The sequence below is a fragment of the Muriicola marianensis genome, from assembly GCF_014638095.1.
In the GTDB taxonomy this organism is placed as follows: domain Bacteria; phylum Bacteroidota; class Bacteroidia; order Flavobacteriales; family Flavobacteriaceae; genus Muriicola; species Muriicola marianensis.
In genome coordinates, this window is record NZ_BMFH01000001.1 from 2,284,122 (window position 1) to 2,341,792 (window position 57,671).

Consider the following 57,671-nt stretch of genomic DNA (forward strand, 5'->3'; position numbering starts at 1 on the left):
TTTTCAGGAGTTTTTAAGAGAGTCTACGATCATCCGGGCTGCTTTTTCGCTGGCCCCGCCCCCGCCCAGTTTGGCTTCGAGCTCTTCATATGACTTCAAGAGGGCTTCCCTTTTGGGGCCTGTGAGGATAGCCTTTAGCTCCCGCACCAGGGCCTTGTGGGTTAGGTCGTTCTGGATGAGCTCTGTCACCACTTCCCTGTCCATGATGAGGTTCACCAGGGAGATGTATTTCAGGGTGATGATGCGTTTTGCGATCTGGTAGGAGATCCAGTTTCCTTTGTAACAGACCACTTGTGGGACTTTGAAAAGAGCCGTTTCCAAGGTGGCCGTGCCGCTGGTGACCAGGGCGGCCTTTGCGCACTGAAGGAGGGCATAGGTCTCCCCTCTGACAAAGTGTACCCGACTTTCTTTTGTAAATCGAGAATAGAATTCTGTGTCCAGGCTGGGAGCACCGGCGATCACAAATTCGTACTCCGGAAACTGAGGGACAACGGAAAGCATGAGAGAGAGCATTTTCTCCACCTCCTGTTTCCGGCTCCCCGGAAGAAGGGCGATGATCTCCTTCCCTTCAGACAGGCCGTGTTTCTCGCGGAATGCCGAGGAATCGGCTGATCCTTTCGCTTCGATGGCATCCAGCAGGGGGTGGCCCACATAATGAACCGGAAACCCGTGCTTCTCTTCATAGAATTGTTTTTCAAAGGGCAGGATAACGTACATTTCGTCTATGGAAGACCTGATCTTCCTGACCCTGCCTTCCCGGGAAGCCCATACCTGGGGAGAGATGTAATAATTTGTCCGGTACCCCTCGGCTTTCGCCCAGGAAGCGATCCGGAGGTTAAAACCAGAAAAATCAATAAAAATGATCACGTCAGGTCTGAAGGCACTGATATCCTCTTTACAAAAGGCGATATTTTTGAAGATTTGCCGGATGTTTGCAAGCACCTCAGCAAAGCCCATAAAGGACATTTCTTTATAGTGCTTGACGATGGTTCCTCCGGCCTCTTCCATCAAATCCCCACCCCAGCAACGAATATCAGCCCCGGGATCTGCTTTTTTCAAGGCCCGGATCAGGTTAGACCCGTGAAGGTCTCCTGAAGCTTCCCCTGCTATGATGTAGTATTTCATGTCAGAATACCTTGTAGAATAGGATTACCAGGGCGGCCAGCAAGGTTGCGATCAGCACTCCCTTGGCCCTTTGGTCTCTTTTGATCCTCAGGAATCCGAAAAATGCCAGGAGGTTCAGAATGGCCCCGAGGGCCACCAGGCTCCCCAGGTGATCCTGTTCTCGGGCAACCTCCAGGGTCTCTGTGATACCCAGATCGGAAAAAATAAGGATATAGAGTAAAGTGCCGAAGACATTGGCAATGATTCCCACGGCCAGGCCGATGGCTATTTCTTTTTTAGTGTTCATGTAAATTCCAGGTATTGATATCTTGAATGGCAAAATGCGCCGTCAGGTCGAATTGGGTGGGCACCACGGAGATATACCCCTGAGACAGGGCCCATTCGTCAGTGTCCTCCCCTTTGTCGAGGAGCTGAAACTCCCCTGTGAGCCAGTAGTAGTCCTTCCCGGAGGGGTTGGTACGCTTGTCGAATTTTTCCTTCCAGTTGGCCCGGGCCTGCCTGCAGACCTTGATGCCTTTAAGTTCCCCGTCAGCTACTTTAGGGATGTTGACATTGAGCACTACTCCCTTGGGGATCCCGTGTTGAAGTGCTTCTGAAACGATCTGTTTTACCGCTTCCTCAGCCGGGGTGAAATCCGCCTCCCAGGAATAGTCACAAAGGGAGAATCCTATGGCGGGAATGCCTTCGATCCCCGCCTCTATGGCGGCGCTCATGGTTCCCGAATAAATGACATTGATGGAGGCGTTGGAACCGTGGTTGATCCCGCTCACGCAGATGTCGGGTCTGCGGCCCAACAATTCCTGCAGGGCCAGTTTTACACAGTCGGCAGGGGTTCCGCTGCAGCTGTATTCCCTGGGAGCCCCTTTTTCCGGGTCGATCACCACCCTTTGAGAATAGAGGGTATTGTCCAGGGTAATGGCATGTCCCATCCCTGATTGCGGACTGTCCGGGGCCACCACGACCACCTCTCCGAGTTCCTTCATGCACCGCACCAGGGTGCGCAATCCCGGAGCCGTAATTCCGTCATCGTTTGTCACCAGGATCAAAGGTTTGCTCATCGCGCATACTTTAAGCCGTAAAAATACGTTTTTACTGAGGATTAGTGCGGACGGCCTTTAACAAAAAATTATCGCCAGGGGCAATTATTGGCATGGTTTTTTCTCTATCTTAGGGACTGATTAATTTTATCAACCTCAGGTTTTTAGGGCGTTCCTCTTAGTCTTTAATCTGAAGAAACAAAAAGTACATGAAAAGGAATCTGGCTTTAGGTTTTCTGGCTGTTCTGATCGCTGTGGCTTCCTGCAGTTTTACGAACAAGAGCTTTGAAAACAATGACAAGGACAAGCTTTTATTAGATATCATCACCTACATCCTGGAAAAAGGACACTATTCCCCCAAGGCTATCAACGACGACCTGTCCGTGGCGGTTTACGAGGATTTCATCGACGTCCTGGATCCCACCAAGAGGTATTTTCTGGCGGAGGATATTCGGGATTTTGAACAATACAAGTTCCAGATAGACGACCAGATCAAGAATACGGATATTTCCTTCTTCAACCTGGTAAATGAAAGGTATGCGAAGAGAATAGGGGAGGTCAAAGTATTGATCTCAGAGATCCTGGACGAGCCTTTTGACTATACCGTGGAGGAGTCCATCAACTCCGATTACGATAAAAGGCCTTTTACCAATTCCAGGGCGGAGCTGAAAGAGAGGTGGAGGAAACAACTCAAATTCTGGACCCTGAATACCTTTGATTCCAAATTGAAGGACGAGATCCAGAAAAAGAAGGACGACCCCAACTACGTCACCCTGACAGAAAGAGAAGTGGAAAAGGAAGCCCGGGATGTCACCAGACAGACACTGGAAGAGTTTTTCGACTTTGTGGACAATATGGAGCGCAAGGACCGCTTTGCGCAGTATATCAATTCTATCGTAGACAAGTTCGACCCCCATACTTCCTATTTTGCCCCTGAGGATAAGGATTATTTTGACCGTCAGATCTCAGGCCGTTTTGAGGGGATTGGCGCCCGGTTGCAACCGGAACCGGAAGGTGCCAAGATCGTGGAGATCATCTCCGGAGGTCCCGTATGGCGCGGGCAGTTGCTCGAAGTAGGTGACGAGATCATCAAGGTAGGGCAGGAGAATGAGACTCCAGTCAATATTGTTGGTATGCCCCTCGATGACGCCGTAAAACTCATCAAGGGACCCAAAGGGACCAAGGTATACCTCACTGTGAGGAAGGTAGACGGTACCATTGAAGAGGTGACCGTGGTACGAGATATCGTGGAGCTGGAAGAACAATACGCCAAGTCGGCAAAGATCATTGATGAGGATAAGAAATTTGGCTTGATACAACTGCCCGGATTCTATGCAGACTTCAAGAATTACAACGATCGAAATGCAGCTACAGACGTGGCTAAGGAGATCGAACGACTGAAGGGAGAAGGGATGGAAGGACTCATCCTGGACCTTCGCGACAACGGAGGGGGATCCCTGCGGACGGCTATCGACATGGCCGGGTTGTTCATCAAGGACGGGCCTGTGGTGCAGGTTCGGGCTTCTGACAACGATAAAATGGTCTATGAGGACAAGGACGAGCGGATACAGTGGGACGGACCCCTGGTGATCCTCGTCAACGAATTTTCTGCCTCAGCCTCTGAGATCCTTGCCGCTGCCATGCAGGATTACAAGCGGGCCATCATCATCGGAAGCAGCCAGACCTTTGGAAAGGGTACGGTACAAACAATGTACCCCCTGGAGAACGTTGTTCACGTGAATGAATATGGTGACCTGGGAGCTATCAAGGTGACCATCCAGAAATTCTACCGTGTGAACGGGGAATCCAACCAGCTCGAAGGGGTGAAGAGTGACATTGTTATTCCGGACCGTTACAGGTATATCGTTCTCGGAGAAAAAGGACAGCCCACCGCCATGAGCTGGGACAAGATCAATCCTGCCAATTACAGGGTTTGGGATGGTAATATCGACTTCGAAAAGATCATCGAAAACAGCAATAAGCGTATCGCTCAGAATCCACAGGTAAAACTGATTGAGGAAAATGCGAAATGGCTCAAAGATCAGCAGGACGAAATGACCGTTACCCTGAATTACGACCTGTACAAGGCAAGGGATAAGGCGAACAGGGAAAAATCGGATTACTTCAAGAAATTATCCGAGTACGATTCCCAGCTTACCTTCGAATCTGTCAAGTATGAACAGGAGCTGTTTACCCAGGACACCCTCCTGAAAGAAAAGAGGGAACGCTGGCATAAGAACCTGGTGAAAGACGTCTATATAGAAGAAGCCGTGAACGTACTAAAAGACCTGAGGGATGACAGGATGAACAGCGACAAACTCGCCCACATCAAAGGATAACAGATACGTTAAAAATAAAGGAAAAGGCCCCATTGAGGGCCTTTTTTTATGGTATTGTCCTTCTCAGGCCTACCCAAGCTTGTCGGCATGCAGCTTTCGCAGCTTATTCAGCTTAGGGGTAATCACGTAGCTGCAGTACCCCTGCCTCGGATTATTTCGGTAATAATCCTGGTGGTAATCTTCTGCTTCGTAAAAGGTTTCGAGCGGACTCACCTCGGTGACGATAGGGGCATCGAAGGAATCTGCGAGTTCCTGAATGACTTTTGTTGCCGTCTTGTGCTGCTCCTCATCGTGGTAATAGATAACCGAACGGTACTGGGCGCCTACATCTGCCCCCTGCCGGTTCAGGGTGGTCGGGTCGTGTGTGGTCATAAAGATCACGAGCAGGTCGTGGTAGGAGATCACATCAGGGTCAAAAGTGACCTGTACCACCTCCGCATGTCCGGTAAGGCCTGAACAGACTTCCCTGTATGTCGGCCTCCCGGGAGCATTGCCCCCCGTGTAGCCGGAGACGACCTTGTGAATTCCCCTTACTTCCTGAAAAATGGCCTCTGTACACCAGAAGCACCCGCCACCCACCGTGGCGATCCCAACCTTAGGGCTATTCATGATCGGCTGCGTTTTGTATGAGTTCCATAGATTCGGAATTGATGCAGTACCTCAGCCCACTGGGAGCAGGTCCGTCGGGAAATACATGTCCGAGGTGGGCATCGCAGGTATTGCACATGACCTCTACCCTGACCATCCCGTAGGAGGTGTCCTTTTCATACTGGATAGCATTCTCTTTGATGGGCTGGGTGAAACTGGGCCAGCCTGTTCCGGAATCGAATTTGATGGTAGAATCAAACAGGGGGGTGCCACAGCATACACAGGCGTACTTGCCGGCTTCATATATACTGCACAGGGCTCCCGAGTGGGGTGCCTCTGTTCCCTTTTTACGGGTGATCCTGAACTGTTCCGGGCTCAGGGCCTCCTGCCATTCGGCTTCCGTTTTCTCAACTCTCTTGTCGGGTTTGGGATTACCGTGAACAGAATAATGTATGACGTCTTTCCAGGTGAGCATAGGATTGTTTACGTATTTAGATTTATTAATTCCAAGAGTCTAAATGGTCGAAGGACAAGCGTAATCCTTACACCTCAAAGGTAGGTCCTTATCTGCAGAATTCCTGTATTTTAGCTCCGCTTTAAGAAAGCGAAGAAACCCTATGCGCAGGACGAGAAAGAACAGGATCATTTATACCGTTTTACTGGCAGCAGTGATCATCCTCTTCTGGGTGATCGAACAATACTTCCTGCCCTGGTGGACCCGGGTTGAACCCGATCAAAAGATGGTCCTTCCTGAATTCGTTGAGCCCGGCACCCTCAGAGGGGATGTTATCAAGCACGCCTTCTATTCCCTGGAATACAGTGAGCAGCACGAACAGGCCCGGTGGGTGGCATATACGCTCACGCGATCACACCTGACAAACGATGATCGCCGACGGCCTTTTTTTGAGAAAGATCCCTGGGTTAAAACTGCTTCTGCCGATTGGAGGAACTACAAGAATTCGGGCTATGACAGGGGTCATCTTTGTCCGGCCGGAGACCGCAGATTTTCCGAATCGGCTTACAATGAGACCTTTTACACAAGTAATATCAGTCCGATGGACCCGGATTTCAATGCCGGGGTATGGAACCGTTTGGAGATACAGGTGCGGAACTGGGCCAGGAAGTATGACACCCTGTATGTGATCACCGGAGGTGTGCTCAGGAAAGGATTACCGTCAATAGGGTACGAAGAAGTATCAGTACCAAGGGCATTTTATAAGATAGTGGTAAGGCAAAATAACGGAGACCTGGAGACTGTCGCTTTTTTAATTCCTCATAGGGAAACTTCCCAGCCATTAGAAGCTTTTAGGGTAAGCATAGACCAGCTGGAGGAGGAGACAGGAATTGACTTCTTCAAATCGATGGAGGACAGGCAGGAGGATCGCCTGGAAGAGGCGATAGAAGGCTCATCCTGGCCGTTTTAAAGCCATTCGTTCAGCCTGTTGGCATCCAGTTTCAGAAAGATAAACAGCAGGGCGGTAAACCCGATAAGGGCAGAGCCACCATAACTGAAGAAGGGCAGGGGTATACCGATAGTGGGCAGGATGCCGATCACCATGCCAACATTGATAAAATAGTGGATCAATAGGATGGAAATGACCCCGTATCCGTACATCCTGCTGAAATCGCTCTTCTGGCGTTCTGCCAGGGCAACCAGCCTCAACAGCAGGGCCGTAAACAGGATCACCACAGTGGCCGTTCCCATAAAGCCCCATTCCTCACCCACAGTGCTAAAGATGTAGTCGGTATGTTGCTCAGGGACAAAATCTCCTTTGGTCCGGGTCCCTTCCAGGAAACCCTTGCCGAAACCTCCGCCCGATTCAATGGCTTTTTCAGACTGGTAGGTGTTGTATCCTATGGTCTTTCGGATCTCCTCCAGTTTTTCAGGGTCCTTTTCCAGTCTCAGCCAAAGGCTGAAGCGGTCGCGGTGTCTCTGTTCGAACACGTTCTCGAACACAAAATTCACCGAGAGGGAAAAGATAACAGCGAGAAAAAAGAATGTGAAAAGAGGAAAAAGGGGCACTTTAAAGCTCGCTTTTTTTACCAGGAGAAAGACAGCTATAAGCAGGGCCAGGCTGATACTCACCCATATGGTGCCGAACATAAGGGTAGTGATAAAGACGATCAGAGCTACCAGGGCGATCAGCAGGTAAAAAAGAGGAAAACCTTCCCGGAAAAGGACAAAGACCAAAGCGAGGAATACCAGGGCACTACCGGGGTCCGGCTGAGGTATGATAAGCAATACGGGGATCAGGATAATAAGCAGTGCAAACAGCTGATCCTTTCTTTTTTTGATATCGGTCTGAATATCGCTGAGGTATTTTGCCAGGGCCAGGGCCGTGGTGAATTTTGCGAGCTCTGAAGGCTGGAGGTTAAAAAACCCCAGGCTGTACCAGGAAGTGGCCCCTGCGATGTTCTTGCCAAAGACAAAAAGTCCGAGAAGGAGGACCATGGTGATGATATAGAGCAGGCTGGAGAAACGCTCATAGAAATGAGCTTCCAGGTTGAGAAAGATCAATGCCGCAATGAGGGATGCGCCGATAAAGAAGAGTTGTTTGCCGTAAAGCTGACTGAAGTCGAGCAAGGCATTTCCCTCATCCGTAAGGGTTGTGGAATAAATATTCACCCAGCCTATGCCCACCAGCATCAGATAGAGGAAGATGGTCAGCCAGTCTACCCTTTTAAAGACACTTTTACCAGACATATTCATTGATCTTGAACTCTTCCCCGCTGTACGGTTTGGCGTACTCTGCCTCCAGGGTCTTTTCCAGCATTCGTTTTTCAAGATCTGTTCGGGTGATCTCCCCTTTGAGGTATTTTTCGATCAGGAGGGAGGCGATATGCCCGGCGTAGCGGGCACCGTAATATCCGTGTTCAATATAGACAGCCAATGCGATTTTGGGATTGTCCACCGGTGCAAAGGCGACGAAGAGCGAATGGTCAGTGAGCTGAGTCCTTACGCCGTCTATCTTGGTAAAATTCTCTACTGTTCCTGTTTTCCCGGCAATTTCTATCCCGGGGATCTGAAGCCACTTGGCCGTGCCCTGGGTATATACATCGGCCATCCCCTGAACGATCGGATCAAAGTGCTTCTTGTCAATCGTCGTATAATGAGGAGTAGTAAACTTGGGGTCGCTTACCGGTTCCCCTCCGATCTCTTTGATGATATGAGGGGTGAAATAATAGCCCCTGTTGGCAATAGCCGCAGTCATATTGGCCAGTTGAATAGGAGTGGCGGCTACTTCGCCTTGCCCGATAGCATTGGAAATAATAAAGGACGAAGCCCAACGGTTATCCCCGTATACCCGGTCGTAATACGCCTTATCCGGAATGCGCCCCTTTCTTCCTGTTGGAAGGTCGTATCCCAGGTAGTCACCCAGGCCGAAGCTCTTGACGTGCTTTTCCCATACGTCCATTCCCTCGTCAGTGGTGGGATACTTTTCGTATATCTTTCTGAACGCCTGGGCAAAATAGGCATTGCACGATTTGTAGATCCCGCTGTTCATGTTCCTGAGGCCGCCGCCGCAGTGGCATCCCCTTTTTTTGTTCCCTACATAAAATCCATTGTAGCAGCGTACGGTCGTTTCGGGTTTCATAACCCCTTCCTGCAGGGCGATGAGGGCATTCAGAGTCTTGAAAGGAGAACCCGGAGAAGGTTGTGCCAGAAGCGCCCTGTCCCAGGTGGGTTTGGAAATGGTGTCGTAGTGGAGTTTGCTGTAATTGGCAGATCGTTCCCTACCCACGAGCAGTGCCGGATCATAAGTAGGTCCTGAGATCAGGGCCAGGATCTCCCCGGATGAGGGCTCCAGGGCTACAATGCCACCCCTTTTCCCGACCATCAGCTTTTCCCCGTACTCCTGCAGTTCCTTATCAAGGGTCACGCGGATCTCCTTCCCCTGCTCCGGGAGGGTATCCAAAGTGCCTTCCTTGTAGGGACCGATGGTGCGGTTAAAGCGGTCTTTCTGAATGAACTTAACGCCCTTGACTCCCCTTAATACTTCCTCATACTGTTTTTCAATCCCGGTCCGGCCGGTGAGTTCTCCCTGCTTGTAGTAAGGGTTCCTTCTGATGTCGCTCTCATTTACCTCCGATATATAGCCCAATACATTAGCCCCACTGTTCGTGTCATAGTACCGCAGTGATCTCTTTTGGATGTAAAAGCCTTCGTACTTGCGCATTTTCTCCTGAAGGCGGGCGTAATCTGCTTTGGAGAGCTGGGGGACCAGTACGGAGGGCAGCCTGGGGGAATACACCCTTGCCTTCCTCATTCTTTCTAGGAATTTGGGTTTATCTATTCCCAGGAGTGAACAAAATTCGAGGGTATCCAGGGGTTTCACTTCCCTTGGGATCACCATCACGTCATAGGCCGGCTGATTGGCTACCAGGAGCGTCCCGTTCCTGTCGTAGATAAAACCTCTTTCCGGATAGTCATAAATAGCCTGGACGGCAGAATCCTCCAGGACCTGATTGGCAGTGGTGCGAAAGATCTGTAGATAGGAAAGCCTTCCGATAAAGGTGATCCCTATGATGACAATAATGGAAGAAAGCAGGAATTTTTTCATTCTTTCTCAGCACTAAAGAGCGTTAACATCAGGGTGCCCACAACAAGGGTTCCCACGCTCGTAAATACGATCTTTTTCAAAAGTAATAGCAAATGAGACAAACTAAAAATCTCGAGTAAAAAGAAAATCGCGTGGTGCCCCAATATTAAGAACGTCAAAAATGCAATTTGTTGTACCCGGGTGGTATTGCTGAGCCTGAAACTCTGGAACTCGTAGTTCACGCCAAAGACAAATCGCATGATTGCCGGTCGGAAAAAGGCCATAGTGGTACATGCCACTGTGTGGAAGGCCAGGGTATCGGAAAAGACATCTATCGTCAGCCCGAGGAAAAAGCAGATCAGCATAAAGACGCTCCTTCTCGGCTTGATTGGGTACCAGTAGAGGAAAAGGATATAGACCATGGGGTTTATAAACCCGAGGAAATTCAACCTGTTGAAGATGAGCACCTGTGCAAGTACAAGCAGCAGGAAACGCAGGCCGTTCTGTAAGTACAGGTTATTGGTCATCGTTTATCTTTTCTTCAAGAAGCTGTATTTCCTCCTTGTCTCTGTTTGTGATAATGTAGACATTTTGGAGATTGGTCATATCATTGAACAGGGCCACGTCTATTTTATAAAAACTCTCCGAAGTCTGCAGATCGATCTTCTGTATGGTTCCGATGGGAATGTTCTCCGGAAAGATACTCGACATGGCCCCGGTAACGATGGTATCGCCAATATTTAATGGAACGATCCTCGGGATGTCTTCCAGCTGTACTACGTCGAATCGAAGGGTGTTCCACTTCAGGGAACCAAAATTATTGGTGTTCTTAATCTTGGCGTTGATATTAGACTTGGTGTTTAACAGGCTCTGAACGGCTGAAAAATTGTCTGTGGTGTATTCCACGATCCCCAAAACCCCCATGGAAGTGATCACTCCCATATCCTGTTCCACCCCCTGGGCTGCCCCTTTGTCGAGCGTAATATAGTTGTTGCGGAGGGCGTAGCTGTTCTTGATGATCCGTGCCGGGATCACTCCGTATGGGAAAGAATCAATTACCGTTTCTGTAGCCGGGGCGAAGTCAGCGTTGTACAACATCTTTTTCAAGCGGGTGTTTTCTTCCACCAACTGCTGGTTCTCTTCCCTGAGATTGAAGTAGGAGGTTATATCGGTCTGAGTATTGTAAATGCTCCCGCTGAGCCAGTTGGCTGAATTCAGGAACTTCGATCTGTGAAAGGAATGAGATTGGATGCTCATGGCCATCCCGAGAGAAAGCAACAACAGATAGAGCAGGGTGGTCTTGTTGCGTAGGATGAAGTTGATGATCTGTTGCATGCTCTATTCCTGTTGGATGCTCCCATCCCTGCCGGATATCCCGATTTTAAGTATTAACGGACTGGTTTCCGGGAATTACTTTATGAGGATACTCTTGTAGCGTTCTAAATTCTTCAGGGCTATACCCGTACCGCGAACGACTGCCCTTAACGGATCTTCAGCAATGTAGACAGGCAGGTCTGTTTTCTGGGACAGCCTTCTGTCGAGTCCCCGGAGCATGGATCCCCCTCCTGCCAGGTAGATCCCTGTATTGTAAATATCTGCCGCCAGTTCCGGCGGGGTCTGTGACAGGGTCTCCATCACGGCGTCCTCTACCCTGAGGATGGACTTATCCAGGGCTTTGGCGATCTCCCTGTAGGAGATGGATACCTGCTTGGGTTTCCCTGTGAGCAGGTCCCTTCCCTGTACTGACATCTCATCCGGGGGAGATTGCAGGTCTTCGGTGGCCGATCCTATTTTGATCTTGATATTTTCTGCAGTGGTCTCTCCTACATAGAGGTTGTGCTGCGTCCTCATGTAGTAGATAATGTCGTTGGTAAATACGTCCCCGGCGATCTTGACCGACTTGTCACAGACGATCCCTCCGAGGGCGATCACGGCGATCTCCGTGGTTCCCCCTCCGATATCGACGATCATGTTACCCTTGGGTTGCATGATGTCCAGCCCGATACCAATAGCGGCAGCCATGGGTTCGTGGATGAGGTATACTTCTTTCCCGTTCACCCTTTCTGCTGATTCTTTTACCGCCCTCATTTCCACCTCGGTGATCCCTGAAGGGATACAGATGACCATTCTCAGGGCCGGGGGAAACCATTTTTTCTTCAATGCAGGGATGTTCTTGATGAACATATTGATCATCTTCTCGGAGGCGTCGAAATCTGCGATCACCCCATCCTTCAAAGGACGGATGGTCTTGATGTTCTCGTGGGTCTTACCCTGCATCTGGTTGGCCTCGCGCCCAACAGCGATGATCTTGCCTGTGATCCTGTCCCTGGCCACAATGGAAGGGCTGTCTACCACCACCTTGTCTGCGTGGATGATCAGGGTATTGGCAGTTCCGAGGTCGATCGCTATCTCCTCCGTTAAAAAATCAAAAAATCCCATTGTGAATGTTTAGTTAGGTTCGGATAAACGGGTGTATTTCATCGACAAAAGTAGTAAAATTAATGTTTAAAATGACGTGTCCCCGTCATTACCATGGCAATTTGATTTTCGTCACAATAGTCGATACTCAGCTGGTCTTTTATCGACCCTCCGGGCTGTATCACACTCCTGATCCCGCTCTTGTGAGCGATCTCCACGCAGTCAGGAAACGGAAAAAAAGCATCGCTCGCCATGACGGCCCCGTCCAGGTCGAAATTAAAGGACTTCGCCTTGTGCACAGCCTGGTTCAATGCATCCACTCGGGAGGTCTGGCCCGTACCGCTGGCACACAGCTGCCGATTTTTAGCCAGGACGATGGTGTTGGATTTGGTGTGTTTGCAGAGTTTGGAGGCGAAGATCAGATCTTCCAGTTCGCTTTCGGAAGGCTTTTTTTCTGTTACATAAGTAAGGCCTTCCACAGCATCCGTGATGTGGTCTTTATCCTGTACGAGCACCCCGTTGAGACAAGTTCTGACAAGGGTCTCGGGAAGGGCGACCTCTTTCTGTACGAGGAGGATACGGTTCTTTTTACCTTTTAGGATATCGAGCGCCTGGTCTGAGAATGAGGGGGCGATCACGACCTCACAGAAGAGTTTGTGGATTTCCTCGGCTGTCTTTGCATCGATCTCCGTATTGCTGATGAGGATCCCTCCAAAGGCCGATACGGGATCCCCGGCAAGGGCGTCCACATAAGCCTGGTAAATAGTATCCCTCGTGGCCAGTCCACAGGCATTGTTGTGCTTCAGGATGGCAAAGGTGGGCGGGTCATTCCGGAATTCGGCCATGAGGTTCACCGCGGCATCCACGTCAAGGAGGTTGTTGTAGGAGAGCTCTTTTCCGTGCAGCTTGGTGAACATTGCTTCGAAATCCCCGAAGAAGAATCCTTTCTGGTGAGGGTTTTCCCCATACCTGAGAACCTTCCCCTTGGTCTCACTGATCTTCAGGGAGGCGATTCCGTGGTCTCTGTTGAAATAGTTGAAGATAGCTGTATCGTAGTGAGAGGAAACATTAAAGGCCTTGGCGGCGAAGGTTTTGCGCTGGGCCAGGGTGGTGGTTCCATTGCCTTCGGAGATCAGGTCGAGAAACTCTTTGTAGTCTTCCATGGAAGACACACATAGTACATCCTTGTAATTTTTTGCGGCTGCCCGTATCAGGGAAATACCCCCAATGTCGATCTTCTCAATGATCTCCTGTTCCGTTGCTCCTGAAGCCACCGTTTTTTCAAAAGGATAGAGGTCGACGATCACGATATCCAGCTGGGGGATCTCAAATTCCTCCAGCTGAGCTACATCTCCTTCGTTGTCCTGCCGGTTCAAAATACCCCCGAATACCTTGGGGTGCAGGGTTTTGACGCGCCCCCCTAAAATAGAGGGATAGCTCGTCACTTCTTCCACAGGAGTGACCTCCAGGCCCAGAGAACGAATAAAGGATTCGGTGCCCCCAGTGGAATACATGGTGATGCCCAGCTCGTGGAACTTCTTTACGATGGGTTCAAGGCCGTCCTTGTGAAAGACGGATATCAATGCGGATTTAGCTTTTTTGGCAGTGCCCATATCAAAATATTTTAAAGGTAAAGCAAGAGCTCCAAAGGTACTTTTTTAAGGCCTATGGCAGCCCCTGTCTTATCAACAAAAAAGGGAAAGTTTTAAAGAATTTTGGCGACTTCGGTATTCACGAATTCCAGGAAACGCTCGTCCTCTTCCGTGAAGGGATCGGGAGTTTCTGAATCGATGTCGATCTGCCCAATGTTCTTACCCTCCACAAAGAGGGGGATGACGATCTCTGATTTGACGGTCAGACTGCAGGCTATGTAATTGTCCTGGGCCGTTACATCTGGAACTACAAAATTGGCGTTGCTAACCGCCACCTGGCCGCATATCCCTTTGCCGAAAGGGATGATAGTATGGTCTGTGGGAGCTCCTGCGTAAGGGCCCAGTTTGAGTTCCTCCTTCTCCCCGTTCCGGAAATAAAAGCCAACCCAGTCGTAGTACGAAACCTCTGCCTTCAGATATTCACACAAGGTCTGCAACCTTTCATCTACGGACCGGCCCTCCTGTTTAAGGATGGTTTCAACACCTGATTTTAAGCCTTCTAACATGTGTTTGTTTTTTGCAAAAATAGGAATTACTCCCCTTTGATAATGACTCCAAAAAAAGAAAAAGCCACTGTTTTTGGCAGCGGCTTTTTCTGATGACATATGTTGTTTGAATTACATCATTCCGGGCATTCCTCCTCCGCCCATTGGAGGACCTGCAGGAGTATCTTCCTTGATATCCGTCAGGGCACACTCCGTGGTGAGGATCATTCCGGCTACAGAGGCGGCATTCTCGAGGGCGATACGGGTCACCTTCTTGGGATCGATGATCCCTGCCTTCATCATGTCGACATATTTCTCAGTCTTGGCATCGTATCCGAAATCTCCTTTGCCGTCGAACACTTTGGCTACTACTACAGAACCTTCTCCTCCGGCGTTCTCCACGATGGTACGCAGGGGGGACTCGATAGCCCTGGCTACGATCTGCAATCCTGTAGCTTCATCTGCATTGTCAGTCTGTACCTTGGAGAGGACTGACTGAGCCCTGATGAAGGCCACACCTCCACCGGCTACGATACCTTCTTCCACAGCCGCACGGGTTGCGTGAAGTGCATCGTCTACACGGTCTTTTTTCTCCTTCATTTCCACTTCAGAGGCGGCACCTACGTAAAGTACTGCAACCCCTCCGGCTAGTTTAGCCAGGCGCTCCTGCAATTTTTCCTTGTCGTAATCAGAGGTCGTGGTCTCGATCTGAGCCTTGATCTGGTTTACCCTCGCCTTGATGTCCTTGGCATTACCCGCTCCATTTACGATGGTGGTATTATCCTTGTCAATGGTCACTTTCTCGCAGCTTCCGAGCATGTCGATGTTTGCATTCTCCAGGGAGAACCCTCTTTCTTCTGAGATAACTGTTCCCTTGGTCAGGATTGCGATATCCTCCAGCATAGCCTTCCTGCGATCTCCGAATCCAGGGGCTTTCACAGCGGCGATCTTCAGGGACCCCCTCAACTTGTTGACTACAAGAGTAGCCAGCGCTTCCCCATCTACATCCTCAGCGATGATCAGCAGGGGTTTACCCGATTGAGCAACCGGCTCCAGCACAGGAAGGAGATCCTTCATGGTGGAGATCTTCTTGTCATAGAGGAGGATATAAGGATTGTCGAGGTCAGCGATCATTTTCTCAGAATCGGTGACGAAGTAGGGAGAAAGATATCCCCTGTCGAACTGCATCCCTTCCACCACGTCTACATAGGTATCTGTACCTTTGGCCTCTTCTACGGTGATAACCCCTTCCTTTCCTACCTTGTTGAAGGCCTGGGCGATCAGGTCCCCGATGGTCTCGTCGTTGTTGGCAGAAATAGCAGCAACCTGCTTGATCTTCTCTGAAGAGTCTCCTACTTTTTTGGCTTGTTTTGTCAGGTTAGTGACGATGGCTTCCACAGCCTTGTCGATACCCCTTTTCAGGTCCATAGGATTTGCACCGGCAGCCACGTTTTTCAAACCTTCTTTAACGATCGCCTGGGCGAGGACGGTAGCAGTGGTTGTTCCGTCACCGGCGAGGTCGTTGGTCTTGGAAGCCACTTCTTTCACCATCTGCGCACCCATATTCTCCAGGGCGTCTTCCAGTTCTATCTCTTTAGCTACGGTAACACCGTCTTTGGTCACCTGAGGGGCTCCGAAGGATTTGCTAACGATCACGTTTCTCCCTTTGGGTCCCAGGGTTACCTTAACGGCATTTGCAAGGGCATCCACACCCCGCTTTAAGCCGTCTCTTGCTTCAATGTCAAACTTTATATCTTTTGCCATAATTCAATGTTGTTTTATGTATTATTCCTCTGATTTGGTTTATATGATAGCCAGGATATCGCTCTCACGCATCATGAGATAATCTGCACCTTCAAATTTCAGCTCTGTGCCGGCATATTTTCCATAGAGAACGGTATCGCCAACTTTTACAGTGACCTTTTCATCCTTGGTGCCCGGACCTACAGCCACGACTTTACCTTTTTGTGGTTTTTCTTTTGCAGTATCGGGGATGATCAACCCGGAGGCAGTCTTGGTCTCAGCTGCCATTGGCTCAATGAGCACCCGGTCTGCTAATGGTTTGATGTTAAGTTTAGCCATATGTGTATTTTTTAGTTTTTAAAATTCCGATTTAACATGGCAGAAATTATGCCAAGCGCCAAAAACTGACAGTTTGTGAAATGAAAATGCCAGCTTGTCACTCAAGCTGGCATTTTCATTGCTTTTCTTTCACAGATCGATTACTGAATCGTGTCCAAGGGTGTAGCTGTATCGGTAGGAACTACTTCTTCAGGAACGGTCTCAGGAACCGCATTTTCAATGTCGTCTCCCTGGAGCAATTTAGAATCGGCTTCCCCGAAACTACCTTTGAGGGCCACATTAGACAACAGGATCAGGACGATGAGCAAACTGGCCAGCGTCCAGGTGCTTTTGTCGAGGAAATCCCCCGTTTTCTTAACCCCTCCAACTACCTGGGTTCCACCTCCTCCGAAGGAAGAGGATAGTCCGCCTCCTTTAGGGTTCTGTACCATGACCACGAGGACCAGGAGGAAACACACCACTATGATCAGGACCAGGAATATCGTAAATGTACTCATCTCAAGAATTTTCCTTTTGTAACTGCTTTACCGCTTTAATTCGGCTTGCAAAGAAACTACTTTTTTCCGGATATTTCAAACTTAATATTTTGTAAGCCTGCAGGGCTTTCTTGTACTTCTTTTGCTCGAGGTAGACCTTGGCCAGGGTCTCTGTCATCAGTTCCTCCGAATCTATCTTTGTCGACTCCTTGATGTCCACAGTTGAGTGCTCTTTATCCTGCGGGACGATCTTGGGGTTTTCCTCGAGAAAGCGGTCTATCAGTTCAAACTTTTTCTTCCTTTCAGATTCATCGGTTATCGGGAAGACCATGTCTTTTGGAATGTCGGCCGTTTTCTTTGGGAGCTGCTTTTCCTTTTTGACAGGTTTTGCTGAGCTGAGTTGCAACCACTCGAGGAAGGAGTGCTTCTCATCCTTTTTAAAGGGGATAGGCTGACCCATTTCGAGTTCCTTTTCGGCGGCTGCCCTTTCCCTTGCAAGTGCCTTGTCTATCTCTGGATCTTTGGATGCAAAGAGGGACGGATCCAGAATATCGTCTGCATCCCGGGTGTTCCTGGGCAGGGGGGCGTCCGGGGTTTCTTCCAGCAGAGGGGCCGGACCTCCTTCTTCAACTTCCACTTCTTCCACTTCTACCTCGGTAGCCTCCAGCGTAGTGGCCTTGCCGGAGATGGCATCCGCGATTGAATTCTGGAGGAATTCGGGAGAGGTGATCAGATCAAAAAGCACATCCCGGTCTGCCGTGTAGGCAGCCGTGACTTTCAAAGCGTTGTTGTACCGGAAGCTGTTGAGGTTCTTCAGGCCCTTGAGTTGCAAGGCCCTTGCCGCCTGGAAATAGGGAAATTCCGCAACCACCTCTTCCAGTTGTCGGGTCTGGACCGGGTCTACGACCTTATCCGGATGCTGCAGAAGATATGTAAAGTCTGTCACCTTCATTACCAGTCGGCCAGAGATTCGTTAAAAATGTCCTGGTTGATCCGTTCGAAGATCACCTGGTGGGCTTCGTCCCTAACCGATGCGAGCTGGGACGCCGCCGGGTAGTCGTAAAAGAAGGAAAACCGCTTTTCAAATTCGGCCCCTTCTTTGGTTTTGTTGAAGAAACGAACATTCACTGTAATGCTCAAACGGTTCTGGGCCGCTCTTTGCTCTGACGTAGCCGACATAGGTGAGATCCTGTATTCCACGATCTCCCCTTCGTACAGCAGATCCCCGTTGGCCGAGACCAGGTCGAGGCTCGTCTGGTTGAGGATGAGGTCCTGGAGGGAGAGGGTGTATTCCCTGTCCAGCCCGGGATCAAAGACGGAACCCGGACTTTGGGTTGCGTAGTTCTGGAAATAATTGACCGTGAAGGTCTTGGCCGAACCTACGTCTCCCCCAGTGAAATTATAGATGCCGCAGCTGCTCAGGAGCAAGGCAAAGGACAGGAGGAAAGAGGTTGCTAGTCGTGTGCTCACTACAGGTCGTACTGTTTGATTTTTCGATAGAGGGTTCGCTCGGAGATCCCCAGTTCGGAGGCTGCTGCTTTTCGTTTTCCCCTATTCCTTTCCAGGGACTTTTTGATGAGCTCGATCTCCTTTTCCTGTAAAGATAAGGTTTCTTCCTCTTCAATCTCTTCGGCAAAATGGTACTTGTCTTCCTGGGGTGGTTCTACTGTTTTCTCCACTCTGCTGTCGTGAGGAGGCAATAGTTCCACGGCTGTGTCATTTTCTTCTTTTCTGCTGCTTCCCTCATTCCCGTAGATCTTGCGGATCAGGGATTCGTTCTCTTCCTGTACTTTTTCGGAATCGTCAGAATGCAGGAGTTCCAGGGTCAGTTTTTTCAGATCGTTAAGGTCGGCCTTCATATCGAACAATACCTTGTACAGGATCTCCCTCTCATTGCTGAAATCGCTTTTGCGCGTGTTTTGTTCAACCACTGCCGGAAGGTTCGAATCTCCTGCGTTGGGCAGGTAACTGTTCAGGGTCATGGGAGAGACAGACCTGCTTTCTTCCAGTACAGAGATCTGCTCGGCCACGTTTCTCAGCTGGCGGATGTTCCCCGGCCAGCGGTATTTCTCCAGCATTTGTACTGCATTGTCCTCCAGCCTGATGGTGGGCATCTTGTACTTCTGGCTGAAGTCTGAAGCAAATTTTCTGAAAAGGAGATGGATATCGTCCTTCCTGTCGCGCAGGGGAGGGATATTGATCTCCACCGTGCTCAGCCGGTAATAGAGGTCTTCCCTGAATTTCCCTTTTTTGATCGCTTCTATCATATTCAGGTTGGTGGCGGCCACGATCCTGACATTGGTCTTCTGCACCTGGGAGGATCCTACTTTCAGGAATTCCCCGTTCTCCAGGATACGGAGTAGTCGCACTTGGGTGGTCAGGGGGAGTTCACCGACTTCGTCGAGAAAGATCGTCCCTCCGTCGGCCACTTCGAAATACCCGCTACGGGTCTGGGTTGCACCCGTAAACGCCCCTTTTTCGTGCCCGAAAAGTTCGCTGTCTATGGTCCCTTCCGGGATGGCACCACAGTTCACAGCTATGTACTTGGCGTGCTTCCTGTGAGAGAGGGAATGGATGATCTTGGGTACGGCTTCCTTCCCGACCCCGCTTTCCCCGGTGACCAGCACGGAGATATCCGTAGGGGCCACCTGTATGGCTTTTTCGAGGGCCCTGTTGAGTTTTGGGTCATTGCCTATGATCCCAAAACGCTGTTTTATAGCTTGTACATTTTCCATTACTCCATATTTTCTGCAAGTCCGACCGCCTCGCCTAGCAGGGTGGCCGATGTGCAGTCGTCAATCCGGACCATCACGAACTGACCTACCTTGTAGTCTTCTTTGGGGAAGACCACCACTGTATTGCTGGAGGTCCTGCCCATCCAGTGCTGATCTGATTTCTTTGACGGTCCTTCGATCAGGACTTCCTCTGTCTTGCCCAGGTGCTGGGAAGTGCGGTAAAGGCTGTGTTTTTGTTGTAAGGCGATGATCTCCTGCAGCCTTCTTTTCTTGACCTCCTCCGGGATGTCATCCTCCAGTTTCCTGGCGGCCAGGGTACCGGGGCGTTCCGAATAGGCGAACATAAATCCGAAGTCGTATTTCACGTATTCCATGAGTGAGAGGGTCTCCCTGTGGTCTTCTTCGGTCTCTCCCGGGAAGCCTGCTATCATATCCTGGCTGATCCCGCAATCCGGGATGATCCTCCGTATATCGTCTATAAGCTGCATGTACTCCTCCCGTGTGTGAAGGCGGTTCATGGCCTTGAGGATGCGGTCGCTCCCGCTTTGTACCGGCAGGTGTATGTAGTTACAGATGTTCCTGTACTTCGCCATGGTCCTGACCACATCCAGGGTCATGTCCTGGGGATTGGAGGTGGAGAATCGGATCCGCATCCCGGGCTGGGCTTCGGCCACCATGGCAAGCAAACCGGCAAAGTCAACGGCCGTCGCCTTTTGCATATCGCTGGCCTTGTCAAAGTCTTTTTTGAGTCCGCCTCCATACCACAGGTAGCTATCGACATTCTGCCCCAACAGGGTCACTTCACGATATCCCTGTTCCCAGAGTTCGTTCACTTCCTGTACGACCGACTGGGGATCCCGGCTGCGTTCCCTTCCCCTGGTAAAGGGGACCACGCAGAAGGTGCACATATTGTCGCATCCCCGGGTGATGGAGACAAAGGCAGTTACTCCGTTGGAGTTGAGCCTCACCGGGGCAATATCCCCGTATGTCTCTTCTTTGGAGAGGATGACGTTCACTGCATTGCGGCCCTCGTCTACTTCCCGGACCAGGTTGGGCAGATCCTTGTAAGCGTCCGGGCCTACCACCATGTCTACGATCTTTTCCTCTTCCAGCAACTGGCTTTTCAATCGCTCTGCCATACACCCCAGGACACCCACTTTCATGTGGGGTCTGTTCTTTTTGACCGCATTGAATTTCTCCAGTCGCCTCCTGACCGTGGTCTCTGCCTTTTCCCTGATGGAGCAGGTGTTGACCAGGACGAGGTCTGCATCCTCCAGATCTGAAGTGGTATTGAACCCTTCATTAGCGAGGATAGATGCCACGATCTCGCTGTCGGAGAAGTTCATCTGGCACCCATAGCTCTCAATATATAGCTTGCGATTGTTCTTCCCGTTTGCTGAGATCATCAGAGGTGAACCCTGAACGCTTTCGTCAATTACTTTTTCCATGCAAATACGCTACTGCCCTTGTTATTAAAGGATCGCAAAGATAAGACAATATCCCCTTTTATGACAATTTGGCAGGTGAATATTTTCATAAAAGAAGACGCAACTAGGGGGTTGCCAACGTATCTATAGGGAAACCTCAACCCAATTAATAAAAGCCCTATGAAAATCCTGAAATCCCTTCTGCCTGTTTTTGCTCTGTTGGGACTGATCTCCTGTTCCGACAATGACTCCGATAAGTACGCAGACTATCTGGTCGCCAGGCCCCTGACCATGTCCCTGGAAGAATTCAAGAACAGTGTGGATATCATTACCCCGGTGCCCATAGATGAATCAGGCAAGATCTACGCCTACCAGGACCTGATATTTGTGAATGATAAATACAAAGGGGTTCACGTGATCGATAACAGTGATCCTTCTTCTCCGAGAAAGGTGGCCTTTATCAAGATCGCCGGGAATGTCGATATTTCCATTAAGGACAATTACCTGTACGCAGACAGCCTCACGGACCTCATCGTCCTGGATATTTCGGACATTGACAACATACAGATCGTAAACCGCCTGGAGAATGTGCTGAGGGACAATGTGATCTGGCCTTTGGAGGCGGATATCTTTGAGTACGACGACTGGGGGAACCCAGATCAGGTGTTGATCGGCTGGGAGGTGACCACGGAAAGGCGACTGGTGGAAGAGGTGCAGATGCGTTTCGAGAATGTCCTTATGATGGATGCTGCCTCCAACAGTGTAGGGCAGGGGGGATCCCTGGCCCGCTTTAAGATCGTAGGGAATTTCCTTTACGCCGTAGATAACCATTCTATCAATGTCTTTGATATCACAGACCTCGGGAACCCCCAGGACCTGGAGGACGTCTTTGCCGGTTTCGACATTGAGACCATCTTTAACCAGGGAGATCATCTTTTCCTGGGAAGCCGAAGCGGGATGTATATATATGACATTACCAATCCCGCCCAGCCCGGTTTTGTATCCGAGTTCCAGCACGGCACCGCCTGCGATCCCGTGGTGGTTGACGGCGACTACGCCTATGTCACTTTGAGAGGCGGGAACAATTGTGGAGCTACGGAAAGTGGACTCTTCGTGATCGATATTGCAGATCTCAGTAACCCGGAATTGCTCAAGTCATATCCCATGGAGGAACCTTATGGCCTGGGAGTAAAGGATGACAGGGTCTTTGTGTGTGACGGCAGTTTTGGTCTGAAGGTATTTGACAAATCGAATGTCCCCGACCTCACCCAGGTACAACACTTCCAGGACATTACCACCTTTGATGTGATTCCTCTTTCACAGCACCTCCTCATGGTTGGAGAAGAAGTTCTTTACCAGTATACCTATAATGATACCGGCATTGAACTCATAAGCACTTTCTCGCTGAATTAGATTCAGGAGCCTCTTATCCGGGCCCATCGGGAGGAAGAAATGTGCAGGTGGAAGAAACAGATGAGAAAGCAAATAAATTTTTTGCCATACTTTTGTGACTTCTAAAATCATTGAATGGCGAAGAATTTAGTAATCGTAGAGTCACCTGCCAAGGCAAAAACCATCGAGAAATTTCTGGGGAAGGACTTTAAGGTTGAGTCGAGTTTCGGACATATAGCAGACCTGCCCTCCAAGGAACTGGGTGTCGATGTTGACAATGATTTTAAACCGAAATACATCGTAGACAAGGACAAAAAGTCTTTGGTCAAAAAATTGAAGGACCTGGCCAACAAGGCAGAGTTGATCTGGCTGGCCAGTGATGAGGACCGGGAAGGAGAGGCCATCTCCTGGCATTTGGCGGAGACCCTCGACCTCGATAAAAACAAGACCCGCAGGATCGTCTTTAACTCCATTACTAAATCCGCTATTCAGAAAGCGATAGATAACCCAAGGGGAATCAACTACGACCTGGTAAATGCCCAACAGGCCCGGCGGGTGCTGGACCGGCTCGTGGGTTACGAACTCTCTCCAGTATTGTGGAAGAAGATCAAGCCCGGTCTCTCTGCAGGGAGGGTACAGTCTGTGGCCGTACGGCTTATTGTGGAGCGGGAACGCGACATCGAGGCCTTTGAGCCCGTAGCCTCTTTCCGCATCAATGCCGAGTTCAGCACTTCGGAAGGAGAGGTGTTCAGCGCAAAGCTTTCAAAGACCTTTGACACCAAGGAAGAGGCTGAGGCATTTTTGAAAAAGAATCTGGAGGCCGACTTTGCGGTGGCTTCCCTCGATAAGAAACCAGCTAAAAAATCTCCTTCGGCACCTTTCACCACCTCTACCTTACAACAGGAGGCATCGAGAAAACTCTATTTCTCCGTAGCCAGGACCATGCAAGTGGCACAGCGGCTCTATGAGGCAGGACTCATTACCTATATGAGGACAGACAGTGTGAACCTGTCTCCTGAGGCTATCAATGACGCCAAACAGGCCATTGTGTCCCTCTATGGAGAGCGATACAGCAAGGTGAGGAATTACAAAGGAAAATCCAAAGGCGCCCAGGAGGCACACGAAGCCATCCGCCCGACAGATATGACACTTCAGCATCCCAAGGTGGAAAGAGACCAGGCGAGGCTGTACGAACTGATCCGCATGAGGACACTGGCCTCTCAGATGGCAGATGCAGAACTGGAAAGGACGAACGTAAAGATCAGTGCCAACACCCACGGGGAAGAATTCTCGGCTAACGGGGAGGTGATCAAGTTCGACGGATTCCTCAAAGTATATCTGGAAGGGAAGGACGAAGAAGATCTGGAAGAACAGGAAGGTATCCTGCCGGCTTTGAAGGAAGGAGATTCCCTCGTGAACAGATATATCACAGCAACCGAAAGATTCACCCGCCCTCCCTATCGTTTTACGGAGGCTTCCCTGGTAAAGAAACTGGAAGAACTGGGAATCGGCAGGCCATCGACCTATGCCCCAACCATTTCTACCATCCAGAACAGGGGCTATATCGAAAAAGGCACCGTGGAGGGAACTGAAAGGAACTACAGCCAGCTGGTCCTTGAAAACAATACCATAAAGGAGAACAAACTTACCGAGACCGTAGGATCGGATAAGGGCAAGCTCGTCCCAACTGATATTGGAATGATCGTCAATGACTTCCTGGTCGACAATTTTGCCAACATCCTGGATTACCATTTCACGGCCAAGGTGGAAAAGGATTTTGACGAGATCGCTTCAGGAGAAGAGGACTGGCAAAAGGTGATGCGCGACTTCTATAAGGACTTCCACCCCACTGTGGTGGATGTGGAGGAGAACGCAGACCGCGCGAGTGGAGAGCGCGTACTGGGGATAGACCCCAAGACCAAGCGGCAGGTCTCTGCCAGGTTGGGTCGATTCGGCCCCATGGTACAGATCGGGACGGCCGAGGAGGAGGAAAAACCCCTCTTTGCAAGCCTGCTGCCGGAACAATCCATCACCACCATCACCTTTGAAGAGGCTATGGACCTGTTTAAGCTTCCGAGAAAGCTCGGAGTATATGAAGGGGAGGAAGTAGAGGCCAATGTGGGAAGGTACGGACCTTATATCAGGCACGGGAAAAAATTCATCTCCCTGGAGAGCGGGGAAAATGCGCTGGATGTGGCTATGGACCGGGCGGTTGAACTTATCAAGGCCAAACAGAAGGCTGATGCCCCCATCACCTCCTACGAAGGGAAGGATGTGACCAAAGGAAAGGGAAGGTTCGGGCCCTTTATCAAGTGGGATGGCATGTTCATCAATGTCAGCAAGAAATACGACTTCGACAATCTCTCCGACGAGGACATCACTGAGCTCATAGAGGCCAAGAAAAAGAAGGAGGCCGAACGCGTGGTGAAGGAGTGGCCGGAGGAAGGTATCCGGATCGAGAAGGCGCGATGGGGAAGGCATAATATCATAAAAGGCAGGACCAAGGCCGAGCTCGGCAAAGAGGTCGATGTCGCCAAAGTGAGCCTGGAAGATGCGAAAAGCCTCCTGGAGAAAAAGAAACCCCGGAAAAAAAGTAAATAACCTGTTTTTGCAAGAGTTCCTATGGCGTTCGATTTCCTGGTTCCGGTAGAAGACAAAGCCCTGGCACACTGTGAACTGCTCCCACCTCAGGCCCTGGGGAAAAATATCTTCAAACACACCCAAAGGGACGGCCTTCCTGTACTGGCCAACGCCTCTTTTGCGATCCTGGGTGTAAACGAATCACGTAACGCCTTTGAGAAGAAGCCGGAGAAATTAGCCCTTGTCGAGATCCGTATCCAGTTGTACAAACTGATGATGGGCAACTGGAATGTGAACATCGTCGACCTTGGAAATGTGGAAGAGGGGGAGACCGTGGAGGACACCTACTTCGTAGTGAAGGAAATCACGGCAGAACTCCTGGAAGAAAAAGTTATACCTATTATTATAGGAGCTACCCAGGATATCACCTATCCCACCTACCGGGCTTTTGACAGGATAAAAGACCTGATCAACCTGGTTTCTATTGACAGCAGGTTCGACTTTGGGGCGGATGAGGAATTGATCTCCTCACATTCCTATATGAGCAAGATCATTACCGACAAGCCCAACAATCTCTTTAACTTTTCCAATATAGGCTACCAGAGCTACTTCAATGCACAGGAGGAGGTAGACCTGATGGAAAGGCTGTTCTTTGATGCCTACCGCCTTGGGGAGATCACCTCAGACATTACCCTGGCCGAGCCTGTGCTGAGGAATGCCCACTCTGTCAGCCTGGACATGAGGGCGGTAAAGGCGAGTGAAATGGGCTGTCCGCCACAGTTTTCCCCCAACGGTTTTGACGGTAGGGAAATCTGTGCCATCTCCCGCTATGCCGGGATGAGCGAGAATGTGGCAGTCTTCGGGATCTACGAGATGGAGAACACACCCCTGTCATGCCAGCTGGTCGCCCAGATCGTGTGGTATTTTATGGAGGGTTTCAACTTCCGCATCAAAGAGCGCCCGAGTGCCGGCAACAAGGATTTTACCAAGTTTATCGTTCCCACGGAGACCGAGGAACTCATCTTCTACAAAAGTCTGCTCACACACCGATGGTGGGTAGAGGTTCCTCCATTTACTTCCCCGCATACTAAATCCAATCCACCCGCGTTATTACCCTGCACCGAACAGGATTATCTCGACGCTTGTGATCAGATCATTCCCGAACGGTGGTTCAAGGCCTATAAGAAAGGCCTGAACTAAAATTTGAAATTTTTGTCAGGAAGGCTGGTAACGTACAATAATTTACTCAAAAAGTAGTTTTAGAGAGTATAATTGACATTACTGCTTAAAGTCTAAATCGAAATTTAACCTAAGTATGAAGAAGCTATTGTTGTTATCTATAGCGTTTGTTTTTTTACTCTCAAGTTGCGGGTCTAAAACAAGAGGAGAACTAGTGGGCGTCCAAGGAAAGAAGTGGTACCCTGAAAAACCCTACGGGATGGAGCTCATACCGAGAGGTGCTTTCATCATGGGTAAAAGCGAGGAAGATGTAGCGCAGGTTCTCAATGCCCCAACCAAAACAGTTACGGTAAGATCGTTCTATATGGACGACACCGAAATAACAAACAGCGAATACCGTCAGTTCGTAGAGTGGGTCCGCGATTCTATTGTCAGGACCCGTTTGGCTATTCTGGCCGATGAGCTCGGGATGGGACCTGAGGATGGAGGGATCGGTGAGTACGCTTTCAAAAGCGCCGATACCACCAGGATGTCTGTCTATGAAAAATATATGATGGATAATTACTCCGGGATGGGAGAAACCGGATACGAAGGCTACAAACTCAATACAGATGAAGATCTTGTTTGGGATACCTCGGATTATCCGGATGAGTACTACGCCGAAGTAATGGATTCATTGTATATCCCCGAAGAGGAGTCGTACAACGGACAGCGTATCATAGATGTTTCCAAATTAAAATATAAGTACACATGGATGGATATCGAAGAAGCTGCCCGTTCCAGGGATGCCCGTAGGAAGGATTTTATCCGTACCGAAGAACTCGAGATCTATCCGGATACGACTGTGTGGATCAGGGACTTCGAATATTCCTACAACGAGCCCATGCACAACGATTACTTTTGGCACGATGCCTATAGCGACTACCCTGTAGTGGGAGTGTCGTGGACACAGGCCAAGGCGTTCTGCCACTGGAGGACTAAATTTAAAAACGATGACCAGAAGGCCCGTGGCAAGCAGTTTGTCAATCAGTTCCGTCTGCCCACTGAGGCCGAATGGGAATACGCTGCCCGAGGAGGTATTGAAGGAGGTACCTATCCATGGGGAGGTCCGTACGTGATCAGTGACACCGGTTGCTTTATGGCCAACTTTAAGCCACAGCGCGGAGACTATGCTGCCGATGCAGCCCTGTATACCGTAGAGGCCAAGTCGTACGAACCCAATGATTTCAACCTGTACAATATGGCGGGTAACGTGGCTGAGTGGACCAACAGCAGTTATTTCCCAGGTTCCTATGAATACGCTTCCACTATGAACCCCAACGCAGATTCCAAGGACAATGCGAGGAAGGTGATCAGGGGAGGATCCTGGAAGGACGTGGCTTACTTCCTCCAGGTGAGTACCAGGGATTACGAGTACAGGGATTCTGCCAGGAGCTATATCGGTTTCAGGACCGTTCAGGACTACATGGGAGAAGAAGATTCAACACAGTAATCAGACAATTAAATCAAACGTAAACCAAATACTTATTTATTAAACTTAATTAAATCTTAGAATTATGGCACAGTCAAAATCAACAAAAAAACTATTCAACATGGCCTATGGCCTCGGTGCTTCGGTGGTTATTATCGGAGCCCTCTTTAAGATCCTTCACTGGGAGTTCGGCCCCCTTACAGGTGGTCTCCTCCTCGCCGTGGGTCTGATCACAGAAGCCCTAATTTTCGCGATCAGTGCATTTGAGCCTGTAGACGACGAATACGATTGGTCTCTGGTGTATCCGGAACTGGCCGGCGGACAGTCTAGCGGAAAAAATGCCGCAAAAGAAGCCAAAGAGGCTGAAGGATTACTTTCCAGGAAACTGGATGAATTGTTGAAAGAAGCTAATATCGATGCAGAATTGATGACCAGCCTTGGTGACAGCATCCGCAACTTTGAAGGTGCTGCCAAAGGTATCGCTCCATCTGTTGACGCTATCGAAACTACCAAGAAGTACTCTGAAGAGATGGCACAGGCTGCCGCTCAGATGGAATCTCTCAACAGTCTGTACAAAGTGCAGCTTGAAAGTGCCAGCAGGCAGGCTTCCATCAATGAGGAAGTTGTTCAGAACGCCGGCGCTCTGAAAGATCAAATGGAATCACTGGCGTCTAACCTCTCATCTCTTAATGGTGTCTATGGTGGCATGTTGTCTGCCATGAGCAGAAACTAATTAGTCGCGAAGCAATAACCCAAATCAAGTTACAAATCCAATCTAATTAGAAAACATGGCATCAGGAAAAGCAACGCCCCGGCAGAAGATGATCAACTTAATGTATTTGATCTTTATCGCAATGCTGGCGCTTAATATGAGTAAGGAAGTTTTGGCCGCATTCGGTCTGATGAACGAAAAGTTCGAAGCTTCCAATGTAAAGGCAACCGAAAGCAACGAAGCGTTTTTGGCCAGCCTTGAGACCAAGGCATCGGAAGATGCTGCTAAATACGAAAAGGTGTATAAGGATGCACGAAAGATCAAAGAACTTTCTGCAGACTATTTCACCTACCTGGAAGATCTGAAGAAATCCATGACAGTAGACGTGGAGGACACCAAGGATTACCAGGTAATGGACAAGTCGGACTGGCTTGACCAGAAGTTCTTCCAGGGAGACAACCTGGCCCCTGAAGGGAAAGAATTCATGAAGAGGATCGAGGATTACCGCACTCAGGTGGTCGCTATCCTTGGAAATGACTACCCGGAAGTAAAGGCCCAGGTAGAAGCCCGGTTCAAGACCGGAGACGCGAATGGAAAGGTAGAGCGCAGAGACGGTGTGAAAGTTGACTGGATCAACTATCACTACGAAGGATTTCCTTTGATCGCTTCTTTGGCAAACCTGACCTCACTGCAGTCTGATATCAAGGCTACTGAAGAAGCAGCCCTGAAAGCGATGCTGCAGGGAGAGCTTACCAGCCAGGTATCTCTGACCAACTTTGAGACCCAGTTGTTCTCTGAGAAGTCGGCCTTCTATTCCGGTGAGAAATTCAGCGGAAGCATCGTCCTCGGAAAAACAGACCGGTCTGCCAAGCCTGTAAAAGCTGAGCTGACCATAGACGGACGCAAGATGGAAGAAGGAAGAGACTACGATCTCAAAGAAGGAGGCGTAGAACTCAAGATCAGCGCTGGAAGCGCAGGTGACCACGAAATCGCCGGTACCCTTTTCTATATGCAGGATGGGGTGGAAACAGAAGTTCCCGTAAAGAATTCCTTTTCTACCATTTCCAAGCCCGACGCGGCTGTGATCTCTGCAGACAAGATGAATGTGGTATATCGTGGGGTGGCTAACCCAATGACAATCTCCATTCCCGGAATCCCGGACAACAAGGTATCTGCCAGTGCACCCGGACTTAAGAGGGTGAGCGGAAGCAAGTACGTGATGAATCCAGGAACGGGTCGTGAGGTGACCATCAATGCCTCCGGTGTATTGCCCGATGGCAAGAAGATCTCTACTCCTGCCACGTTCAGGATCAAGGATATCCCAAGGCCTGCTGGTTCTATCAGGGGTGAGTCCGGAAGCACCAAAATGCCAAGGCAAAACCTGGAGATCTCAACCGTGGGAGCCCTGCTTGAGGACTTCGATTTCGACCTGAACCTCGCGGTCAGCGGATTCAAGTTCAAAGTTCCCGGACAGCCAACTGTTGTCGTGAATGGCAACAAACTGGACTCCAGGGCTAAGTCGGCCCTCAAAAGAGCCGGAAGAGGTGATGCGGTACAGATCTTCGATATCGAAGCCTATATCACCAACAACAAAAGCTATAAGCTGAAGAAAGTGTCTCCTGTAGTAGTGGAGATCACAAACTAAGAATAGACAGTTAAATTGAATTTTATGAATTGGAAGAATGTAATTCTAGTTGGAGCTGTTTCCCTCCTCCCGATTTCGATCATGGCACAGGCAAACATCCTGAATGCCAAGAAACCTGAAGATATCGGGAAGAAAACAGCCAACCAGTTGGCGATGGACGATGATATTCCCCTGGATTACGGTTATGTGGACGACAGAGACATCCTCTGGTCCAAGACCATCTGGGAAACCATCGACCTGGATGAGAGGGTGAATTTCCCCCTCTACTATCCAACCGATACAGTAGATATCGGGGCCGACAGGAGATCGCTCTACGATGTCTTTCTCAAGAACATCAAGAACGGTAAGTTAACGGATGTCTATGTAGATTCTTACTTCACCGAAAAGAGGAAGTTCGAGGATCTCAGGGCAACCCTCACCCGAATAGATACAACAGATCTCGGATACGAACAGATCAATGCCGGTGAAGCACTCTCCCCTGAATATGTAAACAGGAGGGATATCACAGCGGCGGATATCGAAGAGTATCGTATCAAAGGTATTTGGTATTTTGACAAGCGCCAGGGAGAGCTGAAGTATCGCCTGCTGGGGATAGCCCCAGTGGCTCCGGATGTCAACTTTGTGGACGATGAGTCTATGAGCCCCGGAGACAATAAGGTAGAACTGTTCTGGGTTTGGTTTCCAAGTGCCAGGCAGATCCTTCACGATGCCAAGGTGTACAACCAGCGGAATTCTGCTCAGCCCATCTCATTCGACATGCTGTTGAATGCGAGGAGGTTCAACGCCGTCATCTACAAGGAGGATAATGTCCATGGAGACCGTGAGATAGAGGATTACATCGCTGATAACGCCCTGTTCCAATTACTGGAATCCAATCGTATCAAAGAAGCGATACGGGACCGGGAGCAGGATATGTGGGCCTATTAGGAAATACTATTTGATTCCAATTCAATTATAAGTTGAAAACGCCGCTTTTTGAAGCGGCGTTTTTATTTTTGTACCATGGTAGATTACCTGGTAGTAGGCCTGGGCCTGGCTGGAATTTCCTTCTGCGAAACGCTGGAAGAACACGGGAAAACATTCCGTGTGGTCAGTGATGATTCACAAAAAGCTTCCACCGTAGCAGGTGGCCTTTACAATCCTGTTATCCTGAAACGGTTCACCCTCTCGTGGAAGGCACATGAACAACTGGCCGTACTGCCTGATTTTTACGCCGGGCTGGAGAATAAGCTGGAGGTCACCCTGGACCATCCCCTGCGGGTCCTGAGGAGATTTGTGAGCCCCGAGGAGCAAAACGGATGGTTCGAAGCCTCTGATAAGCCGGGCATGGGGGAACTCATGTCTGCAGACCTGATCAGGAATACTAATCCTTCCATCGATGCACCTTTCGGCTATGGAGAAGTACTGGGGACAGGCAGGCTGGATACCGAATTGCTGCAAGAAACCTACCGGAAGTATCTTACAAATAAATCTTTGCTGGTTAGGGAAACTTTCGACTTTAATGCTTTAAAGTTGCTGGAAGCCGGGGTTGAATACAAGGATATTCGGGCCAGGCACCTCGTTCTTGCCATGGGCTTCGGGCTTAAGCGTGATCCGTACTTCAACTACCTGCCCCTCAACGGGACCAAGGGAGAACTGCTGACTGTAAAAGCCCCCGATCTAAATGAAACCCGGGTCATCAAATCCTCCGTTTTTATCATTCCGCTGGGTGACGATCTCTACCGAATCGGGGCCACCTATAAATGGCAGGACAAAACCAATTTGCCCACTCAGGCAGCCAGGGAAGAATTGGAAGCCAAACTCCGCACCTTCCTGAAATGCGATTACGAGGTGGTTGATCACGTAGCCGGAGTACGGCCAACGGTGGCAGACCGAAGACCTCTGGTGGGAAGACATCCCTTGCACAATAGTCTGTATGTGCTCAATGGATTTGGTTCAAGAGGGGTCATGATCGCCCCCTATGCATCCAAAGCCCTTTACAGGCTTATCGAGTCCGGTGAGGATCTTCCGCACGATATGGATATTGCGAGGTTCAGGAAGCGTTTTGAGAAGCATGCGTCTTCCTGAGGAGGGAGGGATCGTAGTGTATAAAGAAATTGATCCAGATGTTCCGGGACAGGCGGATGATCACCGGGAGGAAGACGATGAGGGTCCCGATGATGCTGATAAAGGTCTGTAGAAGCGAAGCCCCGAAAATTAAAAAGGAGATCACAAAGGCGGCCACGGCAAAGGCGATCCCCACAGCATAGCTCACATACATGGCCCCGTAGAAGAATGAAGGTTCCATCTTGTATTTCGTGCCGCAATGGGAGCAGCGCTCGTGCATCTTAAACAAGGATACCAGGCGGTAAGGATTTCGCTCCACATACATGCTTTCCATATGGCATTTCGGGCAACTTCCTGTTAAAATGCTGTAGAGTTTGACTCCTTTTTTTAACATTTGCAAAACTTTTGGGCAAAGATACTTTTTTGCTTCCCATTCTCTGTAAACCGGGTTACAATCATGTTAAATGTGCACAATCTTTCCGTCTCCTTCTCAGGGGAATCCCTGTTTGAAGAGATTTCATTCCGTTTGCACCCGGGAGACCGTATTGGACTCATCGGAAGGAATGGCGCCGGGAAATCGACCCTCCTGAAGCTTCTGGCAGGGGACATGGGCCCGGATTCCGGGACCATAGCTTCTGACAAGGATCTCAGTATCGGATTCCTGAGGCAGGACATCGACTTTGAGGAAGGCAACACCGTACTGGAGGAAACCTACAAAGCCTTTGAGGCCCTGCAGGGGATCGAGAAGAAACTGGCTAAGATCAATGAACAGCTGGCCGAACGGACGGATTATGAAAGCGAAGCGTATCACCAGTTGATGGTAGATCTCAACGATCTGACTCACCGTTATGAGATCCTTGGCGGGTACAACTACCAGGGTGAAACAGAAAAGATCCTCCAGGGACTGGGATTCAGACGGGAGGAGTTCAACAAAAAGACCGATACCTTCTCCGGGGGTTGGCGGATGCGGATCGAACTGGCAAAACTCCTGCTGCAGCAAAATGACGTCCTCCTGCTGGATGAGCCTACCAACCACCTCGACATTGAATCCATCCTCTGGCTGGAACAATTCCTGCTCGCCTTCCCGGGAGCTGTGGTGATCGTTTCCCACGATAAGATGTTCCTGGACAACGTCACCAACCGAACCATAGAGATCTCCCTGGGCAGGATATACGACTACAACAAACCCTATTCGCAATTTCTCGTGCTGAGGGAGGAGATCAGAGAGCAGCAGCTCAATGCCCTGAAAAACCAGGAGAGAGAAATACAGCAGGCAGAAAGGCTCATAGAAAAATTCCGAGCCAAAGCCTCCAAAGCCTCCATGGCCCAGTCCCTGATCAAGAAACTGGACCGAATGGAACGCATAGAGGTAGATCAGACAGACAATAGTGTTTTCAAGGTCAGGTTCCCTGTTTCCGTCACCCCGGGTAAGGTGGTTGCAGAACTGGATGGGGTCACCAAACACTACGGCTCTAAAGAAGTACTGAACGATATCAGCCTGTTGCTGGAACGCGACAGCAAGACGGCCTTCGTCGGTCAGAACGGGCAGGGAAAAACCACCCTGGCCAAGATCCTGGTTGGGGAAATCGATTGCCAGGGGAAGGTAAAGCTCGGGCATAACGTACAGATCGGCTATTTTGCCCAGAACCAGGCTGAATATCTCGATGGGAACAAGACGGTCCTCGATACCATGATAGATGCTGCTAATGAATCGAACAGGAGCAAGGTCAGGGATATCCTGGGCTCCTTCCTCTTCAGCGGGGAGGAGGTAGACAAATACGTAAAGGTCCTTTCCGGGGGCGAGCGCAACCGCCTTGCCCTTGCCAAGATGTTGTTACAGCCCTTTAACGTACTGGTTATGGATGAGCCGACCAACCATCTCGACATGGCTTCCAAGAATGTGCTCAAACAGGCCTTGATCAATTTTCAGGGCACTCTTATAGTGGTATCCCACGACAGGGATTTCCTTCAGGGCCTTACCAACAAGGTATACGAATTCAAGGACCGGAAGATCAAGGAGTACCTCGGGGATATCAATTTCTTCCTATCTGAGCGGAAAGCTGCAGACTTCAGGGAGATCGAAAAGAAATCGGCCCCGGTACTGGGAAAAGAAGTCTCTACTGAGGCTGAAAAGTCCTATGAGGATCAGAAGAAGGAGAAAAGCCTGAAGAACAAGCTCAGCAAGGTGGAGAGTGAGATCAGCTCCCTTGAAAAAGAGATTGGAGAGATCGATCACGACCTGTTGATGAATTACGACGAGACCATAGCCAGGCCTGATTTCTTCGACCGGTACCAGGAAAAGAAGAAACGGCTCGAATCCCTCATGAAACAATGGGAAGAGATCACCCTCGCCCTCGAAAATTAAACAGCTCTTGCCCGGGGTAAGTAAGCCTTTTGCAGTTCACCACAAAAATCGTTGGTTTCACAACAAATACGGGCCCTTCGTCGTTTTATTATGTAGTTAATCCTTACTTTCAGGTATCTTTGTAAGGTAATTCTGAGTTTATATATCAGATTATTAATAAGGGTAATCTTCAAAAGTACTTCAATGAAAGGAAAATATTTCTTATCCCTTATCGCGCTGGCCTCCTGCCTGATGGTCTCAGCTCAGGTGACCAAAAAGGAAAGGTCGGCCCTGGAAGATCTGTATGAAAGCACGAATGGGAAGGAATGGGTACGCACCTGGGATCTGAACGCTCCTGTAAAAACATGGTATGGGGTAGAAGTGGTAGACGACCATGTAGTCGCCATCAATCTTTTCAGAAATAACCTGAAGGGCGTTTTGCCCGAAAGCCTCGGAAAGTTAACGCACCTCAAGGTGCTCAACCTGGCCTTTAACGGGCTTACCGGTGAATTGCCTGAGAGCATTGAACACATGGAAAACCTGGAGGTGATCAAAATAGAGATGAACAGGTTTAAGGGAGAGTTGCCGGAGTCACTCGGGAATTTAAAGAACCTCCGTGAGCTGACAGCATTCAATAATTTCTTCACAGGGAGCATCCCGGGGAGTATGGGGGAGCTCACCCATTTAAAGGTGCTGAACCTGTCGAGTAATAACCTGAAGGGTGCTATCCCGGAGTCACTCGGCAAGCTGACAAAACTGGAAAGCCTGGGACTCTTTGAGAATACCCTCGAAGGGTCAATCCCAAGAGAGTTCGGACAACTTGTGGAGTTGAGGGAACTCATCCTTGCCAATAACCAGCTTGATGGGGAGATTCCCCACGAATTCACCCAGTTGGCCAGCCTGGAGATCCTGCAGATACAGAACAACAAATTCAACTCCCTCAAGAACCTGGAGGGCATGAATACAAAACAATTCCTGGTCTTTGACTATGATAAGAGCGATAGTAAATTGAATTTTAAAGAAATCGACTTTAAAAAGACACGTGTCGTGGAGACCATGTTCGATGACGATGAACCCGATGGGAAAAAGAAAAACGATAATAAGCCCGATTAAAAGATTAGGTTTTAAGTTGGTTAACTGTCAGAAAGAGGTGATTTTTCACCTCTTTTTTTGTTGAAGATCAGGCCGGAAGGAATTAACACTTTAGGTTTTATTTAACTCGCCTCAAGGGAAGTATTATCTAGCTTTGTGGCCGATCGTTAAACAAATCAACCCTCCCGGATGAGAAAAATTATACTCTATTCCCTCGGTGTTATAATCCTGGTACTGGCTGTATTTATAGCCTATCTCCTCGTGACTGCCGAGGAGGAAAAGAGGCCTGTGGCCCGCAGGGAAGTGAAGACCGTATTCGTCGATACCGTGGTCAACAGGACCATCCCAATTGTGATCCCCGCCAACGGTAATCTCGCGGCCAAGGAGAGGGTAGAGATCTTCTCGGAGGTTCAGGGCATCTTCAGGAGCAGCAGCCACCCCTTTAAACCGGGTCAGGCATATAGGAAAGGGGAAGTCCTTCTGCGTATTGATGCCGATGAATACGCGGCTTCCGTACAGAGTGCAAAAAGCAACCTCTACAATCTGATTACCGCCGCCATGCCGGATCTCAGGCTGGATTACCCCGAAGTATATCCCAAGTGGCAGGCCTACCTCAACGGCTTCGATCTGGAGAAAAGCACTCCAGACCTTCCGGAGATCACTTCAGAAAAAGAGCGCTACTTCATCAGTGGAAGAAATATTGTCACTACCTATTACAACGTAAAGAATCTGGAGAGGAGACTCTCCAAATACGTAATCCGCGCCCCCTTCGACGGGGTGCTTACTGAAGCCCTCGTTACTGAGGGAAGCCTGATAAGGCCCAGTCAGAAACTAGGTGCGTTCATTAACCCCAGCGTTTACGAACTGCAGGTTGCTGTCAATAAGTCGTACAGCGAATTCCTGAAAGTAGGGGAAGAGGTGGCCCTTGAAAACCTGGAGGGGACACAGCAATTCCTTGGCAAAGTAGCCAGGATCAATGCTGCAGTGAACCAGGAATCACAGACGGTCTCCGTCTTTATCGATGTAAAGGATGACAGGGTTAAGGAAGGCATGTACCTCGAAGCCAGTATTGAAGGGCGGAACGAGGAAAATGCCTTTGAGATCTCGAGAAAGCTGCTGAACGATCAGAAGGAACTCTTCGTGGTACGGGACAGTGTTCTGGATGTGATGGAGGTAACCCCTGTATTTTTTTCGGACAAGACGGCTATCCTCAAAGGAATTGAGGACGGCACGGTCATCCTCTCCCGCCCGGTGCCCGGAGCCTATGCCGGTCTGGTGGTAAAGGTATACAGGGACACGACCAACCTTGCGGCCGCTTCAGAAATCAATCCAATCCCGTAAGATGAGAAAGATCATAGGATATTTTATCAGATTTGATGTCGCAGTAAATGTGATCATCCTCGCCTTTGTGGTCTTCGGGATCGTGGGCGCCCTGAGGATGAAATCGTCATTTTTCCCTCTGATCGACTCACAGATCATCACGATCAATATCAATTACCCCGGTGCGGCTCCGCAGGAGATCGAGGAGGGGGTTGTTTTGAAGATAGAGGATAACCTAAAAGGACTGGTCGGGATAGAAAGAGTAACTTCCACCTCCAGAGAGAACGGGGGAAGTATCACCGTAGAGATCGATGCCGATGAGGATATAGACGTGATCCTGACCGAAGTTAAAAACGCGGTAGACCGCGTACCCAACTTCCCCGGGGGGATGGAACCCCTCGTTGTGGCCAAACAGGAATCGATCAGACCCACCATCAGCTTTGCGGTCAGTGGGAAAGGAATTTCCCTGAGCAACCTGAAACAGATCACGCGGAAGATCGAATACGACCTCAGGGCGATGGAAGGCATCTCACAGATCGAGGTCACAGGCTATCCCGAGGAGGAAATAGAGATCGCCATCAGGGAAAGAGACCTCCTGGCGTATAATCTCACCTTCCAGGAAGTGGCCCAGGCTGTAGGGCAGAGTAATATACTGTCCACGGGGGGCGAAATAAAAACGGAGCAGGAAGACTACCTGATCCGGGCAAAGAACCGTTCCTACTACGGAGATGAACTCAACAACCTCGTAGTGCGTTCCGATGCCAGTGGGAATATCATCAGGCTGAGCGATGTGGCTGAGGTAAGGGACCGTTTCTCCGATACCCCCAACGTCAGCTTTTTTAACGGAAACCTTTCTGTAAACGTACAGGTGAGCAACACCAACAGTGAAGATCTTATCTCCACTGCCGAAAAGATCAACGCTTACATAGAGAATTACAATGCCACGCACAACAACGTGCACCTGGATGTGGTCTCCGATGCCTCCATATCCCTGAAGCAAAGGACAGCCCTTTTGATAGAGAACGGGGCCATAGGGATCTTGCTGGTACTCTTATTCCTCTCATTCTTCCTGAACACCCGTCTGGCGTTCTGGGTGGCCTTTGGCCTGCCCATCTCCTTTCTGGGGATGTTCATCTTTGCAGCCATGTTCTCGGTGACCATCAATATCCTTTCCCTGTTCGGGATGATAATTGTGATCGGTATCCTGGTGGATGACGGGATCGTGATCTCAGAGAATATCTACCAACATTACGAAATGGGCAAATCGCCCGTCCAGGCAGCCATAGACGGAACCGTGGAAGTGATTCCCCCCATCCTGTCTGCCATCATCACGACCATATTGGCCTTTTCCACCTTCCTCTTTCTCGACTCCCGGATCGGGGAATTCTTTGGAGAAGTTTCAACCGTGGTGATCCTCACCCTGACCGTTTCCCTTTTCGAAGCCCTGATCATTCTGCCGGCTCACATCGCACACTCCAAGGCCCTGGTAAGACAGACCCCTGAAGAGCTCGAAAATCAATCGGGAGTAGACAAGTTTCTGACCAAATTGAGGGTTTTTAACAAGATCGGGGATCGGGTTATGACCTATCTCAGGGATACGCTTTACAGCCCCGCCCTGCATTTCGTGCTCAACAACCGATTTATAAGTTTTTCCATCTTTACAGGATTGCTGGTGATCACATTTGGCTCTATTATCTCCGGTGTCGTCCGGGTGACCTTATTTCCCAGTGTAGCCAGTGATCAGGTGAGTATTGAATTGCTGATGCCTGAAGGGACCAATCCGGAGATCACAGAAGATATCATCACCAGGGTAGAGGCAGCTGCATGGAGGGTGAATGAAGATTTTACAGCCCGTCAAACGGGGAACTTGCAGGTGGTAGAGAATATCATCAAAAGGGTGGGTCCCGGGAACAACAAGGCTTCCCTCAGGGTTAACCTTTTACCAGGTGAGGAGAGGGACTTTCCTTCTCCTGAAATCACCAATGCGATTCGGGAAGAAGTAGGCGAAGTGTACGGGGTGGAGCGACTCACCTTCGGTTCTGGAGGAAATTTCGGGGGAAGTCCGGTTTCCATTGCCCTGCTGGGAAATGACAATGAACAGCTCGAAAATGCCAAGGAAGAACTCCGGGCGTTTCTGGAGAGCAACCCAAAGCTCAGGGACGTTACGGACACAGATCCTGAAGGGATCAAAGAACTCGATATTGAGCTCAAGGAGAATGCCTATGCGCTCGGCCTGAACCTTCAGTCTGTTATGAGCCAGGTCCGCGCCGGGTTCTTTGGTGCCCAGGCCCAGAGGTTCCAGAGGGGGCAGGACGAGATCCGTGTTTGGGTGAGATACGACCGGTCTAACCGCTCGAGCATTTCAGATCTGGATGATATGAGGATCCTCACCCCCACGGGTCAGAGGGTGCCTTTTTCTGAGATTGCCACCTATACCATTGCCAGGGGTGATGAGTCTATCAGTCACCTCGACGGGCAGCGGGAGATCAGAGTGGAAGCCGACCTGGAAAATCCCAACGAAAGTGCTACCGACGTCCTCTTCGACGTGCAGCAAAATTTCATCCCGGGCTTGCTCGCCAAGTATCCTACCCTTTCCGTGTCCTATGAAGGACAGAACCGTGAAGCTCAAAAACTTTCTCGATCGGCCAACAAGGTGTTTCCGGTGGTCCTGTTCTTGATCTTTGCTGTGATCGCGTTTACCTTCAGATCTTACAGTCAGCCTGTGATCCTGCTCTCCATGATCCCTTTCAGCGTGATCGGGGTCGCCTGGGGGCATTATATTCACGGGTTCCCCATCAACGTGCTCTCTGCACTGGGGATTATTGCACTGATAGGGATCATGGTGAACGACGGCCTGGTGCTCATCGGGAAATTCAACGGTTACCTGAGACAGGGGATGAATTTTGACGACGCCCTGTACGAAGCCGGAAAATCCCGCTTCAGGGCCATCTTCCTGACATCTTTGACTACGATCGCGGGGCTTGCGCCCCTGCTGCTGGAAAAGAGCCGGCAGGCACAGTTCCTAAAGCCCATGGCCATCTCAATTTCCTACGGGATCGGGATTGCGACCATTTTGACACTGCTGATGCTGCCCCTGTTGTTATCGGCCATCAATACGGCCAAAGGAAATATCGCCTGGCTGAAAACAGGAGAAAGGCTGAACAAAGAAGCAGTGGAGAGGGTGATCAAAGAGCAGAAGCAGGAGGCCAAGCTCAAGGAGAAATTAGAAGTGGCCACCAACGGTCATACCTCTCAAATACGTCGGAATGACAAAAAGAAAAGCCTGAAAGAAACGGTCCATTTAGAAGACACCGATTCATGAGAAGAAGTTACCCTACACTCCTATTCCTGGTCTTTTCCCTTGGAATATTTACCGGATTTACACAAGAACCCATCCTCTCAAAACAGGAGGCCATGACCCTGGCCCTTGAGAACAATTTTGGGATAAAGGTGGCCAGGAACCAGGTCAAAATCGCTGAAAACAACCAGAGTATCCTGAATTCCGGGTTTCTGCCGTCCCTGACGGCCAATGCAGGAGCCACCTATAACAGGGATGATATCACGGTTGAATTCCCCGGCCAGCTCGATGAGAACGGTCAGCCCAGGCCGGATTTTGAACTCAACAAGGCTGAAGCGCAGCGGTACAATACCGGGGTAACTCTCGATTATACACTCTTTGACGGTCTCGGAAGGCTCTACAACTATAAAAGCCTTCAGGAACAATACGAGCTTACCGAACTCCAGGCCAGGGAGACTATTGAAAATACGATGCTGCAGCTGTTTAGCGTGTATTTTGAGGTGGCCCGTCTAACCGAGAACGTCAATGTCTTTAAACAGGCACTGGAGATCTCCAGGGACCGGATCACTAGGGCTGAATACTCCTTCGAATACGGACAGAATACCAAGCTGGATATCCTGAACGCCCAGGTGGATGTGACCAACGACAGTATCAACCTTTTAAATGCCAAGCAACAACTCGCAAATGCCAAGAGAGACCTCAATGTAGTGCTGAACCAAAACCTCAATGAGACCTTTGCCGTGGACACGGTGGTCAATTTTATTCCCAGGCTTGCGCTGGATGAATTCATAGCCTCAGCCAAAGAGAATAACGTGGCCTTGTTGCAGACGGAAAAGAACCTGAAGATCAACGAATACGATATCAAGGTAAGCAGGAGCGGTTATTTACCTACCGTAGGGCTGAGCGGCTCCTATGGGTGGAACCTGAACCAGAATCCGCCTTCTGCCTTCTTCCCCGGAACGAATAACACAACCTTCAACCTCAACCTCGGGGCGCGACTCACCTGGAACCTCTTTGACGGAGGAAGCACAGCTGTGAGGGTAAAGAACGCCAAGATCGCCTTTGAGAACCAGGACTTGCTTAAGAAGCAGATCGAACTGGAGGTAGACCGGGATATCCTCAATGCCCTTCAGATCTATGAGAACCGCCTGGCGATCTATGCCATTCAGGAACAGAATGTGATCACCAATGAGAACAATTTTGCCCGATCCAGGGAACAGTTCCAGCTGGGGCGCATCACCTCCATAGAATTCAGGCAGGCTCAGATCAACCTGCTCAATGCGCAGACAAATAAAAACCTATCCAAATACGACGCAAAACTCGCCGAGCTGCAGCTCCTTCAACTCACCGGACAGCTACTGAACATAGAATTGTAGTATTAGGATGTACGAACACTTTTTCCAATGCCCGTATTGCTGGGAGGAGATCTCCGTCCTCCTGGACACCTCCGTGTCACAGCAGTCCTATGTAGAGGATTGCGAGGTGTGTTGTAACCCTATAGAGTTCAATGTGATCTGCGAGGATCACGAACTCAGCCAGTTCGATGCCCAGCCACTTGGTCAATGATAAGATCGACCCCTCCAGCAGACCCTTACTGCTTTTAATTCCCGCGGAATTTAGTATTTTGTTCCTTGCATAAGGGACAATGGAGAAACCTCAACATAACGCCAGGGCCTACTGGAGGCAGAACCTCAGGTATCTTATCGTGCTCCTGGCCATTTGGTTCCTGGTATCATTCGGCGCCGGTGTCCTCTTCAAAGATGTATTGAATACCATTAAAATAGGTGGCTTTGGCCTTGGGTTCTGGTTTGCCCAGCAAGGATCCATCTACGTCTTTGTACTCCTCATCTTTATCTATGTCCGTCTGATGAATAAACTCGACAAGAAATTCGGATACGATGACGAGGATTAATCCCGATTTAACGCTTTGAGTATGGACGTACAGAGCTGGACGTTGCTCCTTGTGGTCATATCCTTTTCCCTTTACATCGGGATCGCCATCTGGTCCCGTGCCAATTCCACCAGCGATTTTTACATCGCAGGAGGCCATGTCCCGCCCCTGGCCAACGGACTGGCAACTGCGGCCGACTGGATGTCTGCTGCTTCCTTTCTGGGGATGGCCGGACTGCTCTCATTTACCGGCTATGACGGATCGGTATACCTGATGGGGTGGACGGGTGGATACGTCCTCCTCGCCCTCCTTCTGGCTCCTTATCTCAGAAAATTCGGCAAATTCACAGTGCCCGATTTTATTGGCGACAGGTACTATTCCAATATCACCAGGACGGTGGCGGTTTTCTGTGCTCTCATGGTCTCTTTTACCTATGTGGCCGGGCAGATGAGAGGGGTAGGCCTGGTCTTCTCGAGATTCCTGGAAGTACCCATAGATACAGGGGTGATCATCGGGATGCTGATCGTTTTATTCTATGCCGTACTGGGGGGTATGAAGGGGATCACCTATACCCAGGTTGCCCAATACTGTGTCCTGATCTTCGCCTTTATGGTCCCGGCCATCTTTATCTCCATCCAGATGACAGGCAATCCTGTACCCCAGCTGGGGATGGGTTCCCAGGTACTGGGTGAGGAGACTTACCTCCTCGACAAACTGGATGGACTTTCAGAAGCCCTTGGTTTTACAGCTTATACGGATGGATCCAAGTCGACCCTCGACATCCTCTGTATCACGGCAGCCCTTATGGTGGGTACAGCGGGATTGCCCCATGTCATCGTCAGGTTCTTTACAGTGCCCAAGGTGAGGGACGCGAGAAAATCTGCGGGTTATGCCCTGCTTTTTATTGCAATCCTGTATACAACTGCCCCGGCTGTAGCTGTCTTCGCCAGGACCAACCTCCTGGAAACTGTGAGTGGTCAGCCCTATGAAGCCATGCCCGAATGGTTTCGAAAATGGGAAACGACCGGACTTATCCTCTTCGAGGACAAGAATCAGGACGGCCTAATTCAATACACGGGGGATGCAGAAATTAATGAGTTGACTGTGGATCCGGACATCACTGTGCTGGCCAACCCCGAAATTGCCGACCTGCCCAACTGGGTGATTGCCCTTGTGGCTGCCGGAGGCCTGGCTGCGGCCCTTTCAACAGCAGCGGGGTTACTGCTGGTTATCTCTACGGCCATCTCCCACGACCTGATCAAAAAACAATGGAAACCGGATATCTCGGACCGAAGCGAGCTCGTCCTGGCACGTATCTCTGCTGTGATCGCCGTGTGTATCGCTGGATATTTTGGTATCAATCCGCCTGATTTTGTGGCAGCTACGGTAGCTCTGGCCTTTGGCCTTGCAGCAGCTTCCTTTTTTCCGGCCATCATTCTGGGGATCTTTTATAAAAAGATGAACAAGGAAGGGGCCACGGCCGGTATGGTGGTAGGCATTGGAGCGATGCTCTATTACATGCTTAGATTCAAATTCGACATGTTCGGAGGAGGAACATCTGAAGACTGGTGGTTTGGAATCTCTCCTGAAGGCTTTGGAACCGTGGCAATGTTGCTTAATTTTATAGTCTCCCTCTCTGTTTCGGCCTTCTTCCGTGATCCGCCCGAAGAGGTTCAGGAGATTGTGGAGAACATACGTCTGCCAAAAGGGGCCGGAGAAGCCAGTCCGCATTAAAAATGATCCTATGAGTAATTACAGTATCAAAAACCTAGAAGAGTATTTCCAGCTTTACAGAAAATCGGTAAGAGAACCCGAGAATTTCTGGGAGGAGATCGCAGAAGAACATTTCTTATGGAGAAAACGCTGGAAGCGGGTCATGAGATGGGATTTTTCCAAGCCTGAAGTGACTTGGTTTGAAGGGGCAAAATTGAATATCACAGAAAATTGTCTGGACAGGCACCTCGCCATAAGGGGGGAGAAGACCGCGATCCTTTTCGAACCTAACGACCCTGAAGAGAAAGCCCAGCATATTTCTTACAACGAATTGCATAAACGCGTATGCCGTTTTGCCAATGTCCTGAAATCCCAGGGAGTAAAAAAAGGGGACAGGGTCTGTATATATCTGCCTATGATCCCTGAGCTGGCTATTTCGGTCCTGGCCTGCGCACGAATAGGTGCCATACATTCTGTGGTCTTTGCCGGCTTTTCTTCCCAGGCACTGGCTGCGAGGATAAACGACTGTGACTGCAGGACGGTGATCACTTCCGACGGTTCTTACCGTGGAGCAAAGACCCTGGATCTCAAAGGTATCGTAGATCAGAGCCTGAAGGACTGCAAAGGGGTGAAGACTGTTCTTGTGGTTAATCGCACGGGGGGAGAAGTGGAAATGGTAAAAGGAAGGGACCATTGGATAGAACCTCTGCTGGAGAAGGCCAAAGATGAATGCAAACCGGAGATCATGGATGCCGAAGACCCCCTGTTTATCCTCTACACTTCGGGATCAACCGGTAAACCCAAGGGTATGGTGCACAGTTCCGGCGGATATATGGTATTCACAGCCTACACTTTTAAAAATATATTCAGGTACAGAGAGGAAGACATTTACTGGTGCACGGCAGACATCGGTTGGATCACAGGACATTCCTATATCGTATATGGGCCCCTGGCCAACGGAGCTACAACGGTTATGTTTGAAGGGGTGCCTACCTATCCCGATCACGGACGATTCTGGGAGGTGGTGGCCAAACACAAGGTCAATCAATTCTATACCGCTCCGACGGCGATTCGCGCCCTGGCCAAGGAAAGCCTTGATTACGTGGAGAAATACGACCTGTCTTCCATCAAGGTACTGGGAACGGTAGGGGAGCCTATCAATGAGGAGGCATGGAACTGGTATAACAACAACATCGGAAAGAATAAGAGTCCGATCGTAGACACCTGGTGGCAGACCGAGACCGGTGGCATCATGATCTCTCCCATCCCTTATGTAACTCCCACGACACCTACCTATGCTACCTTGCCCTTTATTGGGGTGCAGCCGGCCCTCATGGATGATAAAGGCAATGAGATCAAGGGGAACCAGGTCGAGGGGAGGCTTTGCATTAAATTCCCCTGGCCTTCCATGGCCCGAACGATATGGGGGGACCATAAGCGGTATTACGACACCTATTTTTCGGCTTTTAAGAATATGTACTTCACAGGTGACGGCGCAATGCGGAATGCCGTGGGATACTACAGGATTACGGGAAGGGTTGACGATGTGATCATCGTCTCCGGACATAACCTGGGAACAGCACCCATAGAAGATGCCATCAACGAGCACCAGGCCGTCTCTGAATCTGCTATAGTAGGATTCCCGCATGAAGTTAAAGGGAATGCGCTTTACGGCTTTGTGATCCTGAAAGAAGTTGGGGAAGCCCGGGACAGGGAGAATTTGAAAAAAGAGATCAATCAGCAGATCGCCGAGCATATCGGCCCGATCGCCAAACTGGATAAGATCCAATTCGTACCCGGATTGCCCAAGACCAGGAGCGGGAAGATCATGAGGAGGATCCTCAGGAAGATCGCAGCGAATGATACCTCTAACCTCGGGGATATCAGTACATTGCTGAATCCAGAAGTGGTAGAAGAGATCATCAAAGACGCCCAGTAAGATCAGAGCAGGGCATATAGCACGAATCCCCCAAAAGCGAAGGATAATGGCGTCAGCAATCGGATTGCCGGCGGGGGTAAGAGGGCCGCGCATTTTTTGGCGTAGGCGTGGTGCCAGCGCCTGGGAAGCAGGATCAGCACTGCGGAAGTCCCCAGCATAAACCACCCCAGCCATTCAAAAATCACAGGAAACCGTGATTCAGGTGCACAAAGGATGAGTCCGGCTGCAGGGATCATCCGAAGGATGAGTTCCCCGTAATTGATCAAAGGGGTGCTCCCGGCCTTGCTGAGGATTCGCCACACGAGGGTGGGGGATACGAGCATCATAAAACCCACTGCAATCAGGAAGAGGCCGAAAAATGCCGTGACGATCTGGGCTGCGAGGTCCATGGACTTATTCTTTTGACAGGTAATATTTTTGCAGGGTGTAGAAAGCTTTCTTTTTTATGCCCTCCTCAGAGATCAGCCCTTTTCGGTTCCAGCCATCCTGGATTTTAGGGAGCATCCTGCGTGGCGACCTGAAGTCTACAAGGATCCAGGGAGACATGCCCCTCAATTGTTCAATAGAGCTAAGCATTTTGATGTTTTCTTCATAGAGGTATTCCTGGTAATCTTCTGTCCAACGGGTGTGTTTGTCTCCAAAATATCCTTGTTTCGCCCCGCCACCGAATTCGGATATGAACACAGGTTTATTCTGTTGGATCTTCCAGCTTATTTTTTCGGCTTTGTCCGGAAGGCCGTCATACCAGCCGATGTACTGATTAAAGCTTAAAATGTCGGTTACCCGGGCAAAATCGTCCTCAATCGTCCTGACCCAGGGATCTCCCTGATATGAACTCTGTTCAAGTGCTGCACTGATCAGGCGTGTCGGGTCCAGCGATCTCGTCAGTTCGGCCAGATCTGTCAGGAAACGGTTCCTCGCATTGCTTGTGGGTGTTTCATTGGCCATGGACCAGATAATGACAGATGCCCGGTTTCTGTCCCTCCTGATGAGTTCCTGTAACTGGTTGGCGGCGTTCTCATAGGTAGCCTCATTTTCCCAGGAGATAGTCCAGTAGACCGGAATTTCCTCCCAGACAAGAATGCCAAGTGAATCTGCGAGCCTGACCATGTGTTCGTTGTGAGGATAATGTGCAAGGCGCACAAAATTGCATCCCAGCTCTTTTGCCCAACCCAATAACTGCCTGGCGTCTGCTTTGGAATGCGCACGGCCTCCCCTGATGGGACTCTCCTCATGAATGGAAATTCCTTTTAGGAAGACAGGACGGTCATTCAATAGTATATCCCTTCCTTTTACAGTAATGGTTCGAAATCCGACCATGTCTGTTATGGTGTCCTCCTTTGTATTGAAAATAACTTTATAAAGTTTAGGGTCATTTACAGACCACAGCCTGAGTGAATCAACAGAAGTACGAAAAGATGCTTTGCCTTTTTCATCGGTCTTTAAGAGTACCGACTTACCGAGTTCGGGAATGTGTACTTCTACTTCTGACCCGGACCGGTCTATACCGTTCAACTGTACCAGGCCGACAATATGCCCCGGATCGTCGCGCTCCAGTTGTATGCTAAAGCCCTCTATGAATGTGGAAGGAGTTTCCAATAGGTTTACATCCCTTGTGATGCCCCCGTAATTCCACCAGTCGGTATTTACCGTAGGCACCCCGTCTTTCAGGCGTTTGTTGTCAACCTTTACAACCAGGGAATTGACAGTATCCTTCAACAGGGAAGTAATTTCAAAGGAAAATGGGGTGAAACCTCCGGTATGACTCCCAAGTTTCTGGCCGTTCAGATATACGTCAGCCTTGTAATTGGCTGCACCAAAGGAAAGAAAAACACGATTCGCAGGATCCTTTATAGTGGAATTGAAAAGCCTCCGATACCAGACAGTTCCTTCGTAAAAGAATAGTTTCTCTTTTTGTGTATTCCAGTCGCCGGGAACATAAATGCTGTCACTGAGATCGAAGTCGTATTCGATAAGTTCTGACCGATCTCGGGGTTTGCTATCGGTAAAAAAGGCATTCCTGGATGTATCTTCCTGCTCCTCGAACGGTTCCAGCCTGTAATTGTAATAGCCATTTTCATAGGGGTCCACTATATATTTCCAATATCCGGATAAGGATTCCGAAGCCCTGACGTTGGGGTTGACATAGGGTGTCGCCTGAGAGAAGCAAGAGAGGGAAAGCAACAGGAATAAAGCAGGGCAGCCTATTGACAATATCGATTTGAAGCGCGCGAATGACATGTTAGTTTTTGTCCTTCAGAAAGGCATATGTAAATCCGTTTTGAAGGGTAAACCCAACGGCCAGTACACCGATCAGGATCTGGTATTGAGGATGATCCCCGACAAGGGAAGAGGCCAGCAGAATGACCGCTGCCCAGATAAGGGCGTTTAAGATCAGAACTTTTTTCATAGCATTGAAATGAGGATTATTATAAAAAAGCTGTTTATGGATAAAGAGGCTCCTGAATCAAATAATAAATGGCGACCGGTTTGAGCATTCGTCTCAGGTCATTCTTGCACAAAATACACCCTGGCCCACTTGTGATTTTTCTTATCCGTTGTAAGGGTGTCTATTTTAATTTTACTTCCTTTTTTGGCAACCCTTACGAATTGCGGCAATCTGTAATTATTTTCCTTTCTGGGTTTGTCTGCCCTGACATTGGCCCCTTTGATCAGATCATAGGTCTCTCCTTCTTTGGGAGTACCCGCAATGATCCGGTCGCTGGTCAACCCGGGTGTAAAGTTTCCGAGGTAGAGCCAGTCGACAGCCGCGATTTTTTGCTCTTCATTAGTTGTGGCGAATTCAGTGGCATTAGCGGTTTGTTCATCGATCTTATCGATGATCTGTAAGGCGTTTCTCTGAATATCAGAGAGATGGGATAGTTGAACTGAATCTCCGGGATTCAGGTCGATGTTTTCAAGCACCCGATTTACTACGTTTTTGATCGCTGTGTCCCTTGTGCCTATATCGACCAGGACGTCCATCAAATGGGGCTTTCCCGGGGCGAGGATCATCTGGGCCGCGATCTGGGGATCATCGTCTTTTTTTAACATATAAATGGCATAGGCACCCATCTTGGAGGTGGTAATATCCTTATCTGCGATCATTTCCATAAAGGGTTGCATGGCAGAAACATTGGCGATCTGACTTTCGATCTGGGTGAGGCTCCTGTTAAAGAAATATCCCATTACGGCGACAAGGACAGGGGTGAGGAGCAAAATGATGGACTGGGTGATCTCCCAGGCTGATTTTGATTTCTTGGTTTCAGACATCGGTGTGTTGGTTTTTAGGTTTATATATGATGAAAGGTTCGTTGGAGCTCGATTTTGATAGGATCATTTGATATCTGACCTGAGATAATGAATGACCTGGAGAACGAGTTTCAGACTTCATTTTTTTGATATTCTGCTGCCTAATTTTCCGCCTAACCAACCCATTGGGATATAGGCCAGGACGAGGTCGAGGGTCGAGAACCAGCCCGGAGCCGGCAGATTGATCACGTTGATGATCCCTCCCGCAAGAAAAGCCACCCCTATGACCATGGCGAACAGCATTTTCCTGTTGGCGGCTATCCTGGCGGCGAAATACGCCCCGACGAACGTCCCTATGGCATGTGCCAGGAATGGGAAGATAAAGTGCTTGGGTTCAAAGAGCGACATACTCTCGGCAAGTCCTTCCATGGTACTTACATCGGCTCCTTCGGGCAGGGAGATAACCCTGCCGTTCAGGGAGATAAAGAACATGTTTACGGCGCTGCCTATGACCAGTCCCGCGATAACAGCTAAAATATTCCTGAAGATGGGATTCATGGTGGTTGGTTTTTGTTGTTGACTGATTCAGGGCAGGATCTTCCCAACCCCTTTTGTTAAAATTAGGGATTTTATCCTAAACGGTAATAACATTTATGAGGGTTCCGGTGTCAGAACTTCCTTTCTTTCAGGAGTTTTCTGATCAGGACGATCTGTCCGAGATGGTAATGGCTGTGTTCTACCAACCCGTAGAGATTACGTTCATAGGAGCCGTACTTCGGGTCTGAAAAGATCTCGTCCAGCTTTTTATCGGACAGGTTTCGGGCCAGTCGGCCAAAGGTCCGGGCATCCTCCCAGACCTCTTCGAGAAAAACATTCCAGCCTTCCCGTGAGTTGATTTCAGGGACGTCAAAGCTTACAGCATCTTTTCCTTCCAGGGGCTGCCCCTGCAATACCCGGTTCACCACCTTGATAAAATAATTGATATGGTAGACCAACTCTGAAATGGAGTGCAAGGAGGCTATTTTCTGATGGGCCTCTTCCCAGGTGAGTCCTTCCAGGGCACCCTGCAGGTTGACGGCGGTCCAGTTTCCCCCAAAGTGGAGGTCCTCGAGGTTCTTTGCGATGAAGGAAGTCTGTTTATTCGACATAAAAAAGCCGTTTCCAACCCACTCTAAAAAAGACCCGTTCTTTCTTAAGCGAAGTTTTTTAAGACGCCGGGAGTGTATTTATTTCCCGCGGTAATAATTCAAAAGTATGGAATCCATCTCTTTTTTTCCGCCGATGATGTCTTCGACGGTCTTCCAGGTAGAATCATTAACCAAAGCCCTGAGGGGTTGTTTCTTTTCAGATATCAGGTTAAAAACCTTGCGAAGTTCGGCATCCCATACCTCGTGGTAACGCAAAAGATCATCCGGAAATACCACTTTCCGATCTGTACCTTCATCCACTCCCGTGAAAGGTTCCTGTAAGTTCAAATATCCGTAATCATCTGTGAGTTGTTCCCCTTTTTTGATGTCGCGGATGGCGATCTCGAATTCGTAGGCGGTGGAGAGGCAATTCGACCTGAAACTGTGGTTGACGTAGCGCCCCAGATCCCAGCAAAGGACATAATGTCCCTTATTATTCCTGTAGGTGTAGGTGTCAAGGATAGTCTTGTAGATGGGAGGCATCTTTTCGTATTGTGCAGAGGTGAACTCCCTGTCGAGCGCATCCAGTACCCAGGTAATGGTGCCGGCCGGGATATCCCTGGTGGCCACCACGCCGTAGCCTATGGTCTTATTTATAAATCGCAGTTCCGTATCAGGGTGGATCATAATATTGGGGATAATGGATGACCTGATTAAATGTACTTATCATTTAGATTCGCCCGACCTACCTAACCGCCTTTTTTTTGAGAAAATTTCTCAGCAGGAAAAGTGCTACGGAGGTGGTAATGGCCATGGTCACGGCTATGCTGTTAAAGGCGATGTCCTGGGGGTCGAATACTCTGTTGGGCAGGAAGAACTGTATCCCTTCATCCAGGGCACCCAGCAATACGCCGCAAATCCAGGCGGTAATAGCGGGCTTCCAAATCCTGTTTTCTGTTGCGTATCTTTTTCCGAATGCCTTGTGCAGAAGTACGGCAAGTACGCTGTATTCGATAAGGTGGCTGCGTTCAGGAGCACCCAGCCTGAAAAAGAACATGACATAGACCGCTGCTATACCGATCAGAAAGGCGTATTCTACTGCACCGGGTCTCCGGATCAATCCGTGCAGCAGCACAGCCACGGCAACCAACAACATACCCGATAAAAATATCACTGCCTGAACATTCTGGTCTCTCAGTTCATTAGCCAGAGGCTGACCTATAAAGAGGGTGGACAGGATCGTCAGATAAACCACCATAACTGCTATCCACAGATGCTTCTCCTTTATTTCTGTTATTCTGAACATAGATGCCTTTTGAGAATTCTGAAGATTTCAGCTTTACTCTTATTTTATTTGCTATCTGAACTGAGCTTCTTTGCGATCCGTTGAATGGTTTTCCAATTCCTGGTCGTGACCCCTTTTCCATAAATTCTTTCGACCAGGGCCATTGCTTTTGGCGTATCGCTCTTGTTGAGATCCAGTATGCTATAAAGAACTTGCCCACTCTGCCTCAGGATTTTAAAAGATCCGTCCTCGCTGCTCATGGGGTATTCATTTGTATCTTTGACCGTATTGCCGAGGAACGTAACGTAACAGCGGGTCTTTTCGTTCAACTCCTCGTCTCGGAAGGGTTCTGTTTTGGACATACCCTTAAGAATTTCGGCATCCAAAACTTGTGTGGGTATCTCAAAAGCAAACACCTCCCTCAGGTGAGAGGAGATGTGATCCTGAATACTTGCAGTATCGTGATTGTCTGACAGGAAAATCACATTACCCGAATTCAAAATAGTTATAACTCCTGTATACCCCATATTTTGCATTTCCTTTTTTAATTGGGCCATAGGCATCTTGTGGTGACCTCCCACGTTGATGCCTCTCAGAAGGGCTATATAGGTCTTTGATGAAGTTTTCGATACCATCGATCTGAGGTAGATTTGTTACTCCTCAAAAGATACAGAGATAATCTTATATCAGTTGAATAATTCGCTTCGGAATACCTTTGAGTACCCCACCCTGAGAGAAGATCGGAAAACTACATGAGCCATAGTTTATATCGATACAAACCTTCCGGATCATAGGAATTCATTTGGTAACTTTGAGGAACTTGAGAAATTCAAAACGAACGCTCTTAATAAACCTAATTACGACACCATGGAAGACTTAAAAGACAGAACTGGATCATCCAACGGTTCAACCTACCGTGCGAATGATGAAAGTAAGTGCCCTTTCCTTAACGGGGAACTGCAGCAGGTGGCCGGAGGCGGGACAACCAACAGAGACTGGTGGCCCAACTCTCTCAACCTGAACATCCTCAGGCAACACTCTGAACGCGTAAATCCTATGGAAAAGGATTTCGACTACGCAAAGGAGTTTAAAAGCCTTGATCTTAAGGCTGTTAAAAAGGATCTTACAGACCTTATGACGGACTCCAAAGACTGGTGGCCTGCAGACTACGGACACTACGGACCTTTCTTTATTCGTATGGCCTGGCATGCCGCGGGTACCTACCGAATCTCTGACGGTCGAGGCGGTGGAGGCACAGGGGCTCAGCGCTTTGCTCCCCTGAACAGCTGGCCCGATAATGCTAACCTGGACAAAGCCAGGGTACTGTTGTGGCCTATCAAGAAGAAATACGGAAAAAAACTCTCCTGGGCAGACCTGCTGATCCTCGCGGGGAACGTGGCCCACGAATCCATGGGACTCCCCATGTACGGCTTTGCAGGCGGCCGGGAAGATATCTACCAGCCGGAAGAGGATATCTACTGGGGATCTGAGACCGAATGGCTCGGCAATAAAGAACGCTACAATGAAAAAGGAGAACTGGAAAGACAGATGGGAGCCGCACACATGGGCCTCATATACGTAAACCCTGAAGGTCCCAATGCAAATCCAGACCCTGTAGCTGCAGCACACGATATCCGTGAGACCTTCGGTCGTATGGCCATGAACGACTACGAGACCGTGGCTCTGATCGCAGGGGGACATACCTTTGGAAAGACACACGGGGCTGCCAAGGACTCAGAATTCCTTGAGGCAGAACCTGCCGGAGCACCCATCGAGTTGCAAAGCCTGGGATGGAAGAGCAATTTCAAGAGTGGAAAAGGTTCGGATACCATTACCAGCGGACTCGAAGGAGCCTGGACAGATACTCCCGTCAAGTGGAGCCACAAATACCTGGAAAATTTATTCAAATACGAGTGGGAACTCACCAAGAGCCCGGCCGGGGCATGGCAGTACCAGCCCAAGGACGGAGCGGGTGCCGGAACGGTACCGGATGCCCACGACCCAAATAAGAAACACGCACCCTTCATGCTGGTGACCGACCTTTCCCTGAGGATGGATCCGGCTTATGAAAAGATCTCCCGCCACTTCCTGGAGAATCCGGAAGAATTCAAGGAGGCCTACCAAAAAGCCTGGTTCAAACTGACACACAGGGATATGGGGCCGAAAGCGAGATACCTGGGATCTGAAGTCCCCAAAGAGGATCTGGTATGGCAGGATCCTGTCCCCGCAGTAGACCACGAGCTCATCGATGAGAAGGACATTGCAGGGTTGAAAAAGACGATCCTCGCCACTGGCCTTTCTGTTTCAGACCTGGTGCGAACTGCCTGGGCTTCTGCTTCCACTTTCAGGGGATCCGATATGCGCGGTGGGGCGAATGGCGCCAGAATTCGACTTGAGCCTCAGGTAGGTTGGGAAGTCAACAACCCGGTTCAACTCGGAAAAGTTCTGGACACCCTTACAAAGGTGCAGTCTGATTTCAACGGAGCTCAGAAAGGAAACAAAAAAGTATCTCTGGCAGACTTAATCGTCCTCGGAGGATGTGCCGCAGTGGAAAAGGCCGCCAAGGATGGGGGTCAGGATATCAAAGTGCCATTCACACCGGGTAGAACAGACGCAACTGCAGAGATGACCGATGCAGAAGCCTTCGATGTATTGGAACCAATGGCAGATGGATTCAGGAACTACCGCAAAATCAAATCATCCGTTTCTACGGAAGATATGCTGGTAGACAGGGCACAACTGCTGACCCTTACTGCCCCTGAGATGACAGTACTCGTAGGGGGAATGAGAACCCTGAATGCAAATTATGACGGCTCTGCCCACGGAGTATTCACCAAAAGGCCGGGAACGTTGAGCAACGACTTCTTCGTGAACCTGCTCGACATGAGCAATGAATGGAAGGCGGTGGATGCAGACCAGGAGGTCTTCGAAAGCAAGGACCGCAGTACGGGAGAGAAGAAGTGGACCGGAACACGGGTCGACCTGATCTTTGGTTCCAACACCGAACTGCGTGCCCTGGCCGAAGTATACGCCTGTGATGATGCCAATGAGAAATTCGTAAAGGATTTCGTCAAGGCATGGAACAAGGTGATGAACCTCGACCGTTTTGATCTGGCCTAGATCTCAGCATCGATATATATGGAAAATGGCCCCTTTTGGGGCCATTTTTTGTGCTCTTTTTTGACTTAAGAATCTACTTCAAAGTCGATCAGCGAACGTATTGTCTTGATCTTTTCCAGCAGGGGCATGTAGTGCTCTCCCTCTACACTGATACTCGTAATGATAAAGGTGAGAATGTTGTTCTCAAATTCACGGCTTCTAAACATCTCCATGTTGCTGTAAAATACGTCGGATTTCTCTATTCCCATTATCTTGTTGCTGATCCCTGTTTGATCAAAAACGGTTCTGATGCTGGCGTTGTTTCTGCGAAACATATCCCTGATCTTTTCCCGCTCTAATCTCAGATCCTGTTCCTGTATTTTGATGCTTTCCAGGAACGAGCTCCACGAAGCGAGGTGAATCCTCAAGTCGTCGTTAGAAATATCCCGAAGGCTACCGGAACTGATCATCTCATTCAAAACGGCGTTGTTCGGGTAATAGGCGATTTCATAAGCGAAGGAATTATATCCCAGTTGGGAGAGCGTTTCTTCCAGATCAGAGGAAGGATTTTTATCAATCACGGAAAGGATCTTTTTTGCAGCCTCGTAATTCTTCCTGTTCACCTCCATGAGAGTTTCCAGTTTTTTCTGGCTCACCAAAAACTCTGATTGCAGGCTCTTGAGGTAGGTCTGTTCTTTTTTTCTGAGGATACGGTCCTCGTTGTAGTTGTTAATACTAAGGGCGATCAGAATGCCTATGACCACCAGGATGATCTCACCAATGGCGTATTTTAAATATTGTCCGGCCTTGTTTTTCTCGATGAGATTATAACGTATGCGTCTGAAAAATTTGATCATATGTATTAGGTGATCGGTTTAAGGGTGAAAGTAAAAAAAAACGCATTAGCAGAAACCCATATTTCAATTAGGATAAACAGAAAATGGCCCCAACCGGGGCCATTTTATAGTCTTAAACGGGAATTTATTCCTCTGCAACCTGTACAGCCAGGCCGTTTACGTCAAAGTAGTCGGAGGCAGCGGCGATCTTACCCTCATCATTTACTGAGATGATGGCGTAGAATTTGACACCTACGGGCTTGCCGGTTGCGGTATGGGTGGCATTCCAGGTACCATACACCCTTATATTGTTGGATTCCGTGGTAGCGGTGGCTTCAGGGAAGACCGAACCGGACCAGTAGCCACCTTCGGTTGCATTGGGTGTGGACACCCCGGGAGTAAAGCTGATGTCGTCAAAATTCTCGTGATAGTTCTTCAGGGCAGCCAGCAGGTCGTCCTTCCCTAACCATTGGTTGCCGTTGAACTGGGGCGGGCTCCATTGAAGGGTATCCGCCAGCAGGTTGGTAAGGGTTTCCAGATTTTCGGCTTCGTGGGCCTTGTAAAAGGCCGTGATGATGGCTACTTTGGAATCGAAGGCAGCGTAGTCAGGAGCTTCGGCAGCATCCATCTGCTCTTCAGATGCAGCCTGTTTGCAAGCAGAGAGGGCGAGTAAGCCCAGTACCGCAAGGGTAATGAATCGTGTTCTCATGGGTTGGTTATTTAATTGGTTTATAATGGTTTAAGGTACAAAAAATATAGAACCGAAAGGCATCCTTTTTTTAATGCCCGTAAGATTTATTGTCAGTTGCTATAGACCCTTACATAATCCACTTCCATGATTCCCTCTGTAAAGGATGCAGGAATTTCACCACCCAGATTACCCCCCATAGCCACATTCAGCAGCAGGTAATGAGGGTTGTCATAGGGTTTGTCTGTGGTATTAGACAGTTCATGGACCAGGGTATCATCTACGTAGATCCTCATATATTCCTCGTCCCATTGCAGAATGTACAGGTGGAATTCCTCTGTGGAACCGGGATTAGGGATAGTTGATCCCTCTGTTTGATAAGCGCCAGTTTGGGTGTTTCCCCAGTGGAAGTATCCCAGGGAAGTGTTTTTATCCCACCCCCTTTGTTCCATGATATCGATCTCCCCACAAGCTGGCCAGCCCACGCTGCCATATTCAGACCCAAAATAGTTTCCGGTCTCGTCAATATTGGCGCCCAGAGTCCAGATAGCAGGCCACGTACCCCCGGGTGACGGGAGTTTAGCCCTGACCTCCACCCGGCCGTAGGTAAAGGCGAATTTTGAATTCAATCGGGCTGAGGTAAAGGATTTAGTTATCCCATCAGAAGTATATTTTTCACGTAAAGCCCTAATCTTCAGAGTGCCGTCGCTGACATAGGAATTTTCCGGTCTTGCCGTGTAATGTTGTTTTTCTGCGTTAAACCAATGGCCTTTTGCCGGACCGACGACCTGGTAGTGCCATTTCTCAGGGTCCGGTCTGCCCTCGTATTCGAATTCATCGGAAAAGATCAGGGAGAGCGTATCAAGATGCTCCGATTTATGGTCAGATGTGATGTCATTGGCGGATCCGTTTCTGGTCTCAGCACCCATTGGGATGTCAATAACGGATTCATTGCCTGTAGAGGAGCTGGAGGAAATTAGGAAGATAGACAGCAGGATTATACTGAGAAGGACTTTAGTATGGTTCATCGGAGATTCAAAATTTTAAGTCACCAATGATACTCAATTTTTCCGGGAGTTAGGGTATGGTATTTCCAGGCACCTGAGTTTTGTAAGTCTCATATCTTTTTAACCATGTTGTACCATACAAGATCTTCCCCGTCCGGAAAATAAGGGGCATTCTTCTCGAACTGCATCCCCGCCTTTTCCATGACCCTGATGGAGGCGATGTTCTCCTTCATCGCAATGGCGACTATCCGTTGCAGTTTGAGGTCGTTGAAAGCATAGGTCAAAATGGCCCGCGTGGCCTCAGTGGCCAGGCCTTGTCCCCAAAATTCCGGCAGAAAGCGATACCCAACGTCAACTTCGTCAAATTCCGGGAGATAGGCCAGACCAGACCAGCCTACGAACTGGTCGCCCTCTTTCAGGACAGTCGCCCAGCGGCCATAGCCGTATTTTCGGTAATCCGCTTGTTTTTCGGCTATCTTATTGCGGATTCTTTCGGGTGTGGTGATGACCCCTTCCCCCGTATATCGCTGCACTACGGGGTGGGAATGCAGCCGCATCATATCATCTGCATCTTCGGGGCATAGTTCCCTCAGGATCAGGCGTTGGGTTTCTAGGATGGGTTTGGGTTTCATGGTTGGCAAAAGAGATGATGGAATAAAGATAGAATTTATCGGGACGGAATTATGCTGTGGACTGGATTCTTTCCTCCCCACCTTCGTTTCGGAAACATCCAAAGTGGATGGGTGCTGCACAGCAATTCCTTTTCCCCTCTCCAAAGCTCAGACAAGCCTGGCTTTTGCGACGGAAAAGTCCTTCTGATGGGAATTGCTTTGTGAAAGGACTGGATTGC

At 49.4% G+C, this 57,671-nt stretch carries 54 protein-coding genes (1 of these 54 only partly in view); 21 read left to right on the forward strand and 33 right to left on the reverse strand.

What is annotated here, in order from left to right:
- Positions 1-3 precede the first annotated feature (3 nt).
- From lpxB to surE, 3 genes are read right to left on the reverse strand one after another with little or no spacing between them, the layout of a single operon-like run.
- On the reverse strand, positions 4-1,125 hold the full coding sequence (lpxB, locus tag IEV19_RS10445; protein ID WP_188370590.1) for a lipid-A-disaccharide synthase: 1,122 nt from the start codon (positions 1,123-1,125) through the stop codon (positions 4-6).
- A 1-nt stretch (position 1,126) separates the two neighbouring features.
- Complete coding sequence (locus IEV19_RS10450; RefSeq protein WP_188370591.1) at positions 1,127-1,411, reverse strand: hypothetical protein; 285 nt, start codon at positions 1,409-1,411, stop codon at positions 1,127-1,129.
- The gene (gene surE, locus IEV19_RS10455) at positions 1,401-2,183 is read right to left on the reverse strand and encodes a 5'/3'-nucleotidase SurE (protein ID WP_188370592.1); all 783 of its coding nucleotides are present in this window, start codon (positions 2,181-2,183) and stop codon (positions 1,401-1,403) included. Before surE ends, IEV19_RS10450 begins: the two co-directional genes overlap by 11 nt.
- Positions 2,184-2,371: 188 nt before the next feature.
- Between surE and IEV19_RS10460 the strand changes: the two genes are divergently transcribed.
- A complete protein-coding gene (locus tag IEV19_RS10460) occupies positions 2,372-4,501 on the forward strand; it encodes a carboxy terminal-processing peptidase (RefSeq protein WP_188370593.1) in 2,130 nt (709 codons plus the stop codon).
- Between the two features lie 69 nt (positions 4,502-4,570).
- On the opposite strand, the gene msrA is transcribed toward IEV19_RS10460, so the two are convergent.
- Positions 4,571-5,110 carry a peptide-methionine (S)-S-oxide reductase MsrA gene (gene msrA / locus IEV19_RS10465; protein WP_188370594.1) on the reverse strand — a complete coding sequence of 180 codons (540 nt, stop codon included), beginning with the start codon at positions 5,108-5,110 and terminating at the stop codon, positions 4,571-4,573.
- Positions 5,103-5,564 carry a peptide-methionine (R)-S-oxide reductase MsrB gene (gene msrB / locus IEV19_RS10470; RefSeq protein WP_188370595.1) on the reverse strand — a complete coding sequence of 154 codons (462 nt, stop codon included), beginning with the start codon at positions 5,562-5,564 and terminating at the stop codon, positions 5,103-5,105. The genes msrA and msrB overlap by 8 nt, the downstream gene beginning before the upstream one ends.
- Positions 5,565-5,706: 142 nt before the next feature.
- Here msrB and IEV19_RS10475 point away from each other — a divergent pair, with 142 nt between their 5' ends.
- A complete protein-coding gene (locus IEV19_RS10475; RefSeq protein WP_188370596.1) occupies positions 5,707-6,513 on the forward strand; it encodes a DNA/RNA non-specific endonuclease in 807 nt (268 codons plus the stop codon).
- On the opposite strand, the gene rodA is transcribed toward IEV19_RS10475, so the two are convergent.
- From rodA to miaB, 14 genes are all read right to left on the reverse strand, one after another.
- On the reverse strand, positions 6,510-7,793 hold the full coding sequence (gene rodA, locus IEV19_RS10480) for a rod shape-determining protein RodA (RefSeq protein ID WP_188370597.1): 1,284 nt from the start codon (positions 7,791-7,793) through the stop codon (positions 6,510-6,512). The two genes, IEV19_RS10475 and rodA, sit on opposite strands and share 4 nt — an antisense overlap.
- A complete protein-coding gene (gene mrdA / locus IEV19_RS10485) occupies positions 7,783-9,651 on the reverse strand; it encodes a penicillin-binding protein 2 (RefSeq protein WP_188370598.1) in 1,869 nt (622 codons plus the stop codon). Before mrdA ends, rodA begins: the two co-directional genes overlap by 11 nt.
- Entirely contained in the window at positions 9,648-10,157 is a 510-nt protein-coding gene (locus tag IEV19_RS10490) for a rod shape-determining protein MreD (RefSeq protein WP_188370599.1), read from the reverse strand. Before IEV19_RS10490 ends, mrdA begins: the two co-directional genes overlap by 4 nt.
- Positions 10,147-10,965 (reverse strand): rod shape-determining protein MreC, encoded by an 819-nt coding sequence (gene mreC / locus IEV19_RS10495; protein ID WP_188370600.1) that lies wholly within the window; start codon positions 10,963-10,965, stop codon positions 10,147-10,149. The genes IEV19_RS10490 and mreC overlap by 11 nt, the downstream gene beginning before the upstream one ends.
- A 75-nt stretch (positions 10,966-11,040) precedes the next feature.
- A complete protein-coding gene (locus IEV19_RS10500; protein WP_129605807.1) occupies positions 11,041-12,069 on the reverse strand; it encodes a rod shape-determining protein in 1,029 nt (342 codons plus the stop codon).
- A 59-nt stretch (positions 12,070-12,128) separates the two neighbouring features.
- Positions 12,129-13,661: a bifunctional phosphoribosylaminoimidazolecarboxamide formyltransferase/IMP cyclohydrolase gene (purH, locus tag IEV19_RS10505; RefSeq protein WP_188370601.1), complete on the reverse strand. Its 1,533-nt coding sequence runs from the start codon at positions 13,659-13,661 to the stop codon at positions 12,129-12,131.
- 92 nt (positions 13,662-13,753) lie between these two features.
- The gene (locus IEV19_RS10510; RefSeq protein WP_188370602.1) at positions 13,754-14,206 is read right to left on the reverse strand and encodes an XrtF-associated fRMsr-like GAF protein; all 453 of its coding nucleotides are present in this window, start codon (positions 14,204-14,206) and stop codon (positions 13,754-13,756) included.
- A 111-nt stretch (positions 14,207-14,317) separates the two neighbouring features.
- Positions 14,318-15,949: a chaperonin GroEL gene (gene groL, locus IEV19_RS10515; RefSeq protein WP_188370603.1), complete on the reverse strand. Its 1,632-nt coding sequence runs from the start codon at positions 15,947-15,949 to the stop codon at positions 14,318-14,320.
- Between the two features lie 39 nt (positions 15,950-15,988).
- Positions 15,989-16,267, reverse strand: coding sequence for a co-chaperone GroES (locus IEV19_RS10520; protein ID WP_188370604.1), 279 nt, complete (start codon positions 16,265-16,267; stop codon positions 15,989-15,991).
- A 140-nt stretch (positions 16,268-16,407) separates the two neighbouring features.
- On the reverse strand, positions 16,408-16,764 hold the full coding sequence (gene secG / locus IEV19_RS10525) for a preprotein translocase subunit SecG (protein WP_188370605.1): 357 nt from the start codon (positions 16,762-16,764) through the stop codon (positions 16,408-16,410).
- A 1-nt stretch (position 16,765) separates the two neighbouring features.
- On the reverse strand, positions 16,766-17,695 hold the full coding sequence (locus IEV19_RS10530; protein ID WP_188370606.1) for a DUF8458 domain-containing protein: 930 nt from the start codon (positions 17,693-17,695) through the stop codon (positions 16,766-16,768).
- Complete coding sequence (locus IEV19_RS10535) at positions 17,695-18,213, reverse strand: LptE family protein (RefSeq protein WP_188370607.1); 519 nt, start codon at positions 18,211-18,213, stop codon at positions 17,695-17,697. The genes IEV19_RS10530 and IEV19_RS10535 overlap by 1 nt, the downstream gene beginning before the upstream one ends.
- Positions 18,213-19,478, reverse strand: coding sequence for a sigma-54 interaction domain-containing protein (locus IEV19_RS10540; RefSeq protein ID WP_188370608.1), 1,266 nt, complete (start codon positions 19,476-19,478; stop codon positions 18,213-18,215). The genes IEV19_RS10535 and IEV19_RS10540 overlap by 1 nt, the downstream gene beginning before the upstream one ends.
- On the reverse strand, positions 19,478-20,926 hold the full coding sequence (miaB, locus tag IEV19_RS10545) for a tRNA (N6-isopentenyl adenosine(37)-C2)-methylthiotransferase MiaB (RefSeq protein ID WP_188370609.1): 1,449 nt from the start codon (positions 20,924-20,926) through the stop codon (positions 19,478-19,480). The genes IEV19_RS10540 and miaB overlap by 1 nt, the downstream gene beginning before the upstream one ends.
- A gap of 159 nt (positions 20,927-21,085) precedes the next feature.
- On the opposite strand from miaB, the gene IEV19_RS10550 reads away from it, so the two are divergent.
- From IEV19_RS10550 to IEV19_RS10585, 8 genes are all read left to right on the forward strand, one after another.
- Positions 21,086-22,318 (forward strand): LVIVD repeat-containing protein, encoded by a 1,233-nt coding sequence (locus IEV19_RS10550; protein WP_188370610.1) that lies wholly within the window; start codon positions 21,086-21,088, stop codon positions 22,316-22,318.
- A gap of 114 nt (positions 22,319-22,432) precedes the next feature.
- Positions 22,433-24,898, forward strand: coding sequence for a type I DNA topoisomerase (gene topA / locus IEV19_RS10555; RefSeq protein WP_188370611.1), 2,466 nt, complete (start codon positions 22,433-22,435; stop codon positions 24,896-24,898).
- Positions 24,899-24,919: 21 nt separating this feature from the next.
- Positions 24,920-26,077, forward strand: a complete 1,158-nt coding sequence (locus tag IEV19_RS10560; RefSeq protein ID WP_188370612.1) for a formimidoylglutamase — start codon at positions 24,920-24,922, stop codon at positions 26,075-26,077.
- Positions 26,078-26,192: 115 nt separating this feature from the next.
- Positions 26,193-27,548 (forward strand): T9SS ring complex lipoprotein PorK/GldK, encoded by a 1,356-nt coding sequence (porK, locus tag IEV19_RS10565; RefSeq protein WP_188370613.1) that lies wholly within the window; start codon positions 26,193-26,195, stop codon positions 27,546-27,548.
- Between the two features lie 64 nt (positions 27,549-27,612).
- Positions 27,613-28,260 carry a type IX secretion system motor protein PorL/GldL gene (porL, locus tag IEV19_RS10570; protein ID WP_188370614.1) on the forward strand — a complete coding sequence of 216 codons (648 nt, stop codon included), beginning with the start codon at positions 27,613-27,615 and terminating at the stop codon, positions 28,258-28,260.
- 55 nt (positions 28,261-28,315) lie between these two features.
- On the forward strand, positions 28,316-29,884 hold the full coding sequence (gene porM / locus IEV19_RS10575) for a type IX secretion system motor protein PorM/GldM (RefSeq protein WP_188370615.1): 1,569 nt from the start codon (positions 28,316-28,318) through the stop codon (positions 29,882-29,884).
- A gap of 24 nt (positions 29,885-29,908) precedes the next feature.
- Positions 29,909-30,811: a type IX secretion system ring subunit PorN/GldN gene (gene porN / locus IEV19_RS10580; protein WP_188370616.1), complete on the forward strand. Its 903-nt coding sequence runs from the start codon at positions 29,909-29,911 to the stop codon at positions 30,809-30,811.
- Between the two features lie 48 nt (positions 30,812-30,859).
- Entirely contained in the window at positions 30,860-31,951 is a 1,092-nt protein-coding gene (locus IEV19_RS10585) for an NAD(P)/FAD-dependent oxidoreductase (protein ID WP_308418534.1), read from the forward strand.
- On the opposite strand, the gene IEV19_RS10590 is transcribed toward IEV19_RS10585, so the two are convergent.
- Complete coding sequence (locus IEV19_RS10590) at positions 31,917-32,324, reverse strand: DUF983 domain-containing protein (RefSeq protein WP_188370617.1); 408 nt, start codon at positions 32,322-32,324, stop codon at positions 31,917-31,919. The two genes, IEV19_RS10585 and IEV19_RS10590, sit on opposite strands and share 35 nt — an antisense overlap.
- 63 nt (positions 32,325-32,387) lie before the next feature.
- Here IEV19_RS10590 and abc-f point away from each other — a divergent pair, with 63 nt between their 5' ends.
- The 9 genes from abc-f to acs all read left to right on the forward strand — a co-directional run bounded on the left by abc-f (position 32,388) and on the right by acs (position 45,527).
- Positions 32,388-34,295 carry a ribosomal protection-like ABC-F family protein gene (abc-f, locus tag IEV19_RS10595; protein ID WP_188370618.1) on the forward strand — a complete coding sequence of 636 codons (1,908 nt, stop codon included), beginning with the start codon at positions 32,388-32,390 and terminating at the stop codon, positions 34,293-34,295.
- 183 nt (positions 34,296-34,478) lie between these two features.
- Positions 34,479-35,387 (forward strand): leucine-rich repeat domain-containing protein, encoded by a 909-nt coding sequence (locus IEV19_RS10600; protein ID WP_188370619.1) that lies wholly within the window; start codon positions 34,479-34,481, stop codon positions 35,385-35,387.
- A 168-nt stretch (positions 35,388-35,555) separates the two neighbouring features.
- Complete coding sequence (locus IEV19_RS10605; RefSeq protein WP_188370620.1) at positions 35,556-36,707, forward strand: efflux RND transporter periplasmic adaptor subunit; 1,152 nt, start codon at positions 35,556-35,558, stop codon at positions 36,705-36,707.
- 1 nt (position 36,708) lies between these two features.
- Entirely contained in the window at positions 36,709-40,008 is a 3,300-nt protein-coding gene (locus IEV19_RS10610; RefSeq protein ID WP_188370621.1) for an efflux RND transporter permease subunit, read from the forward strand.
- On the forward strand, positions 40,005-41,360 hold the full coding sequence (locus IEV19_RS10615) for a TolC family protein (protein WP_188370622.1): 1,356 nt from the start codon (positions 40,005-40,007) through the stop codon (positions 41,358-41,360). The genes IEV19_RS10610 and IEV19_RS10615 overlap by 4 nt, the downstream gene beginning before the upstream one ends.
- A gap of 7 nt (positions 41,361-41,367) precedes the next feature.
- Complete coding sequence (locus IEV19_RS10620) at positions 41,368-41,550, forward strand: CPXCG motif-containing cysteine-rich protein (protein WP_188370623.1); 183 nt, start codon at positions 41,368-41,370, stop codon at positions 41,548-41,550.
- Positions 41,551-41,629: 79 nt separating this feature from the next.
- Positions 41,630-41,896: a DUF4212 domain-containing protein gene (locus tag IEV19_RS10625; RefSeq protein ID WP_188370624.1), complete on the forward strand. Its 267-nt coding sequence runs from the start codon at positions 41,630-41,632 to the stop codon at positions 41,894-41,896.
- A gap of 21 nt (positions 41,897-41,917) precedes the next feature.
- Positions 41,918-43,609: a sodium:solute symporter family protein gene (locus tag IEV19_RS10630; protein WP_188370625.1), complete on the forward strand. Its 1,692-nt coding sequence runs from the start codon at positions 41,918-41,920 to the stop codon at positions 43,607-43,609.
- Between the two features lie 10 nt (positions 43,610-43,619).
- Positions 43,620-45,527, forward strand: a complete 1,908-nt coding sequence (acs, locus tag IEV19_RS10635) for an acetate--CoA ligase (protein ID WP_188370626.1) — start codon at positions 43,620-43,622, stop codon at positions 45,525-45,527.
- A 2-nt stretch (positions 45,528-45,529) separates the two neighbouring features.
- Here the strand turns inward: acs and IEV19_RS10640 are convergent, their stop codons facing one another.
- From IEV19_RS10640 to IEV19_RS10680, 9 genes are all read right to left on the reverse strand, one after another.
- Entirely contained in the window at positions 45,530-45,916 is a 387-nt protein-coding gene (locus tag IEV19_RS10640) for a hypothetical protein (RefSeq protein ID WP_188370627.1), read from the reverse strand.
- Positions 45,917-45,920: 4 nt separating this feature from the next.
- Positions 45,921-47,768 (reverse strand): glycoside hydrolase family 2 protein, encoded by a 1,848-nt coding sequence (locus tag IEV19_RS10645; RefSeq protein WP_188370628.1) that lies wholly within the window; start codon positions 47,766-47,768, stop codon positions 45,921-45,923.
- A 1-nt stretch (position 47,769) separates the two neighbouring features.
- Positions 47,770-47,937: a hypothetical protein gene (locus tag IEV19_RS10650; protein WP_188370629.1), complete on the reverse strand. Its 168-nt coding sequence runs from the start codon at positions 47,935-47,937 to the stop codon at positions 47,770-47,772.
- 98 nt (positions 47,938-48,035) lie between these two features.
- Positions 48,036-48,800, reverse strand: a complete 765-nt coding sequence (locus IEV19_RS10655; RefSeq protein ID WP_188370630.1) for a hypothetical protein — start codon at positions 48,798-48,800, stop codon at positions 48,036-48,038.
- Positions 48,801-48,917: 117 nt separating this feature from the next.
- Complete coding sequence (locus tag IEV19_RS10660) at positions 48,918-49,337, reverse strand: cytochrome P450 family protein (protein WP_188370631.1); 420 nt, start codon at positions 49,335-49,337, stop codon at positions 48,918-48,920.
- Between the two features lie 110 nt (positions 49,338-49,447).
- Complete coding sequence (locus tag IEV19_RS10665; RefSeq protein WP_188370632.1) at positions 49,448-49,927, reverse strand: DinB family protein; 480 nt, start codon at positions 49,925-49,927, stop codon at positions 49,448-49,450.
- A 78-nt stretch (positions 49,928-50,005) separates the two neighbouring features.
- Complete coding sequence (locus IEV19_RS10670) at positions 50,006-50,593, reverse strand: SET domain-containing protein (protein ID WP_188370633.1); 588 nt, start codon at positions 50,591-50,593, stop codon at positions 50,006-50,008.
- 58 nt (positions 50,594-50,651) lie between these two features.
- Positions 50,652-51,212 (reverse strand): VanZ family protein, encoded by a 561-nt coding sequence (locus tag IEV19_RS10675; protein WP_188370634.1) that lies wholly within the window; start codon positions 51,210-51,212, stop codon positions 50,652-50,654.
- A 44-nt stretch (positions 51,213-51,256) separates the two neighbouring features.
- On the reverse strand, positions 51,257-51,826 hold the full coding sequence (locus tag IEV19_RS10680; RefSeq protein WP_188370635.1) for a DUF1697 domain-containing protein: 570 nt from the start codon (positions 51,824-51,826) through the stop codon (positions 51,257-51,259).
- A 232-nt stretch (positions 51,827-52,058) separates the two neighbouring features.
- Between IEV19_RS10680 and katG the strand changes: the two genes are divergently transcribed.
- Entirely contained in the window at positions 52,059-54,311 is a 2,253-nt protein-coding gene (gene katG, locus IEV19_RS10685) for a catalase/peroxidase HPI (RefSeq protein ID WP_188370636.1), read from the forward strand.
- 65 nt (positions 54,312-54,376) lie between these two features.
- Here katG and IEV19_RS10690 read toward each other — a convergent pair whose 3' ends face one another.
- The 4 genes from IEV19_RS10690 to IEV19_RS10705 all read right to left on the reverse strand — a co-directional run bounded on the left by IEV19_RS10690 (position 54,377) and on the right by IEV19_RS10705 (position 57,453).
- Entirely contained in the window at positions 54,377-55,147 is a 771-nt protein-coding gene (locus IEV19_RS10690) for a DUF6090 family protein (protein ID WP_188370637.1), read from the reverse strand.
- A gap of 124 nt (positions 55,148-55,271) precedes the next feature.
- On the reverse strand, positions 55,272-55,835 hold the full coding sequence (locus IEV19_RS10695) for a nuclear transport factor 2 family protein (RefSeq protein WP_188370638.1): 564 nt from the start codon (positions 55,833-55,835) through the stop codon (positions 55,272-55,274).
- A gap of 92 nt (positions 55,836-55,927) precedes the next feature.
- Positions 55,928-56,842, reverse strand: a complete 915-nt coding sequence (locus tag IEV19_RS10700) for a glycoside hydrolase family 16 protein (protein WP_188370639.1) — start codon at positions 56,840-56,842, stop codon at positions 55,928-55,930.
- 89 nt (positions 56,843-56,931) lie between these two features.
- The gene (locus IEV19_RS10705) at positions 56,932-57,453 is read right to left on the reverse strand and encodes a GNAT family N-acetyltransferase (RefSeq protein ID WP_188370640.1); all 522 of its coding nucleotides are present in this window, start codon (positions 57,451-57,453) and stop codon (positions 56,932-56,934) included.
- A 107-nt stretch (positions 57,454-57,560) separates the two neighbouring features.
- Here IEV19_RS10705 and IEV19_RS10710 point away from each other — a divergent pair, with 107 nt between their 5' ends.
- Positions 57,561-57,671, forward strand: the 5' portion of a protein-coding gene (locus IEV19_RS10710) for a hypothetical protein (RefSeq protein WP_188370641.1). The gene runs 186 nt beyond the window's last position; 111 of the gene's 297 nt are visible here — the first part of the coding sequence; its start codon is at positions 57,561-57,563; the stop codon falls past the right edge of the window.

Bases quoted from the DNA above. Each gene is read 5' to 3' on its own strand.
- IEV19_RS10490 (WP_188370599.1), bottom strand. From the start codon at position 10,157: ATGACCAATAACCTGTACTTACAGAACGGCCTGCGTTTCCTGCTGCTT.
- lpxB (WP_188370590.1), bottom strand. From the start codon at position 1,125: ATGAAATACTACATCATAGCAGGGGAAGCTTCAGGAGACCTTCACGGG.
- IEV19_RS10680 (WP_188370635.1), bottom strand. From the start codon at position 51,826: ATGGTATCGAAAACTTCATCAAAGACCTATATAGCCCTTCTGAGAGGC.
- IEV19_RS10705 (WP_188370640.1), bottom strand. From the start codon at position 57,453: ATGAAACCCAAACCCATCCTAGAAACCCAACGCCTGATCCTGAGGGAA.
- porM (WP_188370615.1), top strand. From the start codon at position 28,316: ATGGCATCAGGAAAAGCAACGCCCCGGCAGAAGATGATCAACTTAATG.
- IEV19_RS10610 (WP_188370621.1), top strand. From the start codon at position 36,709: ATGAGAAAGATCATAGGATATTTTATCAGATTTGATGTCGCAGTAAAT.
- IEV19_RS10450 (WP_188370591.1), bottom strand. From the start codon at position 1,411: ATGAACACTAAAAAAGAAATAGCCATCGGCCTGGCCGTGGGAATCATT.
- IEV19_RS10660 (WP_188370631.1), bottom strand. From the start codon at position 49,337: ATGAATCCCATCTTCAGGAATATTTTAGCTGTTATCGCGGGACTGGTC.
- IEV19_RS10620 (WP_188370623.1), top strand. From the start codon at position 41,368: ATGTACGAACACTTTTTCCAATGCCCGTATTGCTGGGAGGAGATCTCC.
- abc-f (WP_188370618.1), top strand. From the start codon at position 32,388: ATGTTAAATGTGCACAATCTTTCCGTCTCCTTCTCAGGGGAATCCCTG.
- IEV19_RS10665 (WP_188370632.1), bottom strand. From the start codon at position 49,927: ATGTCGAATAAACAGACTTCCTTCATCGCAAAGAACCTCGAGGACCTC.
- msrA (WP_188370594.1), bottom strand. From the start codon at position 5,110: ATGAATAGCCCTAAGGTTGGGATCGCCACGGTGGGTGGCGGGTGCTTC.
- acs (WP_188370626.1), top strand. From the start codon at position 43,620: ATGAGTAATTACAGTATCAAAAACCTAGAAGAGTATTTCCAGCTTTAC.
- mrdA (WP_188370598.1), bottom strand. From the start codon at position 9,651: ATGAAAAAATTCCTGCTTTCTTCCATTATTGTCATCATAGGGATCACC.
- IEV19_RS10600 (WP_188370619.1), top strand. From the start codon at position 34,479: ATGAAAGGAAAATATTTCTTATCCCTTATCGCGCTGGCCTCCTGCCTG.
- porK (WP_188370613.1), top strand. From the start codon at position 26,193: ATGAAGAAGCTATTGTTGTTATCTATAGCGTTTGTTTTTTTACTCTCA.
- IEV19_RS10625 (WP_188370624.1), top strand. From the start codon at position 41,630: ATGGAGAAACCTCAACATAACGCCAGGGCCTACTGGAGGCAGAACCTC.
- IEV19_RS10675 (WP_188370634.1), bottom strand. From the start codon at position 51,212: ATGTTCAGAATAACAGAAATAAAGGAGAAGCATCTGTGGATAGCAGTT.
- IEV19_RS10550 (WP_188370610.1), top strand. From the start codon at position 21,086: ATGAAAATCCTGAAATCCCTTCTGCCTGTTTTTGCTCTGTTGGGACTG.
- IEV19_RS10520 (WP_188370604.1), bottom strand. From the start codon at position 16,267: ATGGCTAAACTTAACATCAAACCATTAGCAGACCGGGTGCTCATTGAG.
- miaB (WP_188370609.1), bottom strand. From the start codon at position 20,926: ATGGAAAAAGTAATTGACGAAAGCGTTCAGGGTTCACCTCTGATGATC.
- IEV19_RS10460 (WP_188370593.1), top strand. From the start codon at position 2,372: ATGAAAAGGAATCTGGCTTTAGGTTTTCTGGCTGTTCTGATCGCTGTG.
- surE (WP_188370592.1), bottom strand. From the start codon at position 2,183: ATGAGCAAACCTTTGATCCTGGTGACAAACGATGACGGAATTACGGCT.
- porL (WP_188370614.1), top strand. From the start codon at position 27,613: ATGGCACAGTCAAAATCAACAAAAAAACTATTCAACATGGCCTATGGC.
- IEV19_RS10605 (WP_188370620.1), top strand. From the start codon at position 35,556: ATGAGAAAAATTATACTCTATTCCCTCGGTGTTATAATCCTGGTACTG.
- IEV19_RS10700 (WP_188370639.1), bottom strand. From the start codon at position 56,842: ATGAACCATACTAAAGTCCTTCTCAGTATAATCCTGCTGTCTATCTTC.
- IEV19_RS10475 (WP_188370596.1), top strand. From the start codon at position 5,707: ATGCGCAGGACGAGAAAGAACAGGATCATTTATACCGTTTTACTGGCA.
- IEV19_RS10500 (WP_129605807.1), bottom strand. From the start codon at position 12,069: ATGGGATTTTTTGATTTTTTAACGGAGGAGATAGCGATCGACCTCGGA.
- IEV19_RS10590 (WP_188370617.1), bottom strand. From the start codon at position 32,324: ATGTTAAAAAAAGGAGTCAAACTCTACAGCATTTTAACAGGAAGTTGC.
- IEV19_RS10690 (WP_188370637.1), bottom strand. From the start codon at position 55,147: ATGATCAAATTTTTCAGACGCATACGTTATAATCTCATCGAGAAAAAC.
- IEV19_RS10655 (WP_188370630.1), bottom strand. From the start codon at position 48,800: ATGTCTGAAACCAAGAAATCAAAATCAGCCTGGGAGATCACCCAGTCC.
- IEV19_RS10695 (WP_188370638.1), bottom strand. From the start codon at position 55,835: ATGAGAACACGATTCATTACCCTTGCGGTACTGGGCTTACTCGCCCTC.
- IEV19_RS10510 (WP_188370602.1), bottom strand. From the start codon at position 14,206: ATGTTAGAAGGCTTAAAATCAGGTGTTGAAACCATCCTTAAACAGGAG.
- groL (WP_188370603.1), bottom strand. From the start codon at position 15,949: ATGGCAAAAGATATAAAGTTTGACATTGAAGCAAGAGACGGCTTAAAG.
- porN (WP_188370616.1), top strand. From the start codon at position 29,909: ATGAATTGGAAGAATGTAATTCTAGTTGGAGCTGTTTCCCTCCTCCCG.
- IEV19_RS10645 (WP_188370628.1), bottom strand. From the start codon at position 47,768: ATGTCATTCGCGCGCTTCAAATCGATATTGTCAATAGGCTGCCCTGCT.
- IEV19_RS10650 (WP_188370629.1), bottom strand. From the start codon at position 47,937: ATGAAAAAAGTTCTGATCTTAAACGCCCTTATCTGGGCAGCGGTCATT.
- IEV19_RS10670 (WP_188370633.1), bottom strand. From the start codon at position 50,593: ATGATCCACCCTGATACGGAACTGCGATTTATAAATAAGACCATAGGC.
- topA (WP_188370611.1), top strand. From the start codon at position 22,433: ATGGCGAAGAATTTAGTAATCGTAGAGTCACCTGCCAAGGCAAAAACC.
- IEV19_RS10630 (WP_188370625.1), top strand. From the start codon at position 41,918: ATGGACGTACAGAGCTGGACGTTGCTCCTTGTGGTCATATCCTTTTCC.
- rodA (WP_188370597.1), bottom strand. From the start codon at position 7,793: ATGTCTGGTAAAAGTGTCTTTAAAAGGGTAGACTGGCTGACCATCTTC.
- secG (WP_188370605.1), bottom strand. From the start codon at position 16,764: ATGAGTACATTTACGATATTCCTGGTCCTGATCATAGTGGTGTGTTTC.
- msrB (WP_188370595.1), bottom strand. From the start codon at position 5,564: ATGCTCACCTGGAAAGACGTCATACATTATTCTGTTCACGGTAATCCC.
- IEV19_RS10540 (WP_188370608.1), bottom strand. From the start codon at position 19,478: ATGGAAAATGTACAAGCTATAAAACAGCGTTTTGGGATCATAGGCAAT.
- mreC (WP_188370600.1), bottom strand. From the start codon at position 10,965: ATGCAACAGATCATCAACTTCATCCTACGCAACAAGACCACCCTGCTC.
- IEV19_RS10640 (WP_188370627.1), bottom strand. From the start codon at position 45,916: ATGGACCTCGCAGCCCAGATCGTCACGGCATTTTTCGGCCTCTTCCTG.
- IEV19_RS10560 (WP_188370612.1), top strand. From the start codon at position 24,920: ATGGCGTTCGATTTCCTGGTTCCGGTAGAAGACAAAGCCCTGGCACAC.
- IEV19_RS10615 (WP_188370622.1), top strand. From the start codon at position 40,005: ATGAGAAGAAGTTACCCTACACTCCTATTCCTGGTCTTTTCCCTTGGA.
- IEV19_RS10530 (WP_188370606.1), bottom strand. From the start codon at position 17,695: ATGAAGGTGACAGACTTTACATATCTTCTGCAGCATCCGGATAAGGTC.
- purH (WP_188370601.1), bottom strand. From the start codon at position 13,661: ATGGGCACTGCCAAAAAAGCTAAATCCGCATTGATATCCGTCTTTCAC.
- katG (WP_188370636.1), top strand. From the start codon at position 52,059: ATGGAAGACTTAAAAGACAGAACTGGATCATCCAACGGTTCAACCTAC.